We start from the raw sequence: 46,907 nt of genomic DNA, 5'->3' as shown, positions 1-46,907 counted from the left end.
ACCCCCTGCTCGAAGAGCTTGGGGGAGGCACGACTGCCCGCAGCTAAGTGGGTTTGTTGGCAATCAAGCGGTAAGTGTTCGCGAATCGGGTGCGGCGGGCTACGGGGGCCAGGACGTGGTCCGCTACCGCTGCCAGGGCCACCAGGGGGATTCCCGCTCGGAGCAGGGCCTCTCGGAGGTGTTGACGGGCCAGGGGCGGGGGGATCGCTCGCCACGGGGTGTCGGGGGCGGGGAGGACGTGGGAGAGCGCCAGGGCCGTGGCGCCCGCGAGGTCGTGGGGGATGTGGACGGGGCGGTGGTCCAGGAAGGCGATCGTGCAGCCGGCCGCCTCCAGTTCGGCACGGAGGTTCTGCGGGGGGAGCAGGTGCAGATGGCGGGGCTGGTCGTAGGCGAGCCACCAGCGGCCCAGTAGCGCGGCGAACAGGCTGCGGGGGCTCAGGGTCTCGATGAGCAGGTGGCCGCCGGGGCGCAGGACGTCGAGGGCGGCGTGGAGTTCCGCGCGGGGGTCGGGGGTGCCCTCCAGGTGGTGGAGCATGCTGACCACGTCGTAGCGGCCGCGCAGGGGAGCCGAGATCCGGGGGTCCGTCAGGCGGCCCACATGGGCCTCCTCGACGCGGTCGGCGGCGCGGGCGCGCACCACGCGCGGGGTGGGGTCCAGGCCGTCGAACGCGGTGTAGGGGAAGAACTCCCGGGCCGTCATGGGGAAACGGGCGTGGCCGGTGCCCACGTCCAGCCAGCTCTCCGGCTCCCCGAACCGCAGCATCGCGCGGGCGGCCGAGCGGTGGCGGGGCCGGCTGCCGCGCAGGGCGAGGAGGGTGTCGGCCGCGACGTCCCGGGGCGTTCCGCGGGCCGTCCGGTGGTAGAGCGCGAGGCCTTCGGAGGTGAGGCGGGGGTTCTGGAAGGTGTGGCGGCAGTCGCGGCACTCGTCGACGGTGAAGCTGCCCGGCTTGTACTGCCGCAGGTCACCGGTGCGCAGCCGGTTCCGCAGCCGGGTGGAGCCGCACCAGGGGCAGTCCGCGCGGCGCGGCTCGTGGACCCGAGTGGTCGCTTGGGAGGTGAGGGGTGCCGAGGGGGCGGGACGTGCGGGCATGGGCGGCTCCCGGGCGCGAGGGCGTACGCAGGGACGTCCGTCGAACCACGTATGACAATCCGCTGCAAAACGGAACGTATGGGATGCCCATCTCGGGTGCAACGACGTCGCCGCCGCGGAGTCGCGATGTGGCGCCGTGCCGTTCGACCGGTGCCGGTACTGTTCGGCGAATGAGCTCGCTTAATCTCGACGACTTCACCGATCTGATCGAGCGTCCGGACGGCGGGGTGCGCCGTGACGCCGAGGCGCGCCGGGAACGGCAGATCGTGCCGCCCGGGTCGCTGGGCCGCCTGGACGACCTGGGTGAGTGGCTGGCGGCGGCGCAGTCCGCCGTGCCGGTGCGGCCGATCGAACGGCCGCGGGTGGTGCTCTTCGCCGGTGACCACGGCGTCGCCGAACTGGGCGTCTCCGCGCGGCCGGCGGGCGGCGCCGGGCAGCTGGTGCGCGAGGTGCTGGAGGGCGGCCGGCCCGTGTCGGTGCTGGCGCGGCGGCTGGGCGTGCCGGTGCGGATCGTCGACATGGCCCTGGACTGCGACCCCGAGTCCCTGCCCGAGGACGTCGTACGGCACCGGGTGCGGCGTGGCAGCGGGCGCATCGACATCGAGGACGCGCTGACCCTGGAGGAGGCCGAGGCGGCGTTCCGGGCCGGGGTCGCGGTGGCCGACGAGGAGGCCGACTCCGGTACGGATCTGGTGGTGCTCGGCGATGTGAGCGTCGGCGGGACCACGGCGGCCGGCGTGCTGGTCGCGGCGCTGTGCGGGGTCGACGCGTCGGTCGTCACCGGCCGGGGCGGGCTGGCGATCGACGACCTGGCGTGGATGCGCAAGTGCGCGGCGATCCGCGACGCGCTGCGCCGCGCCCGGCCGGTGCTCGGGGACCAGTTGCAACTGCTGGCGGCGGTGGGCGGGGCCGACCTCGCCGCCATGACGGGCTTCCTGCTCCAGAGCGCGGTGCGGAAGCTGCCGGTGGTGCTCGACGGGGTCGTGACGGCCGCGTGCGCGCTGGTCGGGCAGCGGATCGCGTTCCGGGCACCGGACTGGTGGCTGGCCGCGCACGACAGCGGCGAGCCCGGGCAGGCCAAGGCGCTGGACCGGATGGCCCTGGAGCCGCTGCTGACCCAGGGCGTGACCGTCGGCGAGGGCGCGGGCGGCCTGCTCGCACTGCCCCTGGTGCAGGCGGCGGCCGCGCTGGCGGCGGAGCTGCCCGAGAAGCCGAAGGAGTCCGAGGAGCCGGAGAGCCCCGAGGCGTCCGGGGCCTCCGGGGTTCCCACCGAGCAGTAGCGTTCCGGGAGATCCAGGTCACGCACACCTGGCTCAACTTCGTCCCGTTCCGGTCGGTCTTCGCGTGTGGTGCCGGTTTGACTGAGCCACAGGCACCGCGCACACCCGCTGACGTACCGACATCCGGACGAGGACGACCCGATGACCACGCTCGCCCGCTGGGCTCGTGCCGAATGGGGGCCGCTGTACACGGCCGTGCGCGGGCCGCTGCGGGAGCGGCGCCTGCGGGCCGTGCCGATGGCGGTGGCGGCCGTGTGTCTCACGGCCGCGCTGCACTTGGTGCACAACGAGGCGTGGGGCTACCGGTTCGTGCAGGACATCGGGGCGGTACGGGCCGAGGACCCGCTGTGGCTCGCGCTCCTGCGGACGCCGCTGTCGCTGTTCGTGCCCGCGCTGGACCTGCCGGTGTGGGGCGCGCTGGTGCAGATCCTGCTGGTGTTCGGCGTCGCGGAGCTCTGCCTGGGCCGGCGGCGGGCGCTGTTCATCGCGTACGTCGCGACGCTCGCGGGCACGCTGTACGCCCGTCTGGGCATCTGGCTGGGCCCGGACGCCCCGCTCGGCCTGCCCGCCTCGGACGCGCTGGTCGTGGACACCGGGCCGTCGGCGGCCGTGGTGGGACTGGCCGTCTACCTGGGATGCCGCTACCGCGCGTACGTCACGGCGGGGGCGGTGATCGTGGCGATGGTGGCCGAGGTCGCCGTGAAGGAGAACCTGGCGGGCAAGGAGCACCTGGCGGCGATCGCGGCCGTGCTGGTGGTGTGCGCGGTCGGCGCGGTGCGCCGGCGGCGGGTCAGTGGTGTTCGAGGGACCGGGTCGGCTGGGGATCGGGCGCGCCGCCGATCCAGTCCTGGAACGCGCGCCGGGGGCCCAGCCAGCGCCGGTCGTGGTGGTAGGCCCGCAGGCCGGACTTGGCGCGGGCGCGGGGCCGGCGCCGGTAGAAGCGCTTGGCCCAGTAGGAGCCGGGGCGGGCCAGCCGTACGGCGCCGATCAGGGCGATGACGGGGACGATCACGCCGAAGACCGCGAGGCGGGTCTTGCCCTTGAACAGGGCGATGAGGGCGAAGACGAAGTTCACCACGATGTTCACGATCACGGCGGCGCGGTTCTGCTGCTGGTCGTCCGAGAGGTCGTTGACACCCAGGGGCGAGAAGCCGATCAGGAGCAGTCCGACGAGGGAGGCGGTGAGGACGACCATCTCGACGCTCTTGCGGCCGGCCTCGGTCCAGTAGACGTCGGCCAGGTGCAGGACCAGGGCGAACTCGTCGAGGACGAGGCCCGCCCCGATGCCGAAGATCACCGCGCTCAGCCCCGAGCCGAAGCCGTGCTGGCCACCGGCGACCGCGCCGAAGCCGCCGGCGATCGTCAGGATGACCCCGGGGACCACGTGGTGGACGTGGACTCCGCTGCTGCTGCTGACGTTGCGGAAGGGGCCCTTGCCCGCGCGGATGAGGCGGGTGATGCCCCGGGTGATCAGGAAGGTCAGCACGAAGGAGACGAGGGCGAGGAGCAGCGGCAGCTTGCCGGGTTCGATGATGTTCCGCTCCAGCCATCCCATATGTGAACTTTATCCTCGGCCACCGCATCCGCTCTTCTGACCGGCGGGTAGCCTGCGCCGGTGCCCAGAACCTCGCCGCTCGACGCTCTCCGCTTCTCCTTCGGCACCCTCACGGTGTTCCCGGTCCGGGTGACCCGGTGGGACCGGGAGGCCGCGCGCGGCGGCATGCTGTGCGCTCCGCTGGCCGGGCTCGCGGTCGGTGCCGCTGCCGCCGCCGTCGGGCTGGGGCTGCTGTTCCTCGGTGCGGGGGGACCGCTCGCCGCCGTGGCCACCGTCGCCGTCCCCGCCGTCCTGACCCGGGGGCTGCACCTCGACGGGCTCGCGGACACCGCCGACGGCCTGGGCAGCGGCAAGCCCGCCGAGGACGCCCTGCGGATCATGAAGCAGTCGGACATCGGGCCGTTCGGGGTCCTCACCCTCGTCCTCGCCCTGCTCGCGCAGGTCGCCGCGCTCGCCCAGGCCTACGACGCCTCCTGGGCCCGGGGCGCGTGCGCCGCCGTCGTCTCCGCGACGGTCGCCCGGCTGGCCCTGACCCTCGCGGCCCGGGCCCGGGTGCCCGCGGCGCGGCCGGAGGGGCTGGGCGCGGCGGTGGCGGGTGTGGTGCCGGTGCGCGGAGCGCTGCTCGCCGGCGTCGCCGTCACGGGCGCGGCGGCAGCGGTCGCCGCCGTCTTCGGGCCGTACGACGTCGCCCGTACCGTGCTCGCGGTCCTGCTCTCGCTGGCCGCCGCCGAAGCGCTCCTGCGGCACTGTACGCGCCGCTTCGGCGGGATCACCGGGGACGTGTTCGGCGGCCTCGCCGAGACGGCGGCGACCACGGCGCTGGTCGTCCTGGCGCTGGGCTGAGCCGGACTTCTGTCACCGGGCGGAAACGATCTCCTCGTCCCCCTCCTGCCCGGACCGCCCAGCCGCTGGCTTCCTGCCCCGGAACACACAAGTGATCGGGGGACGTTCATGCCGAAGCTGCGCCGTGCCGCCACGGCGCTCGCCGCGCTCCGTGTTCCTCTACCAGTGGGTGTGTCCGGCCCTGGCCGGGAGGACGATCGGCAAGGCCCTGGTCGGGCTGAAGGTCACCCCGAACCTGCCGCGCGGGGTCAGGGCCGCGCGGCGGGCCGCCGTCACCACCGCGGCGGACGTCGCCGTGTACGCCGTGGCCTTTGTGCTGTGCTGAACGCGCTGCCGGTCCTGGCCCCCAGCCGGCGTTCCCTCGCCGACCCGGTGGCGGGCACGGCGGTCACCGGGCTCGGGCTCAGCACGCCCGCCGCCACGCCCCTAGTTCGTACTTCTTGAGCAGTGAGCTCAAGCGCAGGCGGCGGGACTCGGCGCAGAAGCGGCCGGTGGGCACCTCGTACTCGACGTGGAAGACCGCCTTGCCCGCCTCGACGAAGGGCTTCAGGGCCCCGCACTCGCCGTACTGGGCGCACTGTTCGTTGACCGCGAAGTCGAAGTCACCGACCAGCTCCGGGATCTGGTCCAGGTCGTTCTTCAGGCCGACGGCCAGACCCCGGTCGTGGGCCAGTCGGGCGATCAGGCGGTTGTAGCGGAGCTGGTCGGCGGCGGTCAGCGGGAAGCCCGTGTCGTTGCGGTAGCCGTCCATGTTGTCGGGCTCCACCGCGTCGAAGCCCTTGTCGCGGCACATGTCCAGACGGGCCGCCATGATCGGCTCCAGGACGTCGGTGCGGCGGATGTCGAGCCAGCGTTCGCCCTCCCAGCCGTTGCCCCGGCCGAGGACCGGCTTCGGGAACTTCTTCGCGTCCGGGCGGAACTCCTCCCAGGCGCCGGTGGACAGGTAGCAGATGACCTTGCGGTCCTCACGGTGCAGCCGGGCGACGGTGGCCTCGGAGTGGTCGAAGCCGTCGATGTCGTAGACCGGCACGTCGACGGAGGTGTCCAGCCGGCCGCTGAGCTGCCACTGCCAGGCGGTGCCGGGGCGCGGCTGCCAGCGGGGGCCGGGCTTGTCGTCGGGGCCCTGGGTACAGCCCGCGAGCAGCAGGACGAGCAGGGCGGCGAGCAGGGGGCTTCTCACGGGGCGTTCTCCGGGTTGTGCAGGGTGTACGGCAGTGTGCCCCAGGGATGATCTCCGGTTCCGGGCACCGCGCAGTGCACCGCCGCGCCCCTCTCCCGCGCCAGGACCTCGGGGTCTGCGCCGGGCGGCACGCCGTACACCAGGTGGCACAGCCGTACCCCGCTGTCGCCGGGCCGGGGCTGGGGAGGCAGGGCGCGGTAGGACGCCCAGGTGCCCTCGAAGGTGACGAGGACGTCGGCGATGCGGGCGTAGCAGGGGTGCGGTGCCGTGCCGTGGTTGAGGACGAGGGTGCCGCAGCCGACGCCCCAGGCGGCGACGGCCAGCTTCTGGTAGTGCTCGAACTGCTCGGGCCCGGAGGGGACCTGGTCGAGGAAGGCGCCGTCGGTGCCGTACCAGTCGCGGTGCCGGGTGAGGTCACGGAGGACGTCCGGGGCGGCGCGGCGGCCGTAGTCGGTGTCGGTGTACCCGAGCACCCGGACACCCGCCGCCTTCAACCGGGCGGCGACCCCGGCGAAGGCCTCGTCGGGGCGGTCGCCGGGGCCGCTGGCCGGGTTGAGGACGACCCCGTAGAGGCGGGGCGCTGCCGCGACGATCGCGTCCCATTCGGCGGGGCGGGCGGACGGGTGCTCGTAGTAGGGGACCAGGAGAGTGTTCATCGGTGGGCGGTTGCCCTTCCCAGCAGGGCGCACACCAGGGCTGCCTGGACGATGGCCGCCGTGCCGTAGACGGCCGCACCGGCCAGGTGCGGATCGCCGGTGCGGGTGGCGAGGAGCAGGGTCTGGGCGAGCGCCGCGGCGCAGCACACCGCCGTAGCGCCGGTCACCGCGCCGAACGACTGGAGCAGCAGGCCCGTCCACAGGACCACGCCCAGCAGGAGCAGTCCGGCCAGCCGGACGCCGCCCGGGACCGGGGAGTGCGGCCACAGGGCGGAGACGGCCAGGCTCAGCGCGAGCAGCGCGGCGAGATAGGCGGCCAGGCACTGGACGACCGTCGAGGCGGTGGTCCGCCGGAAGTCCCGGGCGGTGCCGCTGGAGCGCAGTCCGGCGAGGCTGTCGCTGCGGAAGCGGTACAGCAGCCACTCGGCGGGGCCCATGCTGAGGGTGAGTGCCACGGCGGCGGGCGCGGCGACCGCGCTGTGCTCCTCGCCGGCGAGGGCGTCGCCGAGCGCCGCGTACAGCACGAGGACGCCGGTGCCGAGCCCGAACAGCGCGTACGGCAGGGAGCCCGTGAGCCGGGGTCCGGCGGGGCGCCGGTGCGCGGGGGTCGTGCCGAACCCGCCGAAGGGCAGCAGGGCGACGAGGCCGGCGCTCCAGCCGTCCTCGCCCGGTTCCCTGAGGGCGGGCGCCACTTCGCGCAGCCCGAGCACCGCCACCGCCGCCAGGGAGCCCAGCAGCAGGGCCAGGCTCGCGGCCTCGGGCAGCGGGTCGACCAGGGACAGGACCGCGCCCATCGCCATGGGCGCCAGCGCGATGAGCAGAAGCCGTTCGCGGCCCATCACCAGCAGGACGGTCGCCGCCGCCAGGTAGCAGGACTGCCCGGCGGCGAAGGCGACCACGGCCGGGGCGGCGCCGCCCGCGCACGCCAGGGCGACCAGGGAGCCGAGCAGCGCGCCGGCCGGGGCGCCGACCAGCAGGGCGCGCCGGGCGGCCATCCGGTCGCCCAGCCCCAGCCAGGCGTACGCCCGGTGGGCGAGCCCCTGGTTCCACGTCCAGCCGCACAGAGCCCCGGCCAGGAGCGGGACCGTGCCCGCGGGGAGGCCGAAGTCGCCCGGGCCGGTGAACAGGGGTGCGCCGAGGACGTAGGCGAGGCCGGGCAGGGCGAAGACGACACCGCGCAGCAGACAACCGAGCAAGCCGATCCGCCAGGGGTCGTGGACCGGGCCGTCGGGCTCGGGGTAGCGGCGCTCGACGCGTTCGTAGAGGGTCTCGGCGAGCGCGAAGGAGTTCTTCACGCCGTACCGCCTGCGTATCTGGTCGTCGGAGAGGCCGTCGGACTCCAGCAGGGCGGCTATCTCGTCCGGGTGGACGGCCGCGGCTATGAAGTCCTCCAGGCGGACGGCGAGTTCGTCGACCGGGTCGGGCTGGGCCCAGCTGGGAGTGCGCTGCCGGGGAATACCCGGGAGGGTGTCCGGGCGGGAACCCGGGGGCAGCCAGACGCTTCCGCTCACCAGCCCGCCCCTCCCCCGGACTCCGTCCGGGGGGACCCCGATACCGCCGTGGACGCGTACCAGGGATCGCGCAGCTCCAGGGTCCAGTCGGCCACGGTCTCCACCGTCGGCTCGTACACCTCGTCCTCGCCCGCGAGTTCCTTGTAGATGGTGCGGAAGGCGTCCACCGAGCGGCGCAGCGTGAACCGGTCGATGACGCGCTGCCGCGACAACTGCCCCAGTTCGATGCGCCGTCGGTCGTCCTTGAGCAGGGCCAGCGCGGCGGCGGCCATCTTCTCCGGCTCGCGCGGCGGCACGACCAGACCCGTGTCGCCGACCGCCTCGCGCACTCCCCCGACGTCCGTCGACACCGTCGTACGGCCGCACGACATGGCCTCGATGATGGAGAAGGGGAAGCCCTCGGAGATCGACGACAGCATGACCAGGTGCCCGGCCGCATAGGCCCGCCAGACCTCGGTGATGCGGCCCTCGAAGGTCAGGCCGTCGGTCACGCCCAGTTCGGCCGCGAGCTTCTCCAGCCGGGTGCCGTAGGCCTCGCCGCCGGGCGGGACCGGGCCGAAGAGCCTCAGCCGGGTCGCCGGGATCTCGGCGCGCACCATCGCGTAGGCCCGGATGAGGGTCTCCAGGTCCTTGATGGGGTCGATCCGGCCGCACCAGGACAGGGTGGGGACCTCGGGCTCGGGTCCGGCGTGCGGGAAGGCGGCCGGGTCGACGCCGTTGTAGACCGTGCGGATCTTGTCGGCGTCGGCGCCGCCGCGCTCCTCCCACCGGCGGTTGTACTGGTTGCACGGCGTGATCAGGTCGGCGGCGCGGTAGCCGTAGGAGTTGAGCTCCCGGTAGAAGCCCAGCATGAAGGCCTTCACGGGCCAGCGCTGGGCGTCACGGCGGTAGCCGAGGTAGCGCTCGCGCAGGTAGATGCCGTGCTCGGTGAGCAGGAACGGCACACCGTCCAAATGGCGGGCGGCGAGCGCGGGCAGGGTCGCGAGGCCGCTGCTGACGGCGTGCGCGACGGAGTCCTCCGGGATACGGACGCCGAGCGGGCGCAGGGCGTGTTCCAGCAGGTCGGTCGCGGTCAGCGCGTCGTGCACGGTGGGGCGGGCGGCGGCCGTCGGCAGATGCGGCATCGTCCAGATCCACATGAGGGACCGCAGCGCCGACTCGGTGCGCAGCGCGGCCGACAGGCGTCCGTCGCGGGCGAGTCCGGCCAGCTCGTTCAGGGACTCGCCGAAGTCGGCGTGCGAGCCGGGGTCGAGGAAGGAGAGCAGGAAGCGCTCGTAGGTCTCGGTGAAGCGGCGACGGGCTCTGCCGTACGGCGGTCTCGGGCGGCCGGGGCGCGGGCCCCAGGTCGGGACGGTGGTGTGCCGGCAGACGTTGGGCGGCAGTTCCCAGGTGATGGGTTCGCGGCCGTTGCCGGTGAGCGAGACGAGGTGGAAGTCGACCTCGGGCATGCCCTTGACGAGCTGGTCGCACCAGGTGCTGACGCCGCCGTGGACGTGCGGGTAGGTGCCTTCCGTGAGCATGGTGACATGACGGCCTGTTCGCCTCATGCGGTGTTTCCCCCTGTGGTGCGGATGATGTGCGGGGAACTGCTTGCCCGGATGCCGAGTGCGGGATCGTGGTGGGCTGGTCGCGCCCCCGTGGCGGAGCCGCACATCACATGCGGCCCCGCGCCCCTGAGAAGAAGGGCGTTTCCCTCTACGGCAACTTCAAGGTGAGAGCCGACTGGAGTGCTGCCGGGGTGGTCCAGGCCGAGCGGGCTCCCGCGTACGGGGTGCCGAAGGCGGTCGTGCTGAGCAGGAGTTGCTGCTTCGTTCCCTCCGGCGCCGTCACCGGGATCTGCGTCCCGGACGGGGCGGTGACCGTGACCGTGTCGCCGATGCGGTACGCGGTCACGCGCCCGTTCGCCAGGGCGGTCTGCCAGGCGGCGCGGCGCTGCACCTCGGTGCCGATGGCGCTGTGCCGGGGGTTCTCCAGCGGGGTGTTGTCGGCGAACATCGCCCGGTAGTCGTCCAGCACCTTCTCCATGACCGGGTAGAGCAGCCGGTCCTCGGCCAGGTTGGACTGGTGCGCGTAGTGCGGCCGGGGGTCGCCCGCGAGGACGTGCCCGAGGGCGGTGCGCGCCTCCTGCGGAACGATGTGCCCGGCGTAGCCGGTGGCGGTGTCGAGGGGCTCGTCGAGGCAGGTCGAGGTGGGGTTGTCCTCGCAGACGCCGCTGCCGCCGTCGGCCCGCGAGGTGTAGACCCAGTTGTACTCGTCGGCCATCTCGGCCGCCGTACCCACGTTGTAGTACACGTTCATCGGGTGGCGGGGCACGGTCAGCGCGTTGCCGACCGCGCGCTGCTCGGGCTCGCGGGAGTTGTCCGAGGCGATCCACCTGACGCCGGTGTCGGCCAGCGCGCCGGCCAGGTTGGGGTTGTCGTCGGGCTGCTGGGGCAGTGTCTTCAGGCCCGAGTGCTCACCGGTGACCAGCTCGGTGCGGTCGACGGGCAGGCCCTTGTTCACCGCCCAGTCGTGGTTGTCGCGGATCTGCGCGGCGATCTCGGCGCGGCTCATGTACTTCGTCGAGCCGTCGGCGTTCTTCGCGCAGCTCCACGGGACGGCGGAGGTGTCCTGGACGCAGCCCAGGAAGGGGTGCGTGTAGGTGTGGTTGACCCAGCGGTACTGCGCCTTGTCGGCGAGCAGCCGGTCGGTCAGGGCGTCGGTCCCGCCGTGCTCGGTCTTCCACTCCTCGCCGGAGCCGGCGTTGTAGACCATGTCCATGGTGAAGCCGTGCTCGCGCTGCCACTGGGCGGCGTAGGCGGCGTCGTCCGCGGTCATGCGGATCGGGGTGGTGCCCTCGCCGTCGCCGCCCGCGCAGTCGAAGTCGCCCGGGGTGCAGTTGCGCACGGTGTCCCAGCGGCTGTCCGGGGCGAACACGTCGTCGACGTGCACGGCGAAGGAGTTGCGGATCTGCCCGAGGTGCACGCCCTGGGTGAGCCACTCGACGATGCCCCGGGCCAGCAGCCGGAACTGCTGCTGATTGCCGTTGTAGGCGAAGGTCACGACGAGTTCGCGGCGGCCGTCGTGGGCGTACTCGCCGACGAGGCTGCCGCGGCCGGATCCGCCGGGCACGGGGATGTCGACGTAGCTGGTGAAGCCGGCGCGGGGCCGGGCCACATAGCCGTAACTCTCCTGGACGGCGGGCGCGTTGTCCTCGAACCGGAACGCGCTGTCGAGGTAGCCGAACCAGCCCGCCTTCCCCGCCACGGTGACGGATGCCTCGCGCCCGTCAAGAGTGCCCGCCCAGCCACCCTCGCTGGTGTAGTCGAGGCCGACCTCCGGGTGCGCCCAGGTGTAGGCGTCGACCTGTGGGATGCCGTACGTCCGCTCGTACGTCTCCAGGGCGGCCTGTTCGGCGGAGCCCGCGCCGAACGGGGACTCGTTCGGCAGGACGACGCCCTGGTACTTGGCGCGGGGGCTGCCGTTCACCGTGTCGCTCAGGAACGACTCGGTGATCTTCGGGCGGCCGGTGTCGTTCAGGTCGATGGTCGTGTACGGGACGCCCGTGCTCCTCAGCTGGGCGGTGACGGCCCGGACGGGGCTGTCGCCGTTGTCCACCACCAGCACCTTCAGATCGATGCGGGCTTCCTCCGCGGCCGACGCCCCCGGCGCCACCGCCCCGGCCGTGATCACGCCCGCCGCCGTCACCGCGGCGGCCGTGCTTCTCCACCTGCGCGCACGCTGCGCCATGGTTCCTCCCCCAGAAGATCCCCGAGATCCCCTTGCGGTCGCACAGAGGAGGATCCGTGGAAATCATGCAAAGCGGTGAGCAGGGCGCTCACCGGATCTCGACGAGTGTGACTCAGTTCACCGACATGGAGGATCAAGAAATGGCCACTACGCCACCGACAGGTGAACGCCCGCAGGAATGAGCGAACACGGCCACGCGCGTAGTCTCGTCGTCGAGTGTTCGCCGCACCGGGGAAGGCCCCGTGACACCCGAACCCTGAGGTCGGAATAGGGTCGGCTGTCGGGCCCGGTCGACCCACACCGTTCGACCACAGCAACTTCACATCGGAAGCGAGATTTCACCACCGTGACTGCTCTCACTCTCAGCACCGCCGCGGCGCCCGGTCTGCGGGCCGACGCCATCGTGATCGGTGTCGCCAAGGGTGCCAAGGGGCCGGTCGTCGCACCGGGCGCCGAGGCCGTGGACAAGGCGTACGACGGCAGGCTCGCCGGCGTTCTGGAGACTCTCGGCGCCTCCGGTGCCGAGGGCGAGGTGACGAAGCTGCCGGCCCCGTCCGGCTTCAAGGCACCGCTCGTGCTGGCGGTGGGCCTGGGCGCGGTGCCCGAGAAGGACGCCGCCTACGACACCGAGGCCCTGCGCAAGGCCGCCGGTGTCGCCGCCCGCGCCCTGACCGGGTCCAAGAAAGCCGCCTTCGCCCTGCCCCTGACGGACGCCGCCGACGCCGGCGCGATCGGGGAGGGCGCGCTGCTCGGCGCGTACTCCTTCGACGCCTACAAGGGCAACGGCAAGGACCCCAAGGCGAAGAACGGCAAGGCCCCCCTCGCCGAGGTGGCCCTGCTCGGCGGCAAGCCCCGCGACAAGGCGTACAAGGCCGCCGTCGAGCGTGCCGTCGCCGTGTCCGAGGAGCTCAACCGCGCCCGCGACCTGGTCAACACGCCGCCGAACGACCTGAACCCCGAGGCGTTCGCCGCGATCGCGCAGGCGGCGGCCAAGGAGCACGGCATCAAGGTGCAGGTGCTCGACGTGAAGGCCCTGGAGAAGGGCGGCTACGGCGGCATCCTCGGCGTCGGGGCCGGCTCGGCGGCGGGACCGCGCCTGGTGAAGCTGTCGTACACCTCCTCGAAGGCGAAGAAGCACCTCGCCTTCGTCGGCAAGGGCATCACGTACGACTCGGGCGGCATCTCGCTGAAGCCGGCCGGTCACAACGAGACGATGAAGTGCGACATGAGCGGCGCGGCCGCGGTGTTCGCCGCGGTCGTCGCCGCCGCGCGCCTCGGCCTGGAGGTCAACGTCACCGGCTGGCTGGCGCTGGCCGAGAACATGCCCTCCGGGTCCGCGACCCGTCCGGGTGACGTGCTGCGGATGTACAGCGGCAAGACGGTGGAGGTGCTCAACACCGACGCGGAGGGCCGGCTGGTGCTGGCCGACGCCCTGTGGGCGGCGTCCCAGGAGAAGCCGGACGCGATCGTGGACGTCGCGACGCTGACCGGGGCGATGGTGCTGGCGCTGGGGAACCGGACGTTCGGGATCATGGGCAACGACGACTCCTTCCGTACGGCGCTGTACGAGGCGGCGGAGGAGGTCGGGGAGCCGGCGTGGCCGATGCCGCTGCCTGAGCACCTGCGCAAGGGGATGGACTCGCCCACGGCCGACATCGCGAACATGGGTGAGCGGATGGGCGGCGGGCTGGTCGCCGGGCTTTTCCTGCGCGAGTTCGTGGGCGAGGGGATCGCCTGGGCGCACCTCGACATCGCCGGGCCGGCCTTCAATGAGGGCGGACCGTTCGGGTACACGCCGAAGGGCGGCACGGGCAGCGGTGTGCGGACGCTGGTGCGGCTGGCCGAACTGACGGCCGCGGGGGACCTCGGCTGAGTTCGCCTCTCAGCTCGCCTCTCGCCGGTTGCGCGGCGAGTGCGGGGGCGTGGGGGCTGGTCGCGCAGTTCCCCGCGCCCCGTGGGCGCGGCTCATGTGAACGTGGGGCGTCTCACACAGCAGCCCGGCGTCTCCTTCTGTGCTGACAAGTGCGAAGATGGGGCTCGGCAGGACAGGGCCCCACCGAAGGGCCGAAGAACGAGCGGCCGGACACCAGCCGCCTGCCGGTCACTGAAGACCGGCGTACGGCGCACATGCATGGAGGACGTGACGTGGCGAACGACGCCAGCACCGTTTTCGACCTAGTGATCCTCGGCGGTGGCAGCGGTGGTTACGCCGCGGCCCTGCGCGGGGCGCAGCTGGGCCTGGACGTCGCCCTGATCGAGAAGGACAAGGTCGGCGGCACCTGCCTGCACCGGGGATGCATTCCCACCAAGGCCCTGCTGCACGCGGGTGAGATCGCCGACCAGGCCCGCGAGAGCGAGCAGTTCGGTGTGAAGGCCACGCTCGAGGGCATCGACATCGCCGGCGTCCACAAGTACAAGGACGGCGTGGTCGCGGGCCTGTACAAGGGTCTGCAGGGTCTTGTCGCCTCCCGCAAGGTGACCTACATCGAGGGTGAGGGACGGCTGTCCTCCCCGACCTCCGTCGACGTGAACGGCCGGCGCGTCCAGGGCCGCCACGTGCTCCTCGCGACCGGCTCCGTGCCGAAGTCGCTGCCCGGCCTGGAGATCGACGGCGACCGGATCATCTCCTCGGACCACGCCCTCGTCCTGGACCGTGTGCCGAAGTCCGCGATCATCCTCGGCGGCGGTGTCATCGGCGTCGAATTCGCCTCGGCGTGGAAGTCCTTCGGCTCGGACGTCACCGTGATCGAGGGCCTGAAGCACCTCGTCCCGGTCGAGGACGAGAACTCCTCCAAGCTGCTGGAGCGCGCCTTCCGCAAGCGCGGCATCAAGTTCAACCTGGGCACCTTCTTCGAGAAGGCCGAGTACACCCAGGACGGTGTCAAGGTCACCCTCGCCGACGGCAAGGAGTTCGAGGCCGAGGTCCTGCTGGTGGCGGTCGGCCGCGGCCCGGTCTCCCAGGGCCTGGGCTACGAGGAGCAGGGCGTCGCGATGGACCGCGGCTACGTCCTGGTCGACGAGTACATGCGCACGAACGTCCCGACCATCTCCGCCGTCGGTGACCTCGTCCCGACCCTCCAGCTCGCGCACGTCGGCTTCGCCGAGGGCATCCTGGTGGCGGAGCGGCTGGCCGGTCTGAAGACCGTTCCGATCGACTACGACGGTGTCCCGCGGGTGACGTACTGCCACCCGGAGGTCGCCTCCGTCGGCATCACCGAGGCCAAGGCCAAGGAGATCTACGGCGCGGACAAGGTCGTCGCTCTGAAGTACAACCTCGCGGGCAACGGCAGGAGCAAGATCCTGAACACCGCGGGCGAGATCAAGCTCGTCCAGGTCAAGGACGGTGCCGTCGTCGGCGTCCACATGGTCGGCGACCGCATGGGCGAGCAGGTCGGCGAAGCCCAGCTGATCTACAACTGGGAGGCGCTGCCGGCCGAGGTCGCGCAGCTCATCCACGCCCACCCGACGCAGAACGAGGCGCTCGGCGAGGCCCACCTGGCCCTGGCCGGCAAGCCCCTCCACGCGCACGACTGACCCCTCGGTCGACGAACGCGACGACAGACTTCCGCACTTTCCGTAAGGAGCAACCGAAACCATGGCGGTTTCCGTAACCCTTCCGGCGCTCGGCGAGAGCGTCACCGAGGGCACTGTCACCCGCTGGCTGAAGGCCGAGGGTGAGCGCGTCGAGGCCGACGAGCCGCTGCTCGAGGTGTCGACCGACAAGGTCGACACCGAGATCCCCTCGCCCGCCGCCGGTGTCCTGGCCTCCATCAAGGTCGCCGAGGACGAGACGGTCGAGGTCGGCGCCGAGCTGGCCCTGATCGACGACGGCACGGGCGCGCCCGCTGCCGCCCCGGCCCCGGCCGCCGAGCAGGTCGCCGAGCCCGCTCCCGAGCCGGCCCCGGCCGCCCCGTCCACCGAGCAGGCCGCCCCGGCGCCCGCTCCCACCGCCGACGCCGCCGCCGGCGGCGGCTCCGCCGAGGGCACGGACGTGGTCCTGCCCGCGCTCGGCGAGTCCGTCACCGAGGGCACCGTCACCCGCTGGCTGAAGTCGGTCGGTGACAGCGTCGAGGCCGACGAGCCGCTGCTCGAGGTCTCCACCGACAAGGTCGACACCGAGATCCCGGCGCCCGCCTCGGGCACGCTGCTGGAGATCGTGGTCGGCGAGGACGAGACCGCCGAGGTCGGCGCCAAGCTCGCCGTCATCGGCGCCCCGGGCGCCGCTCCGGCCGCCGCCCCGGCGCAGGAGGCCCCGGCCGCCCCGGCCCAGCCCGAGCCCACCCCGGCTCCGGCTCCGGCGCAGCCCGCCCCGGCCCCGCAGGCCCCGGCCCCGCAGGCTCCGTCGGCCCCGGCTCCGCAGCAGCAGGTCACCCCGGCTCCCGAGCCGGCCCCGGCCGCTCCTGCTCCCGCCCCGGCTCCGGCCCAGGCACCGGCCGCTCCGGCCGCCGCCAAGCCGGCCGACGACGGCGCCTACGTCACCCCGCTGGTGCGCAAGCTCGCCGCCGAGAACGGCGTCGACCTGTCCACCGTCAAGGGCACCGGCGTCGGCGGCCGCATCCGCAAGCAGGACGTCATGGCAGCCGCCGAGGCCGCCAAGGCCGCCGCCGCTGCCCCGGCCCCGGCCGCCGCCGCTCCGTCGGCCGCCAAGAAGGCCCCGGTGCTGGAGGCGTCCCCGCTGCGCGGCCAGACCATCAAGATGCCGCGGATCCGCAAGGTCATCGGCGACAACATGGTCAAGGCCCTGCACGAGCAGGCCCAGCTGTCCTCGGTCGTCGAGGTCGACGTCACCCGCCTGATGAAGCTGCGCGGCCGGGCGAAGGACTCCTTCGCCGCCCGTGAGGGCGTCAAGCTCTCCCCGATGCCGTTCTTCGTCAAGGCCGCGGCCCAGGCGCTGAAGGCCCACCCGGCCATCAACGCCAAAATCAACGAGGCCGAGGGGACCATCACCTACTTCGACACCGAGAACATCGGTATCGCGGTGGACTCCGAGAAGGGCCTGATGACCCCGGTCATCAAGAACGCCGGTGACCTCAACCTCGCCGGTATCGCCAAGGCCACGGCGGAGCTCGCGGGCAAGGTCCGCGCCAACAAGATCACCCCGGACGAGCTGTCCGGCGCGACCTTCACCATCAGCAACACCGGGTCGCGCGGCGCGCTCTTCGACACGATCATCGTGCCGCCGGGCCAGGTCGCGATCCTCGGCATCGGCGCCACGGTCAAGCGCCCCGCCGTCATCGAGACGGAGGAGGGCACGGTCATCGGCGTCCGCGACATGACGTACCTGACCCTGTCCTACGACCACCGCCTGGTGGACGGCGCCGACGCGGCCCGTTACCTGACGGCGGTCAAGGCCATCCTGGAAGCGGGCGAGTTCGAGGTCGAGCTGGGCCTCTGACCTTCTTCTACGGCTGAACGGTGCCCCTGTCCGGAAATCTCCGGGCGGGGGCACCGCCCGTTTTTCAGGGGCGCGGGGAACTGCGCGAGCCACAACGGACCCGCACCCGAACGACAGGCCACACCCCCCGTGTAAGTCTCGTCTCACCTGCACCAAGACGCCCCCACCTGCCCCACCCGCGGAGCGAACCGGCCGTATTGTCTAAACGTCAATCCCGACTGAGGAGCCCTCATGACCGCGCCCGTCATCCACTCGCTGCGCGAGCAGATCCGCGAGCACATCCTGGAGGGGATCATCAGCGGACGCTGGCAGCCGGGCGAGCGGATCGTCGAGCGCCGGATCGCCACCGAGCTGGAGGTCAGCCAGACCCCGGTCCGCGAGGCCCTGCGCGAGCTGGAGTCCCTGCGCCTGATCGAGTCGGCTCCGAACAAGGGCGTGCGGGTGCGGAACCTGACCGCCGCCGACCTGGAGGAGAGCTACCCGGTCCGGGCCGGCCTGGAGGCCATCGCCGCGGAGCTGGCCGCCCAGGGCCTCGCTGAGGACTGCTCGGCACTGGAACCCCACGTCAGCGCCCTGTACGAGGCCGACCGCGTCTCCGACGGCACGGCCCAGGTCCGCCACACCGTCGCCTTCCACCGCGAACTGGTCCGCGCCGCGAACAACTCCGTCCTGCTGCACACCTGGGAGGGCCTCGGCATCGAGGTGTTCACGGCCCTGTCGATCCGCTGGCTGGGCACCCGCCAGCAGTCGTACGCCGAGGAGCACGAGGAGCTGGTCGCCGCCTTCAAGCGCCGCGACCCCCGGATCGCCGAGCTGGTGAAGGCCCACGTCCTGGGCTGCGCGCCCCGGGCGTGACACCCGAGCACGCCCCCGCTCAAACGCCTCCGACCTGCGAAAACCCGCCGGAAAGCCGTCACCGCGTGCCACCGCCGGAGGCACCCCGTGCCTACTTTCTCGTGATCAAGAGGTTTTGCCCCTCAACCCTTTGATCGATCATCGATCAGCGAGTTACAGTCGCCGACGGGCTTGCACCCGAGCCCCGCGCCCTGTCCTGCCAAAGACAAAGGGCACCCCCGAACCCTTACCGATGAGGGAACCCCCTTCGACTGAGGAAGGCGGCGACATGACCGACCCCAACGCCATCCAGCCGAGCGAGCTCGACCAGCTCCCGGACCGGGACCCGGAGGAGACCGCCGAGTGGCAGGCCTCCCTGGACGCCGTCGCCGAGGCGGCCGGGCCGCATCGTGCCGCTTACCTGATGCGCCGCACGCTGGAGCGCGCCGAGGGCGCCGGTATCGCGCTGCCGAAGCTCCTGGAGACCGACTACGTCAACTCCATCCCCACGGCCGCCGAGCCCGCCGTGCCCGGTGACGAGGCGATGGAGCAGCGGATCACCGCGTGGAACCGCTGGAACGCGGCCGCGATGGTCACCCGCGGCAGCAAGTACGGCGTCGGCGGCCACATCGCCACCTTCGCCTCCGCGGCCTGGCTGTACGAGACCGGCTTCAACCACTTCTTCAAGGGCAAAGAGGCCGACGGCTCCGGCGACCAGCTCTACATCCAGGGCCACGCCTCCCCCGGCATCTACGCCCGCGCGTTCCTCGACGGCCGGCTGAACGAGCAGCAGCTCGACAACTTCCGCCGCGAGGCGGGCGGCAACGGCCTGCCCTCCTACCCGCACCCGCGCCGCCTGCCCTGGCTGTGGGAGTTCCCGACCGTCTCCATGGGTCTGGGCCCGCTCTCCGCCATCTACCAGGCGCGCTTCAACCGCTACCTCACCAACCGCGGCATCAAGGACACCTCCGCCTCGCACGTGTGGGCGTTCCTCGGCGACGGCGAGATGGACGAGCCCGAGTCGACGGCGGCACTCGCGCTGGCGGCCCGTGAGGAACTGGACAACCTCACGTTCGTCATCAACTGCAACCTGCAGCGCCTCGACGGCCCGGTCCGCGCCAACTTCAAGATCGTGCAGGAGCTGGAGGCCCAGTTCCGCGGCGCCGGCTGGAACGTCGTCAAGACGCTGTGGGGCACGGCCTGGGACGAGCTGTTCCAGCTCGACACCACGGGCGCGCTGGTGCGCCGTCTGCGCCAGGTACCGGACGCGCAGATCCAGACGTACCAGACCCGTGACGCGGCCTACATCCGCCAGGACTTCTTCGGCGCCGACCCGGCGCTGGCGGAGATGGCGAAGCTGCTGAGCGACGACAAGATCCTCGAGTGTTTCCACCTCTCGCGCGGTGGTCACGAGGCCCGCAAGGTGTACGCCGCGTACAAGGCGGCCGTCGAGCACAAGGGCGCGCCGACCGTGATCCTGGCCCAGACGGTCAAGGGCCACACCCTGGGCGAGGGCTTCGCGTCGAAGAACGCCAACCACCAGATGAAGAAGCTGACGGTGGACGAGTTCAAGAACATGCGCGACCTGCTCGGCCTGCCGATCAAGGACAGCGACTTCGTCGACGGCGTGGTGCCCTACGGCCACCCGGGCGCCGACTCCCCCGAGGTCCGCTACCTCCAGGAGCGGCGTGCCGCCCTCGGCGGTCCGGCCCCGGCCCGGCGTGTGCACCCGGTCGCGCCGCTGCCCGCCCCGGCGGAGAAGGCGTTCGCCTCCTTCGACAAGGGCTCCGGCTCCCAGAACGTGGCCACCACCATGGCGTTCGTCCGCCTGGTCAAGGACCTGGTCCGCGACAAGGAAACGGGCAAGCGCTGGGTGCCGATCGTCCCGGACGAGGCGCGCACCTTCGGTATGGAGTCGCTCTTCCCCTCGCTCGGCATCTACTCGCCGAAGGGCCAGACGTACGAGCCGGTCGACCGCGACCAGCTGATGTACTACAAGGAGGCCCAGAACGGCCAGATCCTCAACGAGGGGATCACCGAGGCCGGTTCGATGGCCGACTTCATCGCCGCTTCGACGTCGTACGCGACGCACGGCGAGACGATGATCCCGTTCTACATCTTCTACTCGATGTTCGGCTGGCAGCGCACGGCCGACCAGATGTGGCAGCTCGGCGACCAGCTCGGCCGCGGCTTCCTCGTCGGCGCCACGGCGGGCCGCACGACCCTGACGGGCGAGGGCCTGCAGCACGCCGACGGCCACTCCCCCGTCATCGCCGCGACCAACCCGGCGGCGCTGACGTACGACCCGGCGTTCGCGTACGAGGTCGCGGCCATCGTCAAGGACGGTCTGCGCCGGATGTACGGCGAGGCGGCCCCGGGCGAGGACCAGAACGTCTTCTACTACCTGACCGTCTACAACGAGCCGCTGCCGCAGCCCGCGAAGCCGTCCGTCGACGGCATCGACGAGGGCATCGTCAAGGGCCTGTACCGCTTCAACACGGCGGAGTCGGCGGGCATCACGCCCCCGGCCAACGCACCGCGGATCCAGCTGCTCGGCTCCGGTACGGCGATCCACTGGGCGATCGAGGCGCAGCGGCTGCTCGCCGAGGAGTGGGGCGTGGCGGCCGACGTGTGGTCGGCGACGTCCTGGAGCGAGCTGCGCCGGGACGCGCTGGAGGCGGACGAGGCGCTGCTGCGCGGCGAGGAGCGGATCCCCTTCGTCCGGCAGGCGCTGCAGGGCGCCGAGGGCCCGGTGCTGGCGGTCTCCGACTACATGCGCCAGGTCCCGGACCAGATCGCGCAGTGGGTCGAGCAGGACTGGTCCTCGCTGGGTGCCGACGGCTTCGGCCTCTCGGACACCCGTGAGGCGGCCCGCCGCCACTTCGGGGTGGACGCGGAGTCGATCGTCGTCGCGGCCCTGGCCCAGCTCGCCCGGCGCGGCGAGGTCAAGGCGACGGCCGTGAAGGAAGCACGCGCGAAGTACGGCCTGTAAGGCCTGCACGGCCTGTAAGGGCTGTTCGGCAGGAGGCTCCCGCTGTCTGCGGGGGCCTCCTGCTGCATGATGTGCTCCATGCGCGCTGCCCGGCTCATCAAGATGGTGCTGCTGCTCCAGTCCCGGCCCTCCATGACGGCCGCCGAGCTCGCCCGGGAGCTGGAGGTCTCGGAGCGGACGGTCACCCGGGACGCCCAGGCGCTGTCGGAGGCGGGTGTGCCGGTGTACGCGGACCGGGGCCGGGTCGGCGGGTACCGGCTGGTCGGCGGGTACCGTACGCGGCTGACCGGGCTGCACCGCAGCGAGGCGGAGGCGCTGTTCCTGTCCGGGGTGCCGGGGGCGCTGCGCGAGATGGGCCTGGAGGACGCCGCCTCGGCCGCTCAGCTGAAGGTGTCGGCGGCGCTGCTGCCCTCCCTGCGGGACGCGTCGAGGACGGCGGCGCAGCGGTTCCATCTGGACGCGCCGAACTGGTTCAAGGAGCCGGAGACGCCCGTGCTGCTGCCGGCGGTCGCCGACGCGGTGTGGGACGACCGGCGGATCACCGCGCGCTACCGGCGCGGTGCGGACGAGGTCGACCGGGAGCTGGAACCGTACGGGCTCGTGCTGAAGGCGGGCGTCTGGTACCTGTGCGCACGAGTGGCCGGGGGCGGGTCCTTCCGGGTGTACCGGATCGACCGGTTCACGGCGGTGGACACGGGCGAGGAGCGTTTCGAGCGGGAGCCGGAGTTCGACCTGCCGGCCTTCTGGGAGGAACGGGCGGAGCAGTTCGCGCGGTCCATCCTGCGGGCGCGGGTCGTGGTGCGACTGTCCCCGGAGGGTGTGCGCAGACTGCCGCACGCCCTCGACTCGCTGTCCGCCCGTGAGGCCCTGGCGGACGCGGAGGGCCCGGACGGCGACGGCTGGGTGACGGTGGCACTGCCGGTGGAGTCCGAGGAGGTCGCCCACACCCAGCTGACGGCGCTGGGACCGGAGGTGGAGGTACTGGCGCCGGAGAGCCTGCGCGAGCGGTTCGCCGGGGACGCGCTGCGGCTGGCCGGGCTGTACCACCCCCGGGACGGCGTATAACGATCCCGCGCACTCCGGGTGCGCCCCTGTGCCCCAGGGCCGATGCTGGACCCGTGATGGACGAGACGGAGTTCTGGGAGCTGGTGGACGACGCCCGGGAGGCCGCCGAGGGCGACCCGGAAGAGCAGGCCGACCTGCTCGTGGAGCGGCTCGCGCAGCTGGACCCGGACTCGGTCCTGGACTTCGCCCGGCACTTCGAGTCCCGCTACAACCGCGCCTACCGCTGGGACCTGTGGGGCGCCGCCTGGGTGCTGCTCGACGGGGCGAGCGACGACGCCTTCGACTTCTTCCGGTGCTGGCTGATCGGCCAGGGCCGCCATGTCTTCGAGGGCGCCGTGCACGACCCGGACTCGCTCGCCGATCTGCTGGACGACTTCGACGAGGAGATCGACGGCGACGGCGAGGAACTCGGCTACGCGGCGGACGAGGCCTACGAGCAGCTCACCGGCATGGTCGCCCCCGACCTGGAGATCCCGCCCGCGCCCCCGGAACCGGAGGGCACCCCGCTCGACTTCGAGAACGAGGACCTGCTCGCCGAGCGCTATCCCAAGCTGTGGGAGCGCTTCAGGGGCTGAGTCAGGCGGCCCGGCGGCGGCTCGTCTCGGACGGCAGGTACGCGTGCGTCCGGTCCGCCTCGACCGCGTGGTACAGCGGGGCGGCGTTGGCCTGGTCGAGGGTGGACGCGGTGGCCGCGGCCGGGCCCAGGACGACGGTCGCGACCGCGCAGAGCACCGCCCAGGGGCCGCGCGACACCCCGGTCCGGGCGCGCGCCGCCGGGTCCTTCGAGCGGCTGCTGTTCATGATCCCCACCTCCGGTCGGCTGGCTGTGGGGACGACGGTAGGGCGCCGGGATCCGAGGACGCTGCGCGCCGGCTGTGGCCTTCCTGTGGTCCGGCCGGCCGGCCCTGCAACCGGGCGGCCAGCTGCCTGATCTGCGGCAGCCTGGCGTGCAGGGCGGCGCCCGGGCAGCTGGTCATGTAGCCGTCGTTGTGGCCGGCCAGGGCGGGCAGCTCGGCGGCGGTGCCGGCCGCGTACCGGCTCAGGCCGTTGCTGGAGACCAGGCGGACGGTCGCCCGCGGGTCGGTGCCGGTCAGGCCCAGCTTCCAGGCGGACAGCGCGGCGATGGCGTGGATCATCGCCCGGGGCACGGGCATGCCCGCGGTGAAGGTGCCGAGGGCGGCGATGCCGGTGGTGCGGTGGTTGAAGCCCTGGGTGTGGGCGCCGGTGACGGCCCGCTCGACGCCGCCGGCGCGGCCCTCGTAGATGGTGCCGCAGCGGTCGACGACGAAGTTGTAGCCGATGTCGTCCCAGTCGCGGGTGCCGGTCTGGCCGGTGTACAGGTCCCGGAGGATGCGGGGCGCGTCGGCGCAGTCGTAGCCGTTGGGCGAGTCGGTGTGGTGGATGAAGACGGCGGCGACCCGGTCGTCGTAGCGCGGGCGGGGCTGCTTGCGGGCGGCGTCGCCCAGCCATTGTGATCTCGGCACGATGTGCGGGCGCGGAGCGGCGTAGCGCGTGGGCGTGGCGGGGCGGTGCGTGGCCGGGCGGGCGCTGGTCTCGGCGGCGTTCTCCACGCCGTGGGCGCACAGCACCAGCGCCACGACGACGGCGACGCCCGGCAGGCAGCCGAGCAGCACCCGGGCCGTGCGCGGCATGCCGGCTATGCCGGGTGTCCCGGCGGCGCGGTGCCTACGCGCACCCCGCCGCCTCCGGAAGACACGCATGGACCCACTGTCGGCCTGATCCGGTCCGTCCGCGATGTGTGATGTGCCACCCGGTGGAACCATCGTCACGGTCCGCGACGTTTTTCCGAGTGCACGCGCGCGTGGCCGGTTCTGATCATCCACGCGCGTGTGACTGATCACCGGGCCCTTCCCCCACGTATTAAGAGGTTCCGAGAGAAAGAAGGCGTGCGTGGACCTGCTCGACATCCTGCTGTTGCTGGTCGTCCTGGCCTACGCGGCATCCGGCTACCGGCGCGGGCTGGTGGCCGGCTGTGTGTCGCTGGCGGGTTTCGTGGGCGGTGCGGTCGTCGGCGTGTGGATCCTGCCGTGGGTGATGGACCTGGTGCCGCCGGGTACGACGCGCGCGACGGTGACGGCGGTGTTCACGGTGCTGCTCCCGGCGGTGGTGGGGCACGAACTGGCGGGGCGCCTCGCGCTCAGGCTGCGGCGGGAGCTGGACCGCGGGCCGCTCAGGGTGGCGGACGGGATCGGCGGGGCCGTGGCCAACTCGGTCGCGGTCCTGATCGTGGCGTGGGTGGCCGCGAGCGTCCTGGGCGCGTCCTCGTCGCCGCTGGTCACCTCGGCGATCCGGGACTCCCGACTGCTCGGCGCCGTGCAGCGGACGATGCCGGACACCACCCCTGCCTGGTTCTCGGAGGCCACGTCCGCGCTGACCCAGGCGGGATTCCCGCAGGTCTTCAACCCGTTCGAGAACGAGTCGACCGCCGAGGTGGCCGAGCCCTCCGGCGACAGCGTCACGGCGGCCGCCACGAACGCGGCCAAGCTGAGCACGGTCAAGGTCGAGGGCGTCGCGGGCACCCAGGGCCGCGAGGGCAGCGGGTTCGTGTACGCGCGGGAGCACGTGATGACCAACGCCCACGTGGTGGCCGGCATCGACGAGCCGACCGTGCAGATCGGCGGGGTCGGCCGGACGTACGAGGCACGGGTGGTGCTCTTCGACCCGCAGAAGGACGTGGCCGTGCTGTACGTGCCGGGGCTCAAGGCGCCCGTGCTGCGGTTCGACGACAACGCCGAGCGCGGCGACTCGGCGGTCGTCGCGGGCTATCCGCAGGACGGCGACCTGAACCTCCAGGCGGCGACGGTCGCGAACCGGGTCCGGGCGACGGGCCAGAACATCTACAACGACGACACCGTCACCCGCGAGATCTACTCGATCCGCTCCACGGTCCGCCCCGGCAACTCCGGCGGCCCGCTCCTCACCACGGACGGCCGGGTCTTCGGCGTGGTCTTCGCCCGCTCCACCTCGGACGCCGAGACGGGCTACGTGCTGACGGCGGCCGAGGTCTCCTCCGACGCCGAGCGCGCGGCGAACGCGACGGCACCGGTGGACACGGGCGAGCTGGCCGAGTCGTAGCTCCCGCTCAGAGGGAGCGTCCCATCAGTACGTCGTCCACGTACTGCCCGTCGAGCAGGAACTCCTCGGGCAGGACCCCCTCCACCACGAATCCCTCCGCCTCGTAGAGCTTGCGGGCCGGGGTGTTGTGGGCGAGGACGCGCAGGGTGAGGCGGCGGGCACCGCGCCGGCGGGCCTCGTCGACGGCGGCCCGGACCAGCGCCCGCCCGACACCCCGGCCGCGTGCCTCCTGCGCGACGGCGAGGCCCTGCACCTGCCGCACGTGCCTGTTCGCTTCGACCGGCGTCGGGAAGCCGGTACGCAGGTAGCCCGCCAAGCGGTCACCGAGTTCGGCGACCAGGCAGTCCTCGGGGGCGTGCCGGTCGGTGAAGAACGGCGGGTACGGCGGCTGCGGCCGGGGCATCACCGCGTGCAGGTGCGACCAGGCGAGGCGGTCCAGCAGAGCCAGCCCTTCGTCGTCATCGGGCACGGCGACGCGGATACGGAGTCGGCGGGGCTCGGACATGGCGCCACCTTACGGTGAGGGCCGGTGGCCGTACGGCGGATTTACGTCACCGGCGGGCAGGATGGGCCCATGGAAGGCTCACGAATCGCAGTGGCCGGTGCGTCCGGTCTCATCGGCGGCGCCCTGGTGCGCTCCCTGACCGCGGACGGGCACGAAGTGGTGCGCCTGGTGCGCCGTACGCCCCGGGCCGCGGACGAGGTCCGCTGGGACCCCGAGGGCGGGCGCGTGGACGCGGCCGGGCTCGCGGGGTGCGACGCGGTGGTGAACCTGGCCGGTGCGGGGGTCGGCAACCGCCGCTGGACGGACGCCTACAAACAGCGGATCCGCGACAGCAGGGTGAACGGCACGGCGGCGCTCGCCCGCGCGGTCGCCTCGCTGGACGAGAAGGACCGGCCGCGGGTCTTCGTGAACGGCAGCGCCATGGGCTACTACGGCGAGACCGGGGACCGGACCGTGGACGAGAGCGCGCCGGCGGGCGAGGGGTTCCTGCCCGAACTGTGCGTGGAGTGGGAGGCCGCGACAGCCCCCGCCCAGCAGGCCGGTGTCCGGACGGTGTTCACCCGGACCGGGCTGGTCGTGTCCCGCGAGGGCGGTGCGTGGGGGCGGCTGTTCCCGCTGTTCCGGGCCGGGCTCGGCGGGCGGATGGGCGACGGGCGGCAGTACTGGTCGTTCGTCGCGCTGCACGACGAGGTCGCCGCGATCCGGCATCTCATCGACACCGACGGCCTGTCCGGGCCGTTCAACATCACCGCCCCGAACCCCCTGACGAACCGTGAGATCACGGCGGCGATGGGGCGCGTGCTGCACCGCCCGACGCTGTTCGCGGTGCCCGCGCCCGTACTGCGGGCCGTGCTCGGCGAGATGGCCGGGGATGTGCTCGGCAGCGCCCGGGTCCTGCCGACGCGACTGCTGGAGTCGGGGTTCCGGTTCGCCTTCCCGGAGATCGAGGAGGCGATCCGGGCGGCGTTGTGAGGGACCTGGAGAGCGCCCACCGATCGTTCCGAGACAGCCCTTCGCGCCGCACACCAGCCCCGTGTGACCACTTCATGCCCACAAGGTCTCCATATGCGACCACTGTGCGACCGTGCCCTGTCGATGCGCGACTCCCCATGACCGATCACGGCCCTACCCTCGACCAGAACTCGCGTATCCCTGGGGCCTGTTGAGGGCATGACGTCTCCAGCGCCCGCGCAACCTCGAGGAGGGGCACGTGCTTGAGCCCGCTTACCAGGCGGACGTGGTCGTCGTGGGGGCCGGGGTCGCCGGACTCTCGGCCGCGCACCGGCTGACCAGCGCAGGAGTGACGACCATGGTCCTGGAGGCCGCCCACGCGATCGGCGGCCGCATGGCGACGGAGAAGGTCGACGGCTTCCGGCTCGACAGAGTCGGCCAGTTGCTGTCCACGGCATACCCCGAACTACGGCTGACACCCGGCCTCGGTGCCCTCGTGCTGCGCCCCTTCGCGCCCGGTGTCCTGCTGCACGGCGACGGCCGCCACCATCGCGCGGGCGTCCAGACGGGCGCAGGGGGCGCACGGGGCGCACTGCACGCGGTGCGCGCCCTGGCGAGTGCTCCCCGGTCGACGTCCGCGCCGAGGCCGCCCAGGAGGCCGGTGGCGGTGCCCGGCCGGCAGGTCTCCGTGCCCCGGAGCCGGTCCGGTGCGCCGCTGGGCACGGCCGTCGACCAGGCCCGCCTGGGTGCCGCCCTGACGCGGCTGGCGGGCACACCGGCCGAACGGCTGCTGGCCCGCCCGGAGCTGCCCGCCGGTGAGGCCCTGGCGGCCCGCGGGCTGCCGGCCCGTACGATCGACGGCTTCCTGCGTCCGCTGCTCGCCGCCCTGCTGTGCGACCCGGACCTGACGACGTCCAGCCGGTGCGCGGACCTCGCGCTGCGCGCCTTCGCGGGTGGCCGGCTGTGTCTGCCGGAGGGCGGCGCCGAGGCCCTGCCGCAGCTGCTCGCGAGCACGCTGCCGCCGGGCACCGTGCGCACCGGCGTGCGCGTCACCTCCGTCTCCACGACCTCGGTGACCACCGCCGAGCACGGTGAGATCCGCTGCCGGGCGGTGCTGGTGGCGACGGACGCCAGGGCCGCGGCCGAGCTGTTGCCCGGGTTGCGGGTGCCGGATTTCCATCCGGTGACGGTGGTGCACCACACGACCGACGAGCCGCCGGGGACGGGGGCGTCGCTGTTGCTCGACGCGGACCTGGGTGGGCCGGTCGCGCACACGGCCGTGGTCAGCCGGGTCGATCCGTCCCGTGCTCCGGCGGGGCGGGCGCTGGTGTCCTCGACGGTGCTGGGGCGTCCGCCGGGGGACGTCGACACGGCCGTGCGGATGCATCTGGCGCGGCTGTACGGGGTGTCGACGGCGCGGTGGGAGACGTTGGCCGTGCATCACACGGCGGAGGCGGTGCCGGCGATGCGGCCGCCGCATGATCTGCGGCGGCCGGTGCGGTTGCTCGCGGGGCTGTACGTGTGTGGGGATCACCGGGACACCAGTACGGTCCAGGGCGCCTTGCACTCCGGGCATCGGGCGTCGGCGGCGATTCTGGCGGACTTGGGGGCGGGGCGGTCGATGCATGTTGCCGATCCTGTGCCGACTGTGCCCCGGGCTGCGTAGGTGGTTTGTCGGGTGCGGGTGCGTGGGGGTTGTTCGCGCCCACGCGGCGGAGCCGCACATCGACACAGCCCCGCGCCCCAGGAACCTCACCCCAAGGCCGCTACCTTGTCGCGGTAAGTGCGCACCGGTGCCGCGTCCTTGTACGGCTCCAGTCGTCGCTCGAAGTCCCTCACGTACTCCACCGCCCGCACCGAGCGCATCTCCGCCGCCTGGCCCGCCGCCTCCGCGGCGAGCTGGCAGGCCTGGTCGAGTTCGCCGAGGCCCAGGCGTGCGGTGGCGAGGACGACGCGGCAGAACAGGCGGCTGCGGGCGTAGGACGGGGCGCGGAGCTGGAGTGAGCGTTCCGCGTGCTGGGCGGCGGCGCGGAACTGCTGAAGGTCGCGGTGGCAGTGCCCGAACTCGTCGGCCAGCTGCGCCTCGTCGAAGAACTTGGCCCAGTGCGGGACGTCGTCCCCGATCCGGGCCGTCTCCAGGGCGCGCTCGGCGCGCACCAGTGCCGCCGTGCAGGCCCGTACCTCGCCGAGGACGCCGTGCCCGCGGGCCTCGGAGGCGTGCAGCAGCGCCTGCACGACCGGCGGGGCCGAGGTGCCGACGCCCTGCTGGGCCACGCGCGCGAGCTGCACCGCCTCCCGCCCGTGCCCGAGGTAGACGGCCTGCCGGCTCATCGTGACCAGCACGTACGCCCCGTACGTCCGGTCCCCGGCCGCCTGGGCGAGCCGGAGCGCCTGCACGAAGTAGCGCTGGGCGAGTCCGTGCGCGGCGATGTCGTACGACGTCCAGCCCGCGAGCCGGGTCAGGTCGGCGGCCGCGGCGAACAGCCGGCGGCCGGTCTGCTCGCCGTAGGTGCCGCGCAGCATGGGCTCGCACTCGTGCTCCAGATAGCGCACGAGGGCCTGGCGGGCGTGCCCGCCGCCGTAGGCGTCGTCGAGGGTGCGGAACAGCTCGCCGACCGAGCGCAGGGCGGCGATGTCGCCGGCGGTCACCTTCTGGCCGGGGCCGCGGTCGGCCTGCCCGCGCTGGCGGGGCAGGGACGGCACGCCCTGGTCGGCCGCCGGGCGGAGGGCGGCGCGGCCCTGCGCCGGGATGCGGGCGGCGGGCGGCTCGCCCCGGGCCACCTTCTCGTCCGCGCGGCCGATCAGCCAGTCCCGGCTCGGCACGACGAGCCCGGCCGGGGTGAAGGCGATCTTGCGCAGCTCGGCGTGGCTGCCGGAGTCCTTGCGCCACAGCCCGCTGACGATGTCGACGGCCTCCTCGGGGGTGGCGGCGAACTCCAGCCCCGCGTACACGGGCGCGCAGGCGTCCAGGCCGAGGTCCTGGGCGGTGAGACGGCGGCCCAGGCGCCGGGTGAAGACCTCGGCGATCAGCGCGGGCGTGGTGCCCCTGGGCTGCTGGCCGCGCAGCCACCGGGTGACGGATGTCTTGTCGTATCTCAGATCGAGCCCGTGTTCGAGACCGAGCTGGTCCACGCGACGGGCGAGACCCGCGTTGGAGAACCCCGCTTCTGCGATGAGCGCGGCGAGCTGTCGGTTGGGGGTGCGCTGCGCGGGTCGTTCCGTCATGGTGCGGTGCGGTCTCCTGCCTTCCGGTGTGGGTGATCTTCCGGATTGCCTGTGAGCAGGCCTTATGGCTTGCTGGACGGCGCGAATGTAGCGGAGAGTAAACACCCCATCACACATTTTCGCGGACATTCATCCGATCGTGTGAGGATTGACCCCAGGACTGACGTGTCCGGGCCGGACGTACAGTGGCTTGGGCGCGATACGTGCCTGACACACCCGTCCTAGGGAGGCGCTTGCCGTGAGTGAGTTGCGGTTCGTCCGCATGGGGTTCGGTGACGAGGCCGTCGAGTACCAGGAGGCGTGGGACGAACAGCGCCGGGTGCACGCGGCGCGCTTCGCGGACGAGGTCCCCGACACCGTGCTGCTCCTGGAGCACCCCCCGGTCTACACGGCGGGTCGGCGCACGGCGGACGACGAGCGGCCCCTCGACGGCACGCCGGTCATCGACGTGGACCGCGGCGGCAAGATCACCTGGCACGGGCCCGGCCAGCTGGTGGGCTACCCGATCCAGAAGCTTCCGCGCCCCGTGGACGTCGTGGCCCACGTACGCCGCCTCGAAGAGGCCCTGATCCGCACCTGCGCGGAGTTCGGCCTGGAGACCACCCGGGTCGAGGGCCGCAGCGGGGTGTGGGTGCTCGGCGACCCGGTCGCGCAGCGCCCCGCGCTCGGCGGGCTGGCCCTGGACTTCGACCCGCGTCTGCACGACGAGGAGTTCGACCCGCGGATGAACGGCCCGGAGTACGCGCCGTCCAACGCGGGCCAGCGCCGGGAGGACCGCAAGATCGCCGCGATCGGCATCCGCGTGGCCAAGGGCGTCACCATGCACGGCTTCGCGCTCAACGTGAACCCCGACAACAAGTGGTTCGACCGGATCATCCCGTGCGGCATCCGCGACGCGGGTGTCGCCTCGCTGGCGAACGAACTGGGCCGCGACGTGACGATCGAGGAGGTTCTGCCGGTCGTCGAGCGCCACCTGCGGGACGTCCTGGAGAACGCGGAACTGAAGCCGCGGGAGATCGAGAAGACCCCGGCGGCATAAAACGGGCTGTGGAGGGGCTGGCACCCACACAGGCATTCAAATCAACGGGCGTACCCTTGAGGGCGCCGAAGAATCAATCGCTAGGGAGCCGGTCGTGTCCGCAGTCGCACCCGACGGACGCAAGATGCTGCGCCTGGAGGTCCGCAACAGCCAGACCCCCATCGAGCGCAAGCCCGAGTGGATCAAGACCCGGGCGAAAATGGGTCCCGAGTACACCAAGATGCAGAACCTCGTGAAGAGCGAGGGCCTGCACACGGTCTGCCAGGAAGCCGGCTGCCCCAACATCTACGAGTGCTGGGAGGACCGCGAGGCCACCTTCCTCATCGGCGGCGACCAGTGCACCCGGCGCTGCGACTTCTGCCAGATCGACACCGGCAAGCCCGAGGCGCTCGACCGCGACGAGCCGCGCCGCGTGGGTGAGTCCGTGGTCACCATGGACCTGAACTACGCCACGATCACCGGCGTCGCCCGCGACGACCTGGAGGACGGCGGCGCCTGGCTGTACGCGGAGACGGTCCGCCAGATCCACCAGCAGACGGCGGGCCGCGAGGCCGGCCGGACGAAGGTCGAGCTGCTCGCGCCCGACTTCAACGCCGTCCCGGAGCAGCTCGAGGAGGTCTTCTCCTCCCGCCCCGAGGTCTTCGCGCACAACGTCGAGACGGTCCCGCGGATCTTCAAGCGGATCCGCCCCGGCTTCCGCTACGAGCGCTCCCTGAAGGTCATCACCGAGGCCCGCGACTACGGCCTGGTCACCAAGTCGAACCTCATCCTCGGCATGGGCGAGACCCGCGAGGAGGTCAGCGAGGCGCTGAAGCAGTTGCACGACGCGGGCTGCGAGCTGGTCACCATCACGCAGTACCTGCGGCCCTCCGTGCGCCACCACCCGGTGGAGCGCTGGGTCAAGCCGCAGGAGTTCGTGGAGCTGCAGGAGGAGGCCGAGCAGATCGGCTTCTCCGGTGTGATGTCGGGCCCGCTGGTGCGGTCCTCGTACCGTGCCGGGCGGCTCTACCGGATGGCCATGGAGCAGCGGGACGCGGGCATCGCGGCCCAGGCCGTCTGACGAACCATCACCGCCCTTCCCGCCACAGGGCGAGCCAAGCGTGTGAATTCGCGCACAAGAGACTACCCGCCGGTAGCGGCCGATATGACGCGGTCCTGACCGTCCTCGCAGATGAGGGCGTATGTCAGGGCCGCGTCGGCGTTCCACGGATCCCCGCCGGGGCTTCATGGGTGTTTGACCGGTCGGACACGCCCTGGTAACACCAATCAGTGACGCTGAACTCACAGCACGTACACCGCTCCCGAGGGGGGACCTGACCCATGCAGGCCGCGCCCGTTCGCGCCACCGCGATTCCGTCCTTCACCACCGCCCTGCGTGCCGTCGAGTCGCTGCTGCTGAGCAGCGGTCAGCGCACCGCCCGCCGCAACGCCTGGACCTCCGTGCTGGAGGACCGCCGTCGCGCCAAGGACCGGGTCGAGGCGCAGCGCGTCCTCGAGCAGTCCGTCTCCCGGTCCCTCTCCGTCCACCCCTGAGCCCGCTCCCCTCCCCCGCGAGTCTCCCCGCGGACACTGCCGTCGTAGGCGCTTGTGGGGCCACGTAGACTTCGTGGCATGGCGAGGAAGGAACCTGCAGCGGACGCTGCGAACCCCGGGCGACTGAAGCAGATCGCCCTGACCTACAAGATGACCCGCAAGGCCGACAAGAAGATCGGTCTTGTACTCGCGGCAGTCGGAATCGTCACCTTCGGTGTCTTCCTCGCGATCGGCTTCTTGATCGGTCACCCCATCTATCTCGGCATCCTGGGCCTCCTGCTCGCCTTCCTCGCGTCGGCGATCGTGTTCGGGCGCCGGGCCGAGCGGGCCGCCTTCGGGCAGATGGAGGGCCAGCCCGGTGCCGCGGCGGCGGTGCTCGACAACGTCGGCCGGGGGTGGACGACGACCCCCGCGGTGGCGATGAACCGCAACCAGGACGTGGTGCACCGCGCGGTCGGCAAGGCCGGCATCGTCCTGGTCGCCGAGGGCAACCCGAACCGGGTGAAGTCCCTGCTCGCCGCCGAGAAGAAGAAGATGAACCGCATCGTCGCGGACGTCCCGGTGCACGACCTGGTCGTGGGCACGGGCGAGGGCCAGGTCGAGCTGAAGAAGCTGCGCACGACCATGCTGAAGCTGCCGCGCGTGCTGACCGGCCCGCAGGTCACCGCCACCAACGACCGGCTGCGTGCCCTGGGCGACCTGATGAGCAACATGCCGCTGCCGAAGGGGCCGATGCCGAAGGGCATGCGGATGCCGAAGGGCGGCGGGCCGAAGGCGCGCTGACAGCCCGCTCACCACATACACGAAGGGGCGCCCGGACCACTCCGGGCGCCCCTTCCGTTCGTCCTCGGTTCTTCGTTCGCCTTCGGCTCTCGGCGTCCTCGGCTCGATCAGATGCGGACCTCGACCGTGCCCGCCAGCCGGTCGTGGAGGCCCCGGCCGTCGCGGTCCCAGATCAGGGCGGGGATCGCGAGGAAGAGCAGGACCGTGCGCAGGACGGCGCGCCAGGGGCTGACCCGGCCGGTGTCCAGGGCGAGCACCCGCAGGCCGAGGAGCCGCTTGCCCGGCGTGAAGCCGACCGTACCGACCGTGAGGACCATCAGAGCGAACATGATGAGCGGCGCCCAGATCTGGGCCGCTTCGTTGTAGCTCTGGGTGATGAGACCGTATGCGATCAGGAGGCTCAGGCCCCAGTCCACGGCGAGGGCGCCGAGCCGCCGCCCCGGGCGGGCGATCGAGCCGGGCCCCTCCTCGGGCAGACCGAGCTGCTCACCCCGGTATCCGAAGTCGACACCGGCCTCTTCCGCCGCCGCGCGGGGCCCGGAAAGCCACGATCCGAGTGCTTGCCTGTTGTCCACCCGTCCACGGTACTGCGCCCGGAAATGACCAGGGCACGGCGGGGTGCGTCGGGGCTACGGTGGAAGCCGAGCCGGTTAACTTGTGCGAAACAAATGAGTCACGCCCGAGAAACCACCCGTCCCTAGGGTCGAGGTCAGCGTGTGCCACCCGCACTGGCCGCACGAACGAACTACCACCCCGGCGGGACGGTCGGGAGTAGGAGGAGCTGGATGTTCCAGAACGCCGACGAGGCCAAGAAGTTCATCGCGGACGAGGACGTCAAGTTCATCGACGTCCGCTTCTGCGACCTGCCGGGCGTGATGCAGCACTTCACGGTGCCTGCTGAGGCGTTCGACGCGGACGAGGAGCTGGCCTTCGACGGCTCGTCCATCCGCGGCTTCCAGGCCATCCACGAGTCCGACATGGCGCTGCGCGCGGACCTGTCGACCGCCCGTGTCGACCCGTTCCGCCGTGACAAGACGCTGAACATCAACTTCTTCATCCACGACCCGATCACGGGCGAGCAGTACTCCCGTGACCCGCGGAACGTGGCGAAGAAGGCCGAGGCCTACCTCGCGTCCACCGGGATCGCCGACACCGCGTACTTCGGTCCCGAGGCCGAGTTCTACGTCTTCGACTCCGTCCGCTTCGCGACCAGCGCGAACGAGTCCTTCTACCACATCGACTCCGAGGCCGGCGCCTGGAACACCGGTGCCGTCGAGGACAACCGTGGTTACAAGGTCCGCTACAAGGGCGGCTACTTCCCGGTCCCGCCGGTCGACCACTTCGCCGACCTGCGTGCCCAGATCTCCCTGGAGCTGGACCGGGCCGGTCTGAAGGTCGAGCGCCAGCACCACGAGGTGGGCACCGCCGGCCAGGCCGAGATCAACTACAAGTTCAACACGCTGCTCGCCGCCGCCGACGACCTCCAGCTCTTCAAGTACATCGTGAAGAACGTGGCGTGGCAGAACGGCAAGACCGCGACCTTCATGCCGAAGCCGATCTTCGGTGACAACGGCTCGGGCATGCACGTCCACCAGTCGCTGTGGCAGGGCGGCTCCCCGCTCTTCTACGACGAGGCCGGCTACGCGGGCCTGTCGGACACCGCCCGCTACTACATCGGCGGCATCCTCAAGCACGCCCCGTCGCTGCTGGCCTTCACCAACCCGACGGTGAACTCGTACCACCGCCTGGTCCCGGGCTTCGAGGCGCCGGTGAACCTGGTCTACTCGCAGCGCAACCGCTCCGCGGCCATGCGTATCCCGATCACGGGCTCCAACCCGAAGGCCAAGCGCGTCGAGTTCCGCGCGCCCGACTCCTCCGGCAACCCGTACCTGGCGTTCTCGGCGCTGCTGCTCGCCGGCCTGGACGGCATCAAGAACAAGATCGAGCCGGCCGAGCCGATCGACAAGGACCTCTACGAGCTCGCCCCCGAGGAGCACGCGGGCGTCCCGCAGGTCCCGACCTCGCTCCCGGCCGTCCTCGACTCCCTCGAGGCCGACCACGAGTTCCTCCTCCAGGGCGACGTGTTCACGCCGGACCTGATCGAGACGTGGATCGACTACAAGCGCACGAACGAGATCGCGCCGCTGCAGCTGCGTCCGCACCCGCACGAGTTCGAGCTGTACTTCGACGTGTGATCGACGCCTGATCGAGGCATCACGACCGCGCCTCCGCCGTCCGTACGGGCAGCGGAGGCGCGGTCGTCTGTTCTATTCTGCTGGCAGGACCACACGGGGGTGGAGCGGGAGATGCCCGAGCACGGACAGGACGGCCAGGAGCGCGAGTTCGACCTCGGATGGGCGGACAGCGCCGAGCACAAGGAGCCCTCGGCGCGGGCCCGTATGCTCGCCGCGCGCTGGAAGCACAACCCGCCCGGGCCCGTGCCCTTCCGCCCCGAGCCCGACCACCGGTCGTCCGGCCGCGGGTCCCGCTCGTCATGGGTGTCGACGGCCGTGGTGCTCGGCTGCGTGGCCGCGGTGATCGTGCTGCTCGGGTACATCAACTTCCGGGCGCCGTACTAGAGCGCGGGCCGATCAAGGCAGCTGCTAGCGTCCGGCCGCGTGGACGACGGTGTGTACGTGGGCAACGCGGGCAAGGACGCGGCGCTGGACCGGGGGTGGCTCCTCGGGCACTTCAAGGACGTCGGCGATCCGCGTCACAGCGAGGCCGTCGAGATCAAGTGGGGTGTCCACCCGGCCGGCGACGAGCGGTCGCGGTGGGTGCGGGGCGAGGAGCGGACCGCACTGCTGGTTCTCATCAGCGGGCGCTTCCGGGTGGACCTTCCCGGTCGCAGCGTCCTGCTGGAGCGGCAGGGCGACTACGTGGTGTGGGGGCGCGGGGTCGATCACTCCTGGTTCGCCGAGGAGGAGTCGGTCGTGCTGACGGTTCGGTGGCCGTCCGTGCCCGGGTACGCGGTGGCCCGGGACGGCTGACGCCTTTGCCCGGCCTGGGGGTGATCGCGACCCGTTCATGGGCCGGGGCGGGTGCACACTGGCAGTGGGACGAGTGCCTGACTGCGGGGTGATGCAGATGCACAGCCGCTTCCGGAGCGACCGGCGGTTGACCACCCGTATGGGGATCACGCTGTTCCTGCTTGGGATGGTGTACGTGGGGTTCGTCGCGGCATTGATCGTGCTGCTGAAGTCGTGGGTGCTGGTCGTGCTGGTCGCGGCGGCGGTGCTCGGGGCGCAGTACTGGTTCTCGGACCGGGTCGCGCTGTTCGCGATGCACGGGCGGGTCGTGGAGCGGGAGGAATATCCCGAGCTGCACGGGGTCGTGGACCGGCTGTGCGCCATCGCGGACATGCCCAAGCCGGTGGTGGCCGTGTCCCGTATGGACATGCCCAACGCGTTCGCTACGGGGCGGAATCCCGACCATGCCGTGGTCTGTGTGACGACCGGGCTGCTCAGGCGGCTGGACCCGGCCGAGCTGGAGGGCGTGCTCGCGCACGAGCTGTCGCATGTGGCGCACAAGGACGTCGCCGTGATCACGGTCGCCTCGTTCCTCGGGGTGCTCGCCGGGCTGATCGTGCGGTTCGCCTTCTACTCGCAGCTGTTCGGCGGGGGCCGGCGGGACCAGAACACGGCGGTGGTCTTCGCCGCGGTGATGGGCGTGTCGGCGGCCGTGTACGCGCTGAGCTTCCTGCTGATCCGCTCCCTGTCCCGGTACCGGGAGCTGGCCGCGGACCGTGCGGCGGCGCTGCTCACCGGCCGGCCCTCGGCGCTGGCCTCCGCCCTCACCAAGGTGTCCGGGGACATCGCGCGCATCCCGACGAAGGACCTGCGCACGGCCCAGGCCTTCAACGCCTTCTACTTCACGCCGGCGCTGGGCCGTGAGCCCGGTGTCGCGCGGCTCTTCTCGACCCACCCGAGCCTGGAGCAGCGGCTCGACCAGCTGGGCCGGATCTCCGCCGAGCTGGGCGAGGCGACGGCACCCGGAGGAGTGTGAGCGGGGCATGGGGCTGCTGGACATTCTGCTCGGCCGCACGAAGCCGGTCGCGCCGGATCTCGACCGGCTCTTCGCGCTGCCGTCGGCGGCCGTGACCCTGGAGGCCGCGGCGGGCCTCACCCCGACCGGGCAGGGCGCGGTGTGCTTCGCCACGGTCGAGGGCGCGGCCTTCGAGCAGACCCACCGCGAGGTGCAGGCACTGCTGGACGCGGACACCGACCGCGACGGCCCGCCGGTGGAACTGCGGCAGGACGACTACGGCTACTCCTGGCTGGTCTCGCACCGCGCCCCCGACCAGCTGGCCCCGCTCGTGACGGACCTGCACGCCGTGAACAGCCAGATGGAGGTCAACGGCTTCGGCCCCCAACTCCTGTGCTCACTGGCCGGGTTCCGGGACCGGTCGGGCCGGCGGCTCGGGCTGGTCTACCTCTACAAGCGCGGCACCTTCTACCCGTTCGCGCCCCTGCCCGGAAAGGCACAGCGGCGTGACCACGCGCTGGAACTCCAGGTGCGGGCGGCGCTCGCCGACGACCTGCCGATCGAGCAGGACCTGGGCCGCTGGTTCCCGGTGTGGGGAGCGCCGGGTCTGTGATCGCCCCGGTGTGACCGCCTGTCAGCAGCCCCCGGGCGCGTGAGTGAATGGCCGTATGAGTGAGCTGATCCCCTTCACGCATGCCGTCGACGGTGAACGACTCAGCGGGCTGTCCGGTGGCACCGGCCCGGGCGAGCCGGCCAGGGCGACCGCCGTCCTGCTGCACGGCGCGGGCAACGGCAGCAAGGACCGGCTGGTTCCGCTGCTGGAGGAGTTCGCCGCCCAGGGCTGCCGCGCCCTCTCCTTCGACTTCTCCGGGCACGGGGAGAGCACCGGCCTGCTGCGGGAGCTGAGCCTGCGCCGCCGCTTCGAGCAGGCCGTGTCCGTCATCGACGCCCGCGCGGGCGCGGACGGGCCGCTGGTCCTGGTCGGCTTCAGCATGAGCGGCCAGACGGTGGCCGATCTCGCCCGTCACTACGGGGAGCGCGTGGCGGCACTCGGGCTGTGCGCGCCGGCGGTGTACGCGGCGCAGGCGTGGGACGTGCCGTTCGGTGCGGGTGACGGGCGGTTCAGCGAGATCATCCGGCGGCCCGGAAGCTGGCGCGGGTCGCCCGCGCTCGACGTCCTGCGGGGGTACGAGGGGCGGGCGGTGCTCGCGGTGCCGGGCACGGACGCGGTCATCCCGCCTGCGGTGACGCGGGCCGTCGCGGAGGCGCTGGCCCGGCGCGCCCGGTTCACCCACTGGGAACTTCCCGGGGCGGAGCACCGGTTGGGGCTGTGGTTCCGTGACCATCCCGGTGACCGGCGGGAGTTCGTCACCGCCGTGGTCGGCACGTCCGGTTGCGGGTGACGGCCCGATTGTCAGTGGGGTTCGCGATGATGCTGGTCGGGTCGGAGGGACGTGACGGAGGGAAGCCGCATGGGCAGGGCGCAGCGGTACATCGGGGTGGCGGAGCGGCGGGCCCGGCTCGCGCTGCGGCAGCGGCTGGCGGGGCGGGCCCGGGCGGGGACTCCCGAGGAGGTCGCCGGTTCGCTCGTGGCCCTGCACGGCACGGACCCGGCGACGGTGTACCTGGCCGTGGGCGCGCGGCTCACGGATCCCTCGGAGACGGTGACGGAGACCGGGCGCGCGCTGTACGACGACCGTTCCCTGGTGCGGATGCACGGCATGCGGCACACGGTGTTCGTGTTCCCCACCGCCCTGACCGCCGTCGTGCACGCCTCGACCGGCCTGGCGGTAGCCGCCCGGGAGCGGGCCGCGCTGCTCAAGGACATGGCGGCGGCCGGGGCGCCGGACGCGGCCTGGCTGAAGGAGGTCGAGGATTCGGCGCTGGCGGCACTCGCCCGGCGCGGGCAGGCCACGGCGGCCGAACTCGCCCAGGACGAGCCGCGTCTGCGGGAGCAGTTCGTGTACGCGGCCGGCAAGGGCTACGAGGGCCTGCACACGGTCTCGACCCGGCTGCTGCGAGTACTGGGCGTCGAGGGGAAGGTCGTACGGGGCCGGCCGCTCGGCTCCTGGACGTCCAGCCAGTTCCGCTGGGCCGTCGCGCCCGAGCATCCCGAACTGGACCCGGCGCAGGCGCAGGCGGAGTTGCTGAGACGGTGGCTCGCCGCGTGCGGTCCGGCGACCGAGGCCGATCTGAAGTGGTGGACGGGGTGGCGCGTGACGGAGGTCCGCGCGGCGCTGGCCGCGATCGGGGCGCAGCAGGTGTCGCTGGACGGGGGCACGGGATGGGTGACCGACGGCGACCTCGGCGAGGTGGCCGCGCCCGGCGAGCCCTGGGCGGCGCTGCTGCCCGGCCTCGACCCGACGGCGATGGGGTGGCAGCAGCGCGACTGGTATCTCGCGCCGGAGCTGCGGCCCCGGCTGTTCGACCGCAGCGGGAACGTCGGGCCGACGGTGTGGTGGAACGGACGCGTGGTCGGCGGGTGGGCCCAGCGGCCCGGCGGGGAGATCGTCTGGCGGATCCTCGACGAGGAGGGGGTGGGCCGGGAGGCGCTCGCGGCGATCGGGGAGGAAGCGGAGCGGCTGAGCGGGTGGGTGGGGACGACCAGGATCACGCCACGCTTCCGGACGCCGCTGGAGAAGGAGCTGGCGGCGGGCTGAAGGGGGTCGAACACGAGCGCCGGGCACCCTGGAGAAGGGCACCCGGCGCTCCGGCCCAGCTGAGCTCAGGTCAGGTCAGTCAGCTCAGCGCGAGTAGCGCATGAACGCCCTCACCATGTGGCACGTCGTGTCCGACGGCGGGTGTACGCCGATCAGTTCCGCCGTGTCGCGGATCGTCTCGTTGCGGGCCTGGTTCGGCGTGTGGACGCCGGAGTCGAGCAGGGCGATGGCGAGGCGCATCGCCTTGAGGCGACGGTTGTGCGTGACGTACCACTCGCGCGGCCGGCCCGGCGGCAGCGGCCGCTTCTCCAGGGGCGCGTACGGCAGGTCGAGCAGGACGGGGCGCTTCGCGGTGGACTGGGTGGGCAGCGGCTTCGGCTTGAGTGCGGCAGCGGGCACAGGCATCCTCCTGTCGCGGTCAGGGCGGCACACCGGAGTCCTCGGCGATCCCGGCGCCACCCTCGAACACTGCTTCTATTCTACTGCCCACCACTGACAAAAGGCCCTGGCCACAAGGGCTTTCGGGGGTGGCGTGACGCAAGTGGAGAACGGGTTTCGGGCCCACGCTCCCCGGCGTCAGGAGGGCGTACCGTAGGCCCATGGAGATCTGGATCAACCCGGCCTGTTCGAAGTGCCGCAGTGCCGTGAAGCTGCTCGACGCCGAGGGCGCCGACTACACCGTCCGCCGCTACCTGGAGGACGTGCCGAGCGAGGACGAGATCCGGGGCGTGCTGGACCGGCTCGGACTGGAGCCCTGGGACATCACCCGCACCCAGGAGGACGCCGCCAAGGAACTCGGCGTCAAGGAGTGGCCCAGGGACGCCGGTTCGCGGGAGCAGTGGATCAAGGCCCTCGCCGAGCATCCCAAGCTGATCCAGCGGCCGATCATCACCGCGGACGACGGTACGGCGGTGGTCGCGCGCACCGACGAGGCCGTCCGGGGCGCCCTCTCCCGGTAGAGATCTCGTTTCCGTGTGACGCACGTTACGTCAGTGACTCCTGTAACCGCTGAGTAACCTCGTTCGGTATCTCGTACATAGCGACGTACGCTCCCCTACCTCTCAGGAGGCGCGCATGTCGCGCAGGAGAACTCTCGGTACGAAGAAGAAGATCGCGCTGCTGGTGAGCGCGGCGACCGTGGCGGGCGGCGGGGCCTTCGTCATGGCGAGCACGTCGAACGCCGCACAGACCCCCAAGTCGGCGGCGGAGTCGACGGTATGCCTGGGTCTCGCCACCGCCCTCGGCAACAACCAGAAGTTCATCGCGGACCAGCGGGCCAACCCGGACGCGCAGTCCGAGGCGCGGATCGCCAACCGCGAGGCGGTCGTCGCGGAGATCGAGCGGAAGCAGGAGGCGTCGGGCTGCGTGGCCGGGGAGTCGGCTCAGGACTCCCAGGCCACCCCGCCCGCGCAGCCCGCCCAGTCCGCCCCCGCGGAGAACCCCGGGCAGCCCGCGCAGTCCGCTCCCGCGGAGAACCCCGGCGGTGGCGCCGCGGCCTCCGGGCAGCAGGTGTGCAACGGCTCCACCGTCACGCTCTCCGGCGAGGGTGGTGCGCCCGCCGCGTCCAGCAACCAGTTCCCGGCCGGCACGAAGCTGAAGGTCACCAACCTGGACAACGACAAGTCCACGACGGTGGAGGTCACTTCGGTCTCCGGCAGCTGTGTGCTGCTCAACAACGCGGCTTTCGAACAGGTCCGTGAGCCCGGCAAGTTCCTGATCCGCCGGGCCGTGATCGAGAAGGTGGGGTGACGCCGGGCGAACGAGGACGAGTGAGTCACTGAGGCGGCGGCCCGCCTTTCGGCCGCCTCCTCGTACGTGTCAGCGGTCCTGCCGCTCCCGGCCAGGAGCGGCAGGACCGGCGTGTCCGGGCCACGCGGCACCGGTCATCGGGTTCTGGTCACCGGCTTGACGGAGGGGAGCCGGTGACCAGCCCGTCCCTCGGGGGCAAACGCCCTCACAACGTGAGGTAGGGCACAACGACACCAGGTAACACGGGGTTCACATTCGAGCAATGGCCGGGAAATCGCCTGTTGACAGGCTGCCGGGCATTGACGCGGCGCCCCAGTGCCGCAGCGCCGCAAGCACCCGCGATACGCGCCCAGACACACCCCCGAAGGATGTGGCCCGTGACCTTCAAGGCTGAGTACATCTGGATCGACGGCACCGAGCCGACGGCCAAGCTGCGTTCCAAGACCAAGATCATCTCGGGCTCCCCCGCCGGTCTCGACGCGCTGCCCATCTGGGGTTTCGACGGGTCCTCCACCAACCAGGCCGAGGGCCACGCCTCGGACTGCGTGCTCAAGCCGGTCTTCACCTGCCCGGACCCGATCCGCGGCGGCGACGACGTCCTGGTGCTGTGCGAGGTCCTGAACATCGACCTCACCCCGCACGCCAGCAACACCCGTGCCGCGCTGGCCGAGGTCGCCGAGAAGTTCGCGGCCCAGGAGCCGATCTTCGGCATCGAGCAGGAGTACACCTTCTTCAAGGACGGTTACCCGCTCGGCTTCCCCAAGGGCGGCTTCCCGGCCCCGCAGGGCGGCTACTACTGCGGTGTCGGCGCCGACGAGATCTTCGGCCGTGACGTCGTCGAGGCCCACCTGGAGAACTGCCTGAAGGCGGGTCTGGGCATCTCCGGCATCAACGCCGAGGTCATGCCCGGCCAGTGGGAGTTCCAGGTCGGCCCGCTCGCCCCGCTGGAGGTCTCCGACCAGCTGTGGGTGGCCCGCTGGCTGCTCTACCGCACCGCCGAGGACTTCGACGTCGCGGCGACGCTTGACCCGAAGCCGGTGAAGGGCGACTGGAACGGCGCCGGTGCGCACACCAACTTCTCCACCAAGGCGATGCGCGAGGGCTACGACGCGATCATCACCGCGTGCGAGTCGCTCGGTGAGGGCTCCAAGCCCCTCGACCACGTCAAGAACTACGGCGCCGGCATCGACGACCGCCTGACCGGTCTGCACGAGACCGCCCCGTGGAACGAGTACTCCTACGGCGTGTCCAACCGCGGCGCCTCGGTCCGTATCCCGTGGCAGGTCGAGAAGGACGGCAAGGGCTACATCGAGGACCGCCGTCCGAACGCCAACGTCGACCCGTACGTGGTGACCCGCCTGCTCGTCGACACCTGCTGCTCGGCGCTGGAGAAGGCCGGCCAGGTCTGACCGACGCCACAAGGCTCCCGAGGGGCGCCCACCGTTCGCGGTGGGCGCCCCTTCGCGTTGGCCGGGTGGGCCTCCGTCCGGCCGGCCGTCCGCTCTCCCGGTCGGTGTCCAAGGTGTGAGAGGAGGGTCCCGGCACCCGGTACCGGTCTGCTTCAATGGCCCCATGGCCAGCTACCAGAAGCACACCGCGACGGGTCGCCATGACCTCGAGCCCTTCTGGCCGTCCCGTCAGGACCACGACTTCGACCGGGTGTGTTGCCGCGCGACGAACGCGCCGGCCCTCTAAAGCCGTACACCCCGGCCTTCGGCCAGCGCGAACCGCGTACGTCCTCGGCGAGCCCGACCACGAACTCGCGGCCGTCGATCCTCCCGACGAACTCCTCGCGCGAAAGAGCTGACCTCTCATGGCGACCACTCGTTCCCTGTCCACCGCCGCCCCCGTCAACTCCCCGTCGGCCACCGGGCCCCGGCACCGGCTGCGTGCCGTCGACCGGGACGAGGTGGTGACGGTCGCGGATCTGCTGCCCCCGGGCGCCACTTGGCTGCCGGCGCCGCAGCACACCCTGCCCACGCTCCCCGGGCAGCCGCCGATGATCGGCTTTTTGGTGCTCGTCCCGGCCGACCAGCAGCCGCCGTTCCCGGTGGCGGTGCCGGACCGGCCGCAGGCCGCCCGTCCCGGAGGCCCCGCGGGCCTTCACGACACCGCGGGCCCCGCGGGGCCCGAGCCGGGCGGCGAGCCGCCGATCCGGGTCGACACCGTGCAGCGCACCGCCGAGGTGGCCGGGCGGCCGCTCGATCTCACGTATCTGGAGTTCGAGCTGCTGGCCCACCTGGTGGCGCATCCGGGCCGGGTGCACACCCGCGACCAGCTGGTCGGCACGGTGTGGGGCTACGGGCACGTGGGCGACGGCCGTACGGTCGACGTCCACATCGCCCGCCTGCGCCGCAAGCTGGGGGCCGAACACCGCGACACGATCCGCACGGTGCGCCGGGTCGGCTACAAGTACGTGCCCCCCGTGGGTGGCTGAGCCGCCGGTACCCGCCCGTCTGCTGACGGCAGACACGCGTTCCGTCCCGCCGCCCCGGCGGGCAGGGTCGACGGCATGAGACTTCTGATGCTGGGTGGTACGGAGTTCGTGGGCCGGGCCGTCGTGGAGGCGGCCCTGGGGCGGGGCTGGGAGGTGACCGTCTTCCACCGGGGGCGGCACGAGGCACCGCCGGGCGTGCGGTCGCTGCTCGGCGACCGCAGCACGCCCGGCGGTCCGGCCGCCCTCGCCGAGGACCCGGGCGAGTGGGACGTCGTGGTCGACACCTGGTCAGCGGCGCCCCGGGCGGTGCGGGACGCGGCGCGGCTGCTGCGGGGCCGCGCCCGTCGGTACGTGTACGTGTCGAGCTGCTCGGTGTACGCGTGGCCCCGGAGCGCCGGGCACGGCGAGGACGCGCCGCTGGTGGAGGGCGCCTCGGCCGACGCGGAGCAGACCGCGTACGCACAGGACAAGCGCGGTGGTGAACTGGCCGTGCTGGACGCCTTCGGCGAGGACCGGTCGGTGCTCGTCCGGGCCGGGCTGATCCTCGGCCCGTACGAGAACATCGGCCGGCTGCCCTGGTGGCTGGGCCGGATGGCGCGCGGCGGCCCGGTGCTGGCCCCGGGCCCGCGCGAGCTGGCCCTCCAGTACGTGGACGTCCGTGACCTGGCCGAGTGGGTCCTGCACGCGTCGGAGCGGGAGCTGAGCGGGCCGTACAACCTGGTCAGTCCGCAGGGGCACACCACGATGGGCGAGCTGCTGGACACCTGCGCACGGGTCACCGGCGGCGCGGCCGAACTCCGCTGGACCGAGCCGGAGGTGATCCTCCGGGCGGGCATCCAGCCGTGGACCGAGCTGCCGGTGTGGGTGCCGCCGGGCAGTGACCTGCACGACGCCCTGCACAACAGGGACGTCTCCCGGGCGGTCGCGGCGGGGCTGAGCTGCCGGCCCGTGGAAGAGACCGTGGCCGACACGTGGCGGTGGCTCCAGGACGTCGGCGGGGTGGCGCCCCAGCGCCCGGACCGGCCGAGCTCGGGCCTCGACCCGGAGGTGGAGGCGAAGGTGCTGGGGACGGGCTGAGGCGTGCGAGGTGTACGTAGCACCACCCCTGGAGCGGGTGTTCCGGCCCAGTGACCCCGCACCCCCGCTCGGCGAGACTGACGCCATGACCACCGACATGAAGAGCGGCAACGGGCGCACGAAGGGGCGGGGCCTCGTACTCGCGGCGATGCGGGGGCTGGGGGTCGCCCTGGTCTCCCTGCCGGGGGCGGTGCTGTGCTTCACCCTGTCCCTGGTGTCCATGGCGCTCATCCCGATCGGGATCGGGCTCGTCACGACGCCGTACGTACTGAAGGGGGTGCGGGCGTTCGCGAACTGGCGGCGGGTGCTCGCGGCGGAGTGGGGCGGGGTGCGGATACCTCCGGCGTACCGGCCGCTGCCGAGGGACGCCAATCCGTGGTCGCGCACGTTCGGGATGCTGCGCGACCCGGCGACCTGGCGGGACCAGATGTGGCTGCCGGTCGACATGACGGCGGGGTTCCTCACCGCGCTGCTGCCGGCCGCGCTGTGGCTGTACCCGTTGGAGGGGTTCGCCCTCGCGGCCGGGCTGTGGCGGGTCTTCCCCGAGGGGTACTGGTACGGCTTCGTCGAGGTCACCGGGCAGCTGTCGGCGTTCGGTGCCGCCGCCCTGGGTCTGGTCGTCCTCTTCTTCGCGCACTTCCTCACCCCGCTGCTGCTGGACGTCCACTTCCGGCTCACCCAGGCCGTGCTGGGCTCGGGCCAGCGCGCACTGGCCGAGCGGGTGCGGGTCCTGACCGAGACGCGGCGCGATGCCGTCGACACCTCCGCCGCCGAACTGCGGCGCATCGAACGGGACCTGCACGACGGTGCCCAGGCCCGGCTGGTCGCGGTCGGCATGGACCTGGGCACCATCGAGGCGCTCCTCGACAAGGACCCGGCCAAGGCCAAGGAGCTGATCGCGCAGGCCCGCAGGTCCTCGGTCGAGGCGCTGTCCGAGCTACGCGAGCTGGTGCGCGGCATCCATCCGCCGGTCCTGGCCGAGCGCGGACTGGGCGACGCCGTACGGGCGCTGGCGCTGCGGTTGCCGGTGGTCACCGAGGTGAACGTGGACCTGCCCGGGCGGGCGGAGGCGCCCGTGGAGTCGGCCGCGTACTTCGCCGTGAGCGAGGTGCTCACCAACGCCGTGAAGCACTCCGGCGCCGACCGGATCTGGATCGACCTGCACCACGCGGACGGCCGTCTGCGGGCGACCGTCACCGACAACGGCAAGGGCGGTGCGGTGATCGGGGCCGGTTCGGGGCTGGCCGGGGTCGAGCGGCGACTGGGTACATTCGACGGCGTCCTGGCCGTCGGCAGCCCCGCGGGCGGTCCCACCATGGTCACCATGGAGATCCCTTGCGCGTTGTCCTAGCCGAAGACCTCTTCCTGCTGCGCGACGGACTCGTCCGGCTGCTCCAGGCGCACGACTTCGAGATCGCGGCGGCCGTCGAGTCCGGGCCCGAACTGGCCGCCGCGCTGGCCGAGCTGGAGCCGGACGTCGCCGTGGTCGACGTCCGCCTGCCGCCCACGCACACCGACGAGGGGCTGCAGTGCGCGCTCGACGCCCGCAGGAAGCGGCCCGGGCTGCCGGTGCTGGTGCTCTCCCAGCACGTGGAGCAGCTGTACGCGCGGGAGCTGCTCGCCGACGGCAGCGGCGGCGTCGGATACCTGCTGAAGGACCGGGTGTTCGACGCCGAGCAGTTCGTGGACGCGGTGCGGCGGGTCGCCGCCGGTGGTACGGCGATGGATCCGCAGGTCA

46 protein-coding genes and 1 pseudogene (1 of these 47 only partly in view) are annotated in these 46,907 nt (G+C 72.2%); 34 read left to right on the top strand and 13 right to left on the bottom strand.

The annotated features are described in order from the left end of the window. Window positions 1-43 precede the first annotated feature (43 nt). Window positions 44-1,090, bottom strand: coding sequence for a class I SAM-dependent methyltransferase (locus tag GTY47_RS08320; RefSeq protein ID WP_010037198.1), 1,047 nt, complete (start codon window positions 1,088-1,090; stop codon window positions 44-46). A 170-nt stretch (window positions 1,091-1,260) separates the two neighbouring features. On the opposite strand from GTY47_RS08320, the gene cobT reads away from it, so the two are divergent. After that, window positions 1,261-2,370 carry a nicotinate-nucleotide--dimethylbenzimidazole phosphoribosyltransferase gene (gene cobT / locus GTY47_RS08315; RefSeq protein ID WP_010037194.1) on the top strand — a complete coding sequence of 370 codons (1,110 nt, stop codon included), beginning with the start codon at window positions 1,261-1,263 and terminating at the stop codon, window positions 2,368-2,370. 150 nt (window positions 2,371-2,520) lie between these two features. Further along, window positions 2,521-3,156 (top strand): annotated as a pseudogene (locus tag GTY47_RS40150) (hypothetical protein); the annotation flags it as partial. 4 nt (window positions 3,157-3,160) lie between these two features. On the opposite strand, the gene GTY47_RS40725 reads toward GTY47_RS40150, so the two are convergent. After that, the gene (locus GTY47_RS40725) at window positions 3,161-3,925 is read right to left on the bottom strand and encodes a hypothetical protein (RefSeq protein ID WP_029180978.1); all 765 of its coding nucleotides are present in this window, start codon (window positions 3,923-3,925) and stop codon (window positions 3,161-3,163) included. Window positions 3,926-3,985: 60 nt separating this feature from the next. Here GTY47_RS40725 and GTY47_RS08305 point away from each other — a divergent pair, with 60 nt between their 5' ends. Both GTY47_RS08305 and GTY47_RS40720 read left to right on the top strand, forming a co-directional pair. Then, window positions 3,986-4,768 carry an adenosylcobinamide-GDP ribazoletransferase gene (locus GTY47_RS08305; RefSeq protein ID WP_010037189.1) on the top strand — a complete coding sequence of 261 codons (783 nt, stop codon included), beginning with the start codon at window positions 3,986-3,988 and terminating at the stop codon, window positions 4,766-4,768. A 124-nt stretch (window positions 4,769-4,892) separates the two neighbouring features. Next, a complete protein-coding gene (locus GTY47_RS40720) occupies window positions 4,893-5,093 on the top strand; it encodes a hypothetical protein (protein ID WP_010037186.1) in 201 nt (66 codons plus the stop codon). A 78-nt stretch (window positions 5,094-5,171) separates the two neighbouring features. Here the strand turns inward: GTY47_RS40720 and GTY47_RS08295 are convergent, their stop codons facing one another. From GTY47_RS08295 to GTY47_RS08275, 5 genes are all read right to left on the bottom strand, one after another. Beyond that, window positions 5,172-5,948, bottom strand: coding sequence for an endo alpha-1,4 polygalactosaminidase (locus GTY47_RS08295; RefSeq protein ID WP_010037184.1), 777 nt, complete (start codon window positions 5,946-5,948; stop codon window positions 5,172-5,174). Beyond that, the gene (locus GTY47_RS08290; protein ID WP_010037181.1) at window positions 5,945-6,604 is read right to left on the bottom strand and encodes a spherulation-specific family 4 protein; all 660 of its coding nucleotides are present in this window, start codon (window positions 6,602-6,604) and stop codon (window positions 5,945-5,947) included. Before GTY47_RS08290 ends, GTY47_RS08295 begins: the two co-directional genes overlap by 4 nt. Then, window positions 6,601-8,115, bottom strand: coding sequence for a hypothetical protein (locus GTY47_RS08285; RefSeq protein WP_010037179.1), 1,515 nt, complete (start codon window positions 8,113-8,115; stop codon window positions 6,601-6,603). Before GTY47_RS08285 ends, GTY47_RS08290 begins: the two co-directional genes overlap by 4 nt. Then, complete coding sequence (pelF, locus tag GTY47_RS08280; protein ID WP_050810202.1) at window positions 8,112-9,662, bottom strand: GT4 family glycosyltransferase PelF; 1,551 nt, start codon at window positions 9,660-9,662, stop codon at window positions 8,112-8,114. Before pelF ends, GTY47_RS08285 begins: the two co-directional genes overlap by 4 nt. A 148-nt stretch (window positions 9,663-9,810) precedes the next feature. Continuing rightward, a complete protein-coding gene (locus GTY47_RS08275) occupies window positions 9,811-11,844 on the bottom strand; it encodes a hypothetical protein (protein ID WP_029180977.1) in 2,034 nt (677 codons plus the stop codon). 56 nt (window positions 11,845-11,900) lie between these two features. Here GTY47_RS08275 and GTY47_RS41580 point away from each other — a divergent pair, with 56 nt between their 5' ends. The 8 genes from GTY47_RS41580 to GTY47_RS08240 all read left to right on the top strand — a co-directional run bounded on the left by GTY47_RS41580 (window position 11,901) and on the right by GTY47_RS08240 (window position 22,705). Next, entirely contained in the window at window positions 11,901-12,026 is a 126-nt protein-coding gene (locus GTY47_RS41580; protein ID WP_267880837.1) for a hypothetical protein, read from the top strand. Between the two features lie 164 nt (window positions 12,027-12,190). Continuing rightward, window positions 12,191-13,717 (top strand): leucyl aminopeptidase, encoded by a 1,527-nt coding sequence (locus GTY47_RS08270; protein ID WP_010037173.1) that lies wholly within the window; start codon window positions 12,191-12,193, stop codon window positions 13,715-13,717. A gap of 272 nt (window positions 13,718-13,989) precedes the next feature. Next, window positions 13,990-15,378, top strand: a complete 1,389-nt coding sequence (gene lpdA / locus GTY47_RS08265; RefSeq protein WP_010037170.1) for a dihydrolipoyl dehydrogenase — start codon at window positions 13,990-13,992, stop codon at window positions 15,376-15,378. Between the two features lie 61 nt (window positions 15,379-15,439). Further along, window positions 15,440-17,239 carry a 2-oxoglutarate dehydrogenase, E2 component, dihydrolipoamide succinyltransferase gene (sucB, locus tag GTY47_RS08260; protein ID WP_010037167.1) on the top strand — a complete coding sequence of 600 codons (1,800 nt, stop codon included), beginning with the start codon at window positions 15,440-15,442 and terminating at the stop codon, window positions 17,237-17,239. 231 nt (window positions 17,240-17,470) lie between these two features. Continuing rightward, window positions 17,471-18,094 (top strand): GntR family transcriptional regulator, encoded by a 624-nt coding sequence (locus tag GTY47_RS08255; RefSeq protein ID WP_010037164.1) that lies wholly within the window; start codon window positions 17,471-17,473, stop codon window positions 18,092-18,094. A 268-nt stretch (window positions 18,095-18,362) separates the two neighbouring features. After that, entirely contained in the window at window positions 18,363-21,065 is a 2,703-nt protein-coding gene (aceE, locus tag GTY47_RS08250) for a pyruvate dehydrogenase (acetyl-transferring), homodimeric type (protein ID WP_010037163.1), read from the top strand. 78 nt (window positions 21,066-21,143) lie between these two features. Then, window positions 21,144-22,130, top strand: a complete 987-nt coding sequence (locus GTY47_RS08245) for a YafY family protein (protein WP_010037162.1) — start codon at window positions 21,144-21,146, stop codon at window positions 22,128-22,130. A gap of 53 nt (window positions 22,131-22,183) precedes the next feature. Continuing rightward, entirely contained in the window at window positions 22,184-22,705 is a 522-nt protein-coding gene (locus GTY47_RS08240; RefSeq protein ID WP_029180976.1) for a DUF4240 domain-containing protein, read from the top strand. Window position 22,706: 1 nt separating this feature from the next. Here the strand turns inward: GTY47_RS08240 and GTY47_RS08235 are convergent, their stop codons facing one another. Together GTY47_RS08235 and GTY47_RS08230 are read right to left on the bottom strand one after the other, a co-directional pair. Next, the gene (locus GTY47_RS08235; protein WP_010037157.1) at window positions 22,707-22,931 is read right to left on the bottom strand and encodes a hypothetical protein; all 225 of its coding nucleotides are present in this window, start codon (window positions 22,929-22,931) and stop codon (window positions 22,707-22,709) included. After that, a complete protein-coding gene (locus GTY47_RS08230; RefSeq protein ID WP_231911256.1) occupies window positions 22,928-23,764 on the bottom strand; it encodes a peptidoglycan recognition protein in 837 nt (278 codons plus the stop codon). The genes GTY47_RS08235 and GTY47_RS08230 overlap by 4 nt, the downstream gene beginning before the upstream one ends. Before the next feature lie 277 nt (window positions 23,765-24,041). Between GTY47_RS08230 and GTY47_RS08225 the strand changes: the two genes are divergently transcribed. After that, on the top strand, window positions 24,042-25,226 hold the full coding sequence (locus GTY47_RS08225; RefSeq protein WP_010037153.1) for a MarP family serine protease: 1,185 nt from the start codon (window positions 24,042-24,044) through the stop codon (window positions 25,224-25,226). Window positions 25,227-25,233: 7 nt separating this feature from the next. Here the strand turns inward: GTY47_RS08225 and GTY47_RS08220 are convergent, their stop codons facing one another. Then, window positions 25,234-25,731: a GNAT family N-acetyltransferase gene (locus tag GTY47_RS08220; protein ID WP_010037149.1), complete on the bottom strand. Its 498-nt coding sequence runs from the start codon at window positions 25,729-25,731 to the stop codon at window positions 25,234-25,236. 69 nt (window positions 25,732-25,800) lie between these two features. Between GTY47_RS08220 and GTY47_RS08215 the strand changes: the two genes are divergently transcribed. Next, window positions 25,801-26,703: a TIGR01777 family oxidoreductase gene (locus tag GTY47_RS08215; protein WP_029180975.1), complete on the top strand. Its 903-nt coding sequence runs from the start codon at window positions 25,801-25,803 to the stop codon at window positions 26,701-26,703. Window positions 26,704-26,941: 238 nt separating this feature from the next. Continuing rightward, window positions 26,942-28,348 (top strand): NAD(P)/FAD-dependent oxidoreductase, encoded by a 1,407-nt coding sequence (locus GTY47_RS08210; protein ID WP_010037145.1) that lies wholly within the window; start codon window positions 26,942-26,944, stop codon window positions 28,346-28,348. Between the two features lie 86 nt (window positions 28,349-28,434). Here the strand turns inward: GTY47_RS08210 and GTY47_RS08205 are convergent, their stop codons facing one another. After that, window positions 28,435-29,907, bottom strand: coding sequence for a hypothetical protein (locus GTY47_RS08205; protein WP_010037143.1), 1,473 nt, complete (start codon window positions 29,905-29,907; stop codon window positions 28,435-28,437). Between the two features lie 238 nt (window positions 29,908-30,145). Here GTY47_RS08205 and lipB point away from each other — a divergent pair, with 238 nt between their 5' ends. The 4 genes from lipB to GTY47_RS08185 all read left to right on the top strand — a co-directional run bounded on the left by lipB (window position 30,146) and on the right by GTY47_RS08185 (window position 33,262). Beyond that, window positions 30,146-30,946, top strand: a complete 801-nt coding sequence (gene lipB, locus GTY47_RS08200) for a lipoyl(octanoyl) transferase LipB (RefSeq protein ID WP_010037137.1) — start codon at window positions 30,146-30,148, stop codon at window positions 30,944-30,946. A 94-nt stretch (window positions 30,947-31,040) separates the two neighbouring features. Then, the gene (lipA, locus tag GTY47_RS08195) at window positions 31,041-32,006 is read left to right on the top strand and encodes a lipoyl synthase (protein WP_010037135.1); all 966 of its coding nucleotides are present in this window, start codon (window positions 31,041-31,043) and stop codon (window positions 32,004-32,006) included. Window positions 32,007-32,266: 260 nt separating this feature from the next. After that, a complete protein-coding gene (locus tag GTY47_RS08190; RefSeq protein ID WP_010037129.1) occupies window positions 32,267-32,479 on the top strand; it encodes a hypothetical protein in 213 nt (70 codons plus the stop codon). A gap of 78 nt (window positions 32,480-32,557) precedes the next feature. Continuing rightward, a complete protein-coding gene (locus GTY47_RS08185) occupies window positions 32,558-33,262 on the top strand; it encodes a DUF4191 domain-containing protein (protein ID WP_010037125.1) in 705 nt (234 codons plus the stop codon). A gap of 107 nt (window positions 33,263-33,369) precedes the next feature. Here GTY47_RS08185 and GTY47_RS08180 read toward each other — a convergent pair whose 3' ends face one another. Further along, a complete protein-coding gene (locus GTY47_RS08180; protein ID WP_010037124.1) occupies window positions 33,370-33,837 on the bottom strand; it encodes an RDD family protein in 468 nt (155 codons plus the stop codon). 210 nt (window positions 33,838-34,047) lie between these two features. Between GTY47_RS08180 and glnA the strand changes: the two genes are divergently transcribed. From glnA to GTY47_RS08145, 7 genes are all read left to right on the top strand, one after another. Then, complete coding sequence (glnA, locus tag GTY47_RS08175) at window positions 34,048-35,457, top strand: type I glutamate--ammonia ligase (protein ID WP_010037121.1); 1,410 nt, start codon at window positions 34,048-34,050, stop codon at window positions 35,455-35,457. Between the two features lie 111 nt (window positions 35,458-35,568). Beyond that, complete coding sequence (locus GTY47_RS08170; RefSeq protein ID WP_029180974.1) at window positions 35,569-35,841, top strand: hypothetical protein; 273 nt, start codon at window positions 35,569-35,571, stop codon at window positions 35,839-35,841. Window positions 35,842-35,880: 39 nt separating this feature from the next. Then, window positions 35,881-36,252: a hypothetical protein gene (locus tag GTY47_RS08165; RefSeq protein ID WP_010037116.1), complete on the top strand. Its 372-nt coding sequence runs from the start codon at window positions 35,881-35,883 to the stop codon at window positions 36,250-36,252. 97 nt (window positions 36,253-36,349) lie between these two features. Continuing rightward, the gene (htpX, locus tag GTY47_RS08160) at window positions 36,350-37,267 is read left to right on the top strand and encodes a zinc metalloprotease HtpX (protein ID WP_029180973.1); all 918 of its coding nucleotides are present in this window, start codon (window positions 36,350-36,352) and stop codon (window positions 37,265-37,267) included. Between the two features lie 7 nt (window positions 37,268-37,274). Continuing rightward, the gene (locus GTY47_RS08155) at window positions 37,275-37,859 is read left to right on the top strand and encodes a hypothetical protein (protein WP_010037086.1); all 585 of its coding nucleotides are present in this window, start codon (window positions 37,275-37,277) and stop codon (window positions 37,857-37,859) included. A gap of 55 nt (window positions 37,860-37,914) precedes the next feature. After that, window positions 37,915-38,649, top strand: coding sequence for an alpha/beta fold hydrolase (locus GTY47_RS08150; protein WP_010037085.1), 735 nt, complete (start codon window positions 37,915-37,917; stop codon window positions 38,647-38,649). A gap of 69 nt (window positions 38,650-38,718) precedes the next feature. After that, window positions 38,719-39,906 (top strand): winged helix DNA-binding domain-containing protein, encoded by a 1,188-nt coding sequence (locus GTY47_RS08145; RefSeq protein ID WP_010037084.1) that lies wholly within the window; start codon window positions 38,719-38,721, stop codon window positions 39,904-39,906. Between the two features lie 84 nt (window positions 39,907-39,990). Here GTY47_RS08145 and GTY47_RS08140 read toward each other — a convergent pair whose 3' ends face one another. Continuing rightward, complete coding sequence (locus GTY47_RS08140) at window positions 39,991-40,305, bottom strand: hypothetical protein (protein WP_010037082.1); 315 nt, start codon at window positions 40,303-40,305, stop codon at window positions 39,991-39,993. A 200-nt stretch (window positions 40,306-40,505) separates the two neighbouring features. Between GTY47_RS08140 and GTY47_RS08135 the strand changes: the two genes are divergently transcribed. The 8 genes from GTY47_RS08135 to GTY47_RS08105 form a co-directional block, all read left to right on the top strand. Beyond that, entirely contained in the window at window positions 40,506-40,865 is a 360-nt protein-coding gene (locus tag GTY47_RS08135) for an arsenate reductase family protein (RefSeq protein ID WP_010037081.1), read from the top strand. A 115-nt stretch (window positions 40,866-40,980) separates the two neighbouring features. Further along, window positions 40,981-41,655, top strand: coding sequence for a hypothetical protein (locus tag GTY47_RS08130; protein ID WP_010037079.1), 675 nt, complete (start codon window positions 40,981-40,983; stop codon window positions 41,653-41,655). 377 nt (window positions 41,656-42,032) lie between these two features. Continuing rightward, window positions 42,033-43,064 carry a glutamine synthetase gene (glnII, locus tag GTY47_RS08125; RefSeq protein ID WP_010037078.1) on the top strand — a complete coding sequence of 344 codons (1,032 nt, stop codon included), beginning with the start codon at window positions 42,033-42,035 and terminating at the stop codon, window positions 43,062-43,064. Between the two features lie 163 nt (window positions 43,065-43,227). Further along, on the top strand, window positions 43,228-43,350 hold the full coding sequence (locus tag GTY47_RS41575) for a hypothetical protein (RefSeq protein WP_010037077.1): 123 nt from the start codon (window positions 43,228-43,230) through the stop codon (window positions 43,348-43,350). Between the two features lie 118 nt (window positions 43,351-43,468). Beyond that, window positions 43,469-44,092, top strand: a complete 624-nt coding sequence (locus tag GTY47_RS08120; protein WP_010037076.1) for a winged helix-turn-helix domain-containing protein — start codon at window positions 43,469-43,471, stop codon at window positions 44,090-44,092. A 75-nt stretch (window positions 44,093-44,167) separates the two neighbouring features. Continuing rightward, window positions 44,168-45,169, top strand: a complete 1,002-nt coding sequence (locus tag GTY47_RS08115) for an NAD-dependent epimerase/dehydratase family protein (protein WP_040902832.1) — start codon at window positions 44,168-44,170, stop codon at window positions 45,167-45,169. A gap of 85 nt (window positions 45,170-45,254) precedes the next feature. Beyond that, complete coding sequence (locus GTY47_RS08110) at window positions 45,255-46,520, top strand: sensor histidine kinase (RefSeq protein ID WP_010037074.1); 1,266 nt, start codon at window positions 45,255-45,257, stop codon at window positions 46,518-46,520. After that, window positions 46,505-46,907: the 5' portion of a response regulator transcription factor gene (locus GTY47_RS08105; RefSeq protein WP_010037073.1), read on the top strand. Its footprint extends 251 nt past the window's final position; the window shows 403 of its 654 coding nt (coding positions 1-403); the start codon lies at window positions 46,505-46,507; its stop codon lies beyond the right edge, outside the window. Before GTY47_RS08110 ends, GTY47_RS08105 begins: the two co-directional genes overlap by 16 nt.

The organism is Streptomyces sp. SID5464, from assembly GCF_009862985.1.
Taxonomy (GTDB): Bacteria; Actinomycetota; Actinomycetes; order Streptomycetales; family Streptomycetaceae; genus Streptomyces; species Streptomyces chartreusis_D.
The sequence above is the reverse complement of the archived record's forward strand: the minus strand, read 5'-3'. Positions and strand labels throughout refer to the sequence as shown.

What these genes read in the sequence shown, in the direction of transcription:
- GTY47_RS08110 (WP_010037074.1), top strand. Translation starts at nt 45,255, where the DNA reads ATGACCACCGACATGAAGAGCGGCAACGGGCGCACGAAGGGGCGGGGC.
- GTY47_RS08235 (WP_010037157.1), bottom strand. Translation starts at nt 22,931, where the DNA reads ATGAACAGCAGCCGCTCGAAGGACCCGGCGGCGCGCGCCCGGACCGGG.
- GTY47_RS08130 (WP_010037079.1), top strand. Translation starts at nt 40,981, where the DNA reads ATGTCGCGCAGGAGAACTCTCGGTACGAAGAAGAAGATCGCGCTGCTG.
- GTY47_RS08245 (WP_010037162.1), top strand. Translation starts at nt 21,144, where the DNA reads ATGCGCGCTGCCCGGCTCATCAAGATGGTGCTGCTGCTCCAGTCCCGG.
- GTY47_RS08155 (WP_010037086.1), top strand. Translation starts at nt 37,275, where the DNA reads ATGGGGCTGCTGGACATTCTGCTCGGCCGCACGAAGCCGGTCGCGCCG.
- GTY47_RS08150 (WP_010037085.1), top strand. Translation starts at nt 37,915, where the DNA reads ATGAGTGAGCTGATCCCCTTCACGCATGCCGTCGACGGTGAACGACTC.
- GTY47_RS08205 (WP_010037143.1), bottom strand. Translation starts at nt 29,907, where the DNA reads ATGACGGAACGACCCGCGCAGCGCACCCCCAACCGACAGCTCGCCGCG.
- GTY47_RS08185 (WP_010037125.1), top strand. Translation starts at nt 32,558, where the DNA reads ATGGCGAGGAAGGAACCTGCAGCGGACGCTGCGAACCCCGGGCGACTG.
- GTY47_RS40725 (WP_029180978.1), bottom strand. Translation starts at nt 3,925, where the DNA reads ATGGGATGGCTGGAGCGGAACATCATCGAACCCGGCAAGCTGCCGCTG.
- GTY47_RS08145 (WP_010037084.1), top strand. Translation starts at nt 38,719, where the DNA reads ATGGGCAGGGCGCAGCGGTACATCGGGGTGGCGGAGCGGCGGGCCCGG.
- cobT (WP_010037194.1), top strand. Translation starts at nt 1,261, where the DNA reads ATGAGCTCGCTTAATCTCGACGACTTCACCGATCTGATCGAGCGTCCG.
- GTY47_RS08255 (WP_010037164.1), top strand. Translation starts at nt 17,471, where the DNA reads ATGACCGCGCCCGTCATCCACTCGCTGCGCGAGCAGATCCGCGAGCAC.
- GTY47_RS08135 (WP_010037081.1), top strand. Translation starts at nt 40,506, where the DNA reads ATGGAGATCTGGATCAACCCGGCCTGTTCGAAGTGCCGCAGTGCCGTG.
- aceE (WP_010037163.1), top strand. Translation starts at nt 18,363, where the DNA reads ATGACCGACCCCAACGCCATCCAGCCGAGCGAGCTCGACCAGCTCCCG.
- GTY47_RS08190 (WP_010037129.1), top strand. Translation starts at nt 32,267, where the DNA reads ATGCAGGCCGCGCCCGTTCGCGCCACCGCGATTCCGTCCTTCACCACC.
- htpX (WP_029180973.1), top strand. Translation starts at nt 36,350, where the DNA reads ATGCACAGCCGCTTCCGGAGCGACCGGCGGTTGACCACCCGTATGGGG.
- GTY47_RS08275 (WP_029180977.1), bottom strand. Translation starts at nt 11,844, where the DNA reads ATGGCGCAGCGTGCGCGCAGGTGGAGAAGCACGGCCGCCGCGGTGACG.
- GTY47_RS41575 (WP_010037077.1), top strand. Translation starts at nt 43,228, where the DNA reads ATGGCCAGCTACCAGAAGCACACCGCGACGGGTCGCCATGACCTCGAG.
- GTY47_RS08220 (WP_010037149.1), bottom strand. Translation starts at nt 25,731, where the DNA reads ATGTCCGAGCCCCGCCGACTCCGTATCCGCGTCGCCGTGCCCGATGAC.
- pelF (WP_050810202.1), bottom strand. Translation starts at nt 9,662, where the DNA reads ATGAGGCGAACAGGCCGTCATGTCACCATGCTCACGGAAGGCACCTAC.
- GTY47_RS08290 (WP_010037181.1), bottom strand. Translation starts at nt 6,604, where the DNA reads ATGAACACTCTCCTGGTCCCCTACTACGAGCACCCGTCCGCCCGCCCC.
- GTY47_RS08215 (WP_029180975.1), top strand. Translation starts at nt 25,801, where the DNA reads ATGGAAGGCTCACGAATCGCAGTGGCCGGTGCGTCCGGTCTCATCGGC.
- glnA (WP_010037121.1), top strand. Translation starts at nt 34,048, where the DNA reads ATGTTCCAGAACGCCGACGAGGCCAAGAAGTTCATCGCGGACGAGGAC.
- sucB (WP_010037167.1), top strand. Translation starts at nt 15,440, where the DNA reads ATGGCGGTTTCCGTAACCCTTCCGGCGCTCGGCGAGAGCGTCACCGAG.
- GTY47_RS08115 (WP_040902832.1), top strand. Translation starts at nt 44,168, where the DNA reads ATGAGACTTCTGATGCTGGGTGGTACGGAGTTCGTGGGCCGGGCCGTC.
- GTY47_RS08170 (WP_029180974.1), top strand. Translation starts at nt 35,569, where the DNA reads ATGCCCGAGCACGGACAGGACGGCCAGGAGCGCGAGTTCGACCTCGGA.
- GTY47_RS08120 (WP_010037076.1), top strand. Translation starts at nt 43,469, where the DNA reads ATGGCGACCACTCGTTCCCTGTCCACCGCCGCCCCCGTCAACTCCCCG.
- GTY47_RS08320 (WP_010037198.1), bottom strand. Translation starts at nt 1,090, where the DNA reads ATGCCCGCACGTCCCGCCCCCTCGGCACCCCTCACCTCCCAAGCGACC.